Below are 57,671 nucleotides of genomic sequence, written 5' to 3' on the forward strand. Positions count from 1 at the left end.
TGGTCTCGAGCAATCCGAGCATGCAGGCCGGGCTAGCTGCAGCCACGCTGGCCGCTGGGCAGTTCAGTCTGGCAACGGAGGACGCAGCGACTTTCATCAGTACCCAGTACCAGGCCTACGTAGCTGCCGGCGAACCAGATATGCAGGAGTTCGCCCAGACAGTCGTCGAGGAGGCGCAGAGGACCAAGTTCCGCATTCCCGGCTTCGGTCACCCTGTATTCCGGGGCGAGGATCCACGGGCCCAGCGCCTGCGCAGCATCGCCGTCGAGGCAGGTCTTTGGGGACCCGCGGCGCAGCTCTACGAAGCCATTCACACTGAGTTCGTAAAGAATCCCCGTCGGGCGCACTTTCCCCTCAACGACATTGGAGTGCTGGCAGCAATGTCAGTGGCCATGGGCTTCACACCCGAAGAATCGACCGCTTTGGCAATTATCGGTACATTGCCAGGCGTCGCGGCCCATGTCACCGAAGAACTTCGGTCAAGGACTGCCGTACGCGTCATCGCTGCCGACGCTGTTGATTACGAGGTCCCGAAACGCGATTTGGGGAGTGACCTCGCCGCGGCAGGATGGTCCGTGACAGCAGGTGGCGACGAAAAGCCCGCCGCCGTTTCCTGGTAATCAAAACTCTCCCCGGTTTGCCTCCTTCCTGAGCGCCGCCATGTGGCAGGGTTAGGACAGGAGACAATGGACTGGGGGACCGGCCGTGGGAGGAGCCAGGCATGAGTGACAGCGTTGTTCTAGATACCGCCGATATTGTTGTGGTCGGAGCCGGTATCTCCGGGCTTTCAACAGCCTTCGAACTCCGAAAACGCGGCTTCGATGTTGTAGTCGCGGAGCAACGCTTCCCAGCCTACGGCGCGTCTGGACGGAACTCTGGCTCCATTTGGCTCCAGACGCGTCGGACTGGGTTGGAGCTAGATTTGGCCCGGGCGGGGCGTGACAAATACAAGGCGTACGTCGAAGAACTAAGCAACACCTTCGAGTTTCGGCAGCACGGTGGCCTGTTCTTCTACGAAACGGACGAACAGGCCGCCGTGATGGCTGAGTACGCCAAGGATCGACGCTCCGCCGGACTTGAAGTCGACGTTCTCTCGCTGAAACAAGCAAGGGAATTGACCACAGTTCTGCCCGAAACAGCCATCGGAGCGGTATTTTGTGCGGACGACGCCCAAGTAGACGCGCACCTCTTCGTAGGGGCCCTGGCGTCCGCATGCGTGCGGATGGGGGTCCGGAAATACGAGAACACTTCAGTTCTTTCCACCATTCGACGCGGTAACGCCATCACAGGAGTCCGCACGGTAAGAGGCGAAATTCATGCACCGGGTCTTGTCTGGGCTACCGGTGCCTGGTCAGTCAACCTCGCAGCCGAAGGCATCGAACTGCCTGTGATCACCGCCCGGCAGGGGCAAATGGTCACGCAGTCCGTCCCGGTTGCTGAGAACCCGCTTCTTCACGGTCCTCGGGGTGTGGCGCACTGCAGTGCTCTGACCTCGCTAGACGCGTACAAGGCCATAGATTTTCCTTCACCTGATCGAAGGCCCCACACCGCAACGCAGAACGGTCAAGGCTCTGATAACGCCCTATTCGATGACTCGATTGCCCAGAACAGAGAGGGAAGAGTCTTCATGGGCTCCAGCCTGGATTCCTTCGGATCCCTCAATCCCCATATCGGTATCGCTTCAACCTACGCGATGATCTCAACTGCCCTGGATCGCTATGGAGAGAACGCCGACCTGGGTGTAACGGGTCTGTGGGCGGGTCTGGCCTCTTCGACTCCAGACCACCTTCCAATTATCGACCGCCTGGATCGCGCCTATGTGAACACCGGACACACGTGGGGGGTCGCCAGCGGCCCAATCGGAGGTCAGATAACAGCGGAGCTGATAGCAGGGGAGCGCAGCACATTCGCCTACGACCTCCGCCTCTCACGACCCTCGCTCGCAGTAAAAAACGCATAGCCGTTCCCCGATCGCTTCGCGCTACTGCCTGGCCCCTGCTTGGACCGTCCATCGGTCCGAGCAGGGGCTTTTTCGCTTAAGGCAACCATGCACATCGTCTTCTGCCCTGACCATCGGCTGACGCCCCCCGGGAAACGGCACTTCTGTGTGTAGCTCCAAAGAACGGCCGCCGAGTTGTGGATCTTCCTAAAGAACTTCGGCTGTGTCAGAGATAACTTTTTTCCACAAGCCAACGATAAACAGAAAGGGGTGGAGCCGATGACCAGTACCTCGAGCACCCAGCCTTTCCTTGAAATGACCGACATCACCGTTGAGTTCCATGGGAAGCCTGCTGTCAACGGGATCAGCCTCAAAGTGGACAAAGGCGAGGTCGTGGCCCTGATCGGCCCCAGCGGTTCGGGGAAGAGTACGTTTCTCCGCTGCATCAATCACCTGCAGGCGCCGACATCAGGAACGGTGACCATCGACGGACTGTCGATCAGCGAGGGCCACGGCAACCACCCCAAACCTAAAGAACTTGCAGCGCTCCGACGCAAGGTCGGAATGGTGTTCCAGTCCTTCAATCTCTTCCCGAACCTCACGGCACTGGAGAACGTCAACCTGGCGCAAATCCACGCACTGGGACGAAGCAAAGAAGAAGCCCGTGACCGTTCCATGTACCTTCTGGAACGCGTCGGGCTGGAGCACCGGGCAGACCACTACCCTCATGAGTGTTCAGGGGGACAGCAGCAGCGCATCGCAATCGCACGGGCAATGGCGCTCGACCCCGACGTTTTGCTGTTTGACGAACCAACATCTGCTTTGGACCCGGAGCTCGGCGCTGAAGTGCTTTCAGTCATGCGGGAGGTCGCGGAGACAGGAAAAACGATGCTCGTCGTCACTCACGAGATGCACTTCGCTGAAGAAGTCGCGGACCGTGTCGTCTTCATGGCTGACGGAGCAATAGTCGAGCAGGGCGCGCCGCATCAGATCATGCGCGACCCGCAGCACGAACGCACCCGTCGGTTCCTCAAGGCTGTACTGGAGCGGTAATGGAACTCATCGCATTCTGGCCTAAGCTGGCGGCAGGCGTCCAGTACACGCTCATCATCACGATGGGAGCGTTTCTGCTCGGAGCCATTCTTGCCGTACCGCTGACCGCGGCACGGCGGTCGCCGATCCGATTGGTTCGTTTCCTAGGATCAACCTACGTTGAGATCTTGCGTGGCGTTCCGCCACTTCCGTGGCTGTTCCTGGTGTTCTTTGCCTTGCCCACATTCGGGGTCCGCCTCCCAGCGGTGCAAACCGGAATCGTGGTGTTCGGCCTCATCTCAGCCGCATACCTGACAGAAATCTACCGGGCAGGCTTCCGGGCGGTGCCCCTCGGTCAGACAGAGGCCGGCGAAGCCCTGGGGCTGAGCCGGGCCCACATCTACACCAAGATTCTCGTACCCCAAGCCGTCCGAACCATCCTGCCGATGTCGATTGCATACCTCATTGGGTTGCTGAAAGACAGCGCCCTGGTCTCAGTCATTGGAGTCCAGGACATCACCGCCTTGGCACTTGTACAGAACAGGCAATCCGGGGAAGGTCTGACCGTCTTCATCAGTACGGCCGCCCTGTACCTGCTTCTGAGCATTCCAGTGGGTGTCTTTGGGCGGTGGCTCGGAAACCGCCTGGGTGCCGCACGGCCCAGAAAGAGTGAGGTCCTGGTATGAACATCATCGAATCAATCGTCCAATATCTTCCCCAGCTGCTTCCCGGGCTTGGGATGAGCTTCCTTCTTCTTGCCGCGCTGGTGCTCATCGGCACTCCCTTGGCCTTCGTCCTTGCCTTCGGCCTCCGCAACAGCCTCGCCCCGGTCCGCTGGCTCACTGTAGCGGTCGTCGAAATTGCCCGAGGCATGCCCTCCCTGGTCCTTTTGTACCTCGTATACTTCGGACTCCCTTCGGCAGGACTGGAACTCCCCGCCTTCGCCGCTGCCGCCATCGCTCTGGGGCTTAACTACGCCGGCTATGTGAGCGAGACGGTCAAATCCGGACTTGAGTCCCTGCCCAAGGGACAGTTTGAGGCCGGGGACGCCCTCGGACTGGACCGGTGGACCAAAATGCGCTTCATCGTCATCCCGCAGTCCATGAAAGTCATTACTCCGCCGTTGCTCAGCTGGATCATCGTCTATTTCCAGACGACCTCCATCGCCTTTGCCATTGCAGTCCCGGAGCTGACCAGTGTCGCCTATTCGATTGCCGCATCCAATTTCCAGTACCTGGCCATCTTCGTCGTAGCCGGACTCCTCTACGCCGCGATCTCCATCCCTGGATCACAGATCGTTTCCTACATGGAGACGCGGGCCAAGAAAACAGCCCGTTCCTCATAACAACTCCACCCCCACCCATCCATCCGAAATCAAGGACTATCCATGAAACGACTTTCACGCGTAATCACCGTCGCTTGCGTCTCCGTTCTGTCTGTGTCCGCTCTTGCCGCATGCGGAGGAGGAAGCTCCCCGGCGGCCCAAGACTGCAAGCCGAAGTTCGAATTTCCCACGATCACCCAAGGAACTCTGACAGTCGCAACTTTCGATGGGATGCCCTACTTTGGCCAGGCAGACAGCAGCCAACAGGGTATTGACGCCGACTTCCTCAACGCCTTCGCTGCCGATGCCTGCCTCAAGACCGAGTGGGTGGTCAGCCCCTCGGCAGGCGTCATCCAGTCGGTAGCATCCGGCCGAGCCGACGTAGCCGCCGGCGGCTGGTACGCCACAGCCGAGCGTGGAAAGACCGTTTCACAGTCCGACTCCACGTATGTCGAACTGCCGACCATCTTCGCCAAGACTGCCACCTCAAGCGCGAAATCTCTGGCCGGTCAGACTGTGGGAACTGTTACCGGATACACCTGGAACGATGAACTGAAGGCGTTGGGCGCCGAGGTAAAGGAATACCAGTCAGCTGACGCGGTTCTGAATGACCTTGCAGCTGACCGGATCAAATTCGCCGTCCTTGGCGGCATCGACGCTCCGTACCTCCTCAAGCAGAACAAGACGTACGAGTCCATCGTGGCAAAAATCATGGATCCGGACCCGGCTGTGAATTCCTCGGTGAACCCGTCGCTGCCGAATTACCCACACACCAAGGACAACAAGGCGCTCACCGAGGCCCTGAACAAGCAGATCAAGGAGTACCACGAGTCGGGCAAGGAAGTAGAGATCCTGAAGAAGTACAACCTTGACCCAGCCTTGGCTGATACGGAGAAATTCAAGAAGTGACGCAGACGCCCGCAGCAGAAGATACCGATAAGCGCTTGGCGCACCAGACATCGAACGGAGGATCAGTGCCCGAGGAAACCCGCGGTGGCTTGGTCTACCTTGAAGAGTTCACCCGCGTAGCTCTGGCACGGCCGGACGCGACGGCCATCGCCAGTGATGACCGACGGATCACCTATGGTGAAATGCACCAAAGCGTGCTGCAGCGGGCGGAAGCACTCCGTCTCGCCGGGCTTCAGCCCGGCGAGCGGGTGTCGCTTATAGCCGAAAATTCGGCAGCTTATGTCATCACGTCATTGGCAGTGTGGGCCGCCCAGGGTGTTTTGGTGACAATTTACCCCTCAACTGCCCCCGCCGACCTTGCCGCAACCATCGCCGACAGTGACCCCGTCTTGGTGCTGTGCGACTCGGTCACGGACAGTGTCGTACGGCAATCCACCCGTGAGGGCCTGCCGGTCGAAAGCATTGATGGTAACTTCCGCCCCACGAAGGTTGCCAGCGGCACCAAAGCAAATCCTGAGGGACTAAGGGAGCCTTTGCATTTGGTGTGCTACTCCTCTGGTACCACGTCCCGGCCGAAAGCCATCATGATTTCCGAAAGTGCCCTGCACAACGGAGCACGGACTTACGCCGAAGTGTGGGGGTTGACCTCGGACGACGTTTCGATTATTTGCCTGCCCATGGCGTGGCTGTACGGGCTGAACTCCACGACGATGGCCACGTTGCTGGTCGGCGGCACGGTTGTGCCGCTGCGGCGGGCCAAGCCAGAGATCCTCGCCCACGCCATTGAGAAGTACAAGGCCACATTCTTCCCAGCAGTAACGACGATCATCACCAAACTGGTCGCCTTCCTTGAAGAGTCCGCCGAGCAGCACGACCTAAGCTCCCTTCGTCTGATCGTCTCCGGCGGCGAACCCCGGAACGAACCAGCCTTTGACAGGTTCAGGAAATACTCGGGAGTGCCTGTGCACGATACTTTCTGCGCATCCGAGTGCTTCCCCTTGATCACTTATGATCCCGTTCGGGACCCGGAACCAAAACACGGTGCCGCCGGCCGGCTGGTGCCGCGGTCACGCTTGAAGGTTGTCAACGAGGCCGGTAACGAAGTGGCTGTAGGGGAAGTTGGTGAGGCTCTGTCCCAAGGACCAGGCCTGATGCTTGGTTACTGGAACGACCCCGAGCAGACAGCAGCAGCCCTGACGCCCGATGGCTGGTACCGCACGAAGGACCTTGTCAGGGTCGACGAACAGGGTTACGTCAGCGTTGCCGGCCGGAAGTCCGACATGATCATCCGGGGCGGCAGCAACATTTCCCCGGCAGAGGTCGAACAGGTTCTCAAAGAACATCCATCCGTCGATGACGTTGCAGTGGTTGGTCAGCCTGATCCCATTTACGGAGAGCAGGTTGTCGCCGTCATCGAGTTGGCCAACGGGGAAGCGCTGGACGCGGACGGCTTGCGCGCTTTCGCCGCCGAACGGCTGTCGGCCTACAAGGTCCCGACCGTCTACAAGGCCATCGAACAGCTCCCTTCGAACAACACCACCCAAAAGGTGAACCGTCGCGAAGTCAAAAAGCTCCTAGAGAACGGAACCATCTGATGACAAAGCTCCGAGTTGCCACTACCCAGTTCGAGCTGCGGTCCGAATCCTCCACGGAGGAGTATCTGGCCCACATGGATGGCCTTGTAGCCGAAGCCGCCAACAACGGCGCAGACGTGGTGCTGTTTCCTGAGCTTGCCAGCACCGGTCTTCTAGGCAGCATCACGGACCACGAGGTAACAGCCGCGACCGTATCTTCTGACTACTGGAATTACCTGCCCGGTTTGACAAACGAGATCGCCGACGGGATCCGTCAGATGGCGTTGGCCCATGGCATTGCCGTTCTGGGCGGCAGCCACAACAGGCTCGCCGAGGATGGGTCCCTGCGCAACACGGCCTATCTGGCCCACCCGGATGGCCGGGTTGAGCTGCAGGACAAGATCCACTTCACACCGCAGGAGCACGCCTTGGGGATGACCGGCGGGGATAAACTCCTGGTCACCCGCATCGGCCCGTACACAGCCGGTGTACTGATTTGTGCCGATATCCAATTCCCGGAACTCTCCCGCTACCTGGTTGACCAAGGTGTGGACCTGCTGTTGTGCCCTTCGCTGACCTGGAATCGACGAGGCGTCCACCGTGTGAAAACCGGTTGCCAGGCCCGTGCTATTGAGAACCAACTCTACGTCGTGATGTCACCGCTTGTAGGATCCAGTGGATTACCTACTGATGCACCCATGCATGCCGTGGGGAAGGCCGTTGCCTGTACTCCGGTCGATAAGATAGTTGGCCTGAACGACGGGATCCTGGCGGTGGGCGAATCCGACGGTGAACAGCTTCTGGTGGTGGACCTTGACCGGGAGGTTCTTTTGGCGTCCCGGGCCAAGCCCGAAGCACCGGGATTGGCCCTGCGCCGCCCCGACTTCTACGAGCAACTGCGTGCAGGGAACAAGGCGTAATCGTGTTCACGTACAGGCACCGCGTCCGTTACCACGAAGCCGACCAGCAAGGTTTTCTGTTTAATAGCCGCTATCTGGAAATCGCCGATACGGCCATGGCCGAATATTTCCGGGAGCTCGGGTGGCGGTACGCCGAGTTGAACGATCTTGGAGTGGACCCTTCGGTGGTCCGGGTTGAGGCCACTTTCTCCAGCCCTGCCAGGTTTGAAGACGATCTCGACGCCGAAGTCCAGTGCGTCCGCGTCGGACGCACCAGTTTCCAGCTGCGAACCGTTGTGTCCTGCGGATCCAGGCAGATTGCCGTCCTTGATCTGACATATGTCAATGTCGATGCTGTCTCAGCTGTTTCCGCCCCGCTGCCTGCGGAGATTGCTGAGGCGCTTCGGTGGGATGCGCCCTCCCGCGCACACCAGGTTGAGACCAGCGGACATCGGACGGTCGGGGAACCAGCCATGACGACCCGCCAGAAACGCTGACCAGGCGACTATGAAAAAGCACTACGTCATTGACGTCATCCCCGGGGACGGCATCGGCCCAGAGTTGATGCCCGGCGCGATCACCTGTCTTGAGGCCATCGCTTACCACCATGGCTTCAACATGGAATGGCGCACCCACAGCTGGAACTCCGAGCGTCACCTGATTCATGGGTCCATGATGCCCGCCGATGGTCTCCAACAACTAGCAGGCGGTGATGCCATCTTCGCGGGGACCTTTGGCCTGCCCGGCCGGTCCCGTCATGTAGAAGAGCGGGAGCTGTTGTCTCCTATCCGGTCGGCCTTCGACCAATACGTCGATGTTCTTCCCGCCCGGCTGCTGCCGGGAATGACCCCGCAGATTGCGGGTGTAGACCATCTGAACGCCGTGCTCGTACAAGCAAACCTGGAAGGTACCCACCGCACCCCTAAACGGCCAGAACAATCAGCTGTACTTGCCTGGGGTGTCGGACGCGTGGCCAGATATGCCCTGCAGCTGGCCGAAAAGCGTTCCCGACGCTTGGTCTCGGCGACCGGATCCGACGGAGTACTTAGCTCAACCCCGTTCTGGGACGAGGTCGTCAGCCAAGCAGCGGAGGAATACCCGTCGGTGGCAGCAGAGTCCGTCCCGTTCGACTCGCTGGCCGCCCGGGCAATCCTCAACCCTGAAACGCTTGATGTTGTAGTGGCCTCCAATCTCTACGGCGAAGAGATGGCAGCTCTTCTGGGGGCAGTGTCCGGAGTCGGGCACGTAGCACCCGTAGCGAGCATCAACCCCGAAGGTCACCACCCCTCGATGTTCAAGCCATGCCACGGACCGGCACTGGACATCGTGGGACAAGGCATTGCCAATCCCATCGGTCAACTTTGGGCAGGAGCAATGCTGTTGGAGCACCTGGGCGAAACCGAGGCCGCGATCTGTCTGAGTGCGTCCTTCGAGGAGGTACTGTCCTCCGGCACTTCAACGCCGGACCTCGGCGGAAACTCCAGCACCCAGAACGTCACAGACGCCGTCCTGAATCAAATCGCCAGAGCAGCACAGCCCGCTCTGGTATGACCGGCACTCAACCCCACCAACCGTGAGAAACACATCTGAGGAGACAGACAAATGAGAATCGTCGTTCTGGCCAAAGAGGTTCCGGACACCTGGTCGAACCGGAAGCTGAATCTGGAAACAGGCCTGCTTGACCGGCAGGCTTCCGACCCCGTGGCCGATGAAATCAATGAACGCGCGCTGGAGAACGCCCTGCGCTACAGGGACGCCGGTGGCGAGGCAGAAATCACCGTACTCACCATGGGCCCTGAGCAGGCAGAAGCCTCCGTCCGGAAGCTTCTCGCAATGGGGGCTGACACTGCCGTGATCGTAGCCGACACCGGCCTCGCAGGCGCGGACATGAAACGCACTGCTGAAGTACTCGCAGCGGCTATCACCAAAATCGGAGCAGACCTCGTTCTCGCCGGTGACGCCGCGACGGACGGTAGGGGAGGGCTTGTGCCCCCGATGGTGGCCGAGCTTCTGGGCTGGCCAGTCCTCCCGGCATTGGAAACCCTGCAGATCCAAGCAGCCGGGGCCGAAGGAACCGTGCCTGTGGATGGGGAAACCATCGCTGTTCGTAGTACCTTCCCACTGGTTGCAGCGATCACGGAAAAGACCGCTGAAGCCCGCTTTCCGAATTTCAAGGGAATTATGCGGGCGAAGAAGAAGCCGCTGACCGTCTGGTCGCTTTCGGATCTCGATGTCGCTTCCCAAGGCCCTGCCCAATCAGTCATGGTATCCGCCGTTGAACGTCCGGCGAAGACGGCCGGCCCCAAGATCGAAGACGACGGCACTGCTGCCGAACAGCTGGCTGAATTCCTGCAATCCAACCGTCTGCTCTAAGACGAACAAGCAAAGCTAAGACCAAAGGAACTTGAAATGGTGAACGTCCTCGTACTTGTAGAGACGGCAGCGGATGGCTCCGTCAAGAAAAACGCCGCAGGCACTCTGGCCGCCGCCGCTGCGGTCGGTACCCCTGTCGCAGTTGTTGTCGCCCGCCCGGAAGCCGACAAAGAGGCCCTCACGGCGGAACTCGGCAGTCTCGGCGCCCAGTACATCCACTTGGCCGAATCGGCAGCAGAGAGTGCTGAGCTCGGCTCAGCACGTGTCGGCGCACTCGCTGACGCAGTCAACACCTACAGCCCGGCTGCAGTGTTCGTACCGGCGACCAACGATTCGCGTGCCGTAGCCGGCAGGCTTGCCGTCCGGACGGGTGCAGCGATCGCTGCCGATGTCGTTGGCGTCCGCTTCGATGCTGACGAAATCATCGTGAAGCACTCGGTGTTCGGCGGCGATTTCTCGACGGAGTCCACAGTTGATGGTGGGCTGATGATTGCGACCATCCGGCTAGGTGCTTTTGACACCAAGGCGAACGCTGTGTCGTCACCACAGGTGAGCGTCGTGGCCGAGATCCCTGCCACCGCACCAGGGGCTGTGGTGACGTCGGTCTCCCCCGCGGTTGTCGATTCAACCCGTCCGCCCTTGCGTGAAGCGAAGACCGTAGTCTCAGGTGGCCGGGGGCTTGGTTCAAAAGAAGCATTTGCTTTGGTTGAAGAGCTCGCCGATACTCTCGGTGGTGCCGTCGGGGCCTCCCGCGCCGCCGTGGACGCTGGATATGTGCCCCAGTCCTACCAGGTCGGCCAGACTGGAATCACGGTTGCCGCGCAGCTCTATATCGCGTTGGGTATCTCCGGTGCTATCCAGCACCGCGCCGGTATGCAGACAGCCAAGACCATCGTGGCGATTAATAAGGACCCGGAGGCACCAATCTTCGAAGTCGCTGATTTCGGCATTGTTGGTGATCTCTTTACCATCGTTCCCCAGGTAATCAAGGCCATTGAGACCCGTCGCAACAGCTAACTGTTGAACACCTGCCATTGATCCACGAAAGGAGTGCCACTGTGGTTCACGGCGACAGCCAACCAGAAGAGCTGACCCCTGCACCGAAGCAACGGATGGGCCAGCAGCCCGCCGCCAGCGAAACTGCACCGAAGCAGCGGATGGGCCAGCAGCCCGCCGCCAGCGAAACTGCACCGAAGCAGCGTATGGGCCAGCAGCCCGCCGCCAGCGAAACTGCACCGAAGCAGCGGATGGGCCAGCAGGCCGCCGCCAGCGAAACTGCACCGAAGCAGCGGATGGGCCAGCAGCCCGCCGCCAGCGAAACTGCACCGAGGCAGCGGATGGGCTCTGCAGGGACTTCCGAATGGCCGGTGGCACCGGTGGAACCTTCGCTGGTCAGCCAGGCGACGGCGCCCAGTGCGCCTTCTGCCGCAGCGAGCAGCCGCGGTTCCGGAAGTCGTGGTCAATGGACTCGGCGGGTCGTTACCGTCGTGATCGTAGCTCTGGCGGCTCTGGGTCTGGTACTTGTGGCCCGTTGGCTTCATGCGCTGCCAGCGGTCAGGGCATTCACCGAAACATATCCTGGCGTTTCGGCCATGCCAGATACAGCTCCTACGGGTATACCGGCATGGTTGGGATGGCAGCATTTTCTCAACATGTTCTTTATCGTGCTCATCGGCCGGACCGGCCTCCAGGTCCGGCTGGAACGCCGTCCCCCGGGATACTGGACACCCAACGCTAATTCCTTCTTTTCTCCTCGGGGCAGCACTCCGAAGAAGGTCAGCATGTCCCAGTGGCTCCACCAGTGCCTGGATGTTCTCTGGGTGATCAACGGCCTGATCTTCGTGGTGTTGCTGTTTGCGACCGGTCATTGGATGCGGATCGTCCCCACCAACTGGGACATCGTGCCAAACGCGGCGTCGGCACTCTTGCAGTACGCGTCTCTTAACTGGCCACATGAGAATGGGTGGATCCATTACAACGCCTTGCAGGTTCTCGCGTACTTCACGACGGTTTTCATCATGGCTCCGTTGGCCGCCTTGTCCGGAATCCGTTTCTCAACGTGGTGGCCTGACAAGAATGCACGGCTTTCCAAGGTCTATCCGGTGGAGATCGCCCGCGCTGTCCACTTCCCAGTCATGATCTACTTCGTCGCATTCACCATCGTCCACGTTTTCCTGGTTGCGTTCACAGGAGTACTTGCCAACCTGAATCACATGTACACCTCAAGGGACGCCGCCGACTGGTGGGGCCTGGTGGTCTTCATCGGCTCCCTGATGGTCATGACGGCGGGCTGGTTCCTAGCGAAGCCGGTATTCATCGCTCCACTTGCCAGCCTGATGGGAAAACTGTCCAAATAAAACAGCAGTCCAGCGCCGCTTTGACAAGGTCAAACGCACCCGACTGGATTTCAGGGTCCTACCGGGTAAGCGTTCACAGCTCGCGTGGCCAGGCAGGCACAACCGGCGGCCCGCAAGCGTGCCGCGCATCAAGGAGCCATCCACATTATGCCGAGACATCTAACCCACTGGGGAGGTTTCGAAGCCCAGACAGACGGACGTTCCTTGGCGGATGTCAGGCCTCTGAGTGCTGACCCTGATCCGAATCAGCTGATCCACAACGTGGCAAGTGCGCAGCATCACCCCTCGCGCGTGTTGCGCCCTGCTGTAAGAAAGGGATGGTTACTCAACGGCCCCGGAACTCCGGGCCGGGGAGAGGAACCATTCGTTGAAGTCGGTTGGGACGAGGCTGTTGAACTAACCGCCACAGCCCTGGACACCGTCTATAAGACAGCCGGCTCCTCAGCGGTCTACGGGGCCTCATATGGTTGGGCAAGCGCTGGGCGTTTTCATCACGCTCAAAGCCAGATTCACAGGTTCCTGAACGTATTGGGCGGATACGTCGCCGGCCGCGGTGACTATAGCCATGGATGTTCCGACACGCTGCTGCCCCATTTAGTCGGAAAGCCCAGTGACTTGATGGTGCACGCCACGGCTTGGGACGTGGTGGCCCAGCACACAGAGCTGTTTATCGCTTTCGGCGGCCTATCAGCAAAAAATTCCTTCGTAGGCCCGGGCGGAATCACCCGGCACACGGCACGTCAAGCTGTTGCCACAGCTGTATCCCGCGGCTGCGAGTTCATCTCTGTCAGCCCCCTGCAAGACGACACGTTTCCGGAAGCTTCAGCCGAATGGCTGGCTCCCAGGCCAGGAACCGATGCCGCCATCATGCTAGCTCTGGCGTTCGTCCTTGACGAAGAAGGGCTCGTCGATGACGGCTTTCTCGAACGCTACACGACCGGTTACGAACGTTTTCGGGACTACCTGCAGGGCATTCCTGATAATCACCCGAAGACCCCGGAATGGGCCTCCTCCATCAGTGGTATCGAACCAGATGTGATCCGTTCTCTTGGCCGTAAGATGGCCCACAAAAGGTCCTTGATCAATCTGAGCTGGTCCCTGCAGCGCCAGCAACACGGCGAACAACCCGTGTGGCTTGGAATAACCCTTGCCGCCATGTTGGGACAAGTAGGACGGCCCGGGGGAGGATTTGCCCATGCCTACGGATCCACAGCGGACATCGGGTTGCCGCTCCGGGTGGCTAGCCCACCCTCTTTTCCCCAAGGCAAGAACCCGGAGGCTTCATTTATCCCCGTCGCCCGGATCGCCGATATGCTCCTCCATCCAGGAGAACAGTACGACTTTGACGGCAAGCGCCTAACTTACCCCGACATCAAGCTCGTTTACTGGTGCGGCGGAAACCCGTTCCACCACGCCCAGGACCTCTCCCGCCTCCGCAGAGCTTTCACGGTCCCGGAGACCGTCATCGTTCACGAACAATTCTGGACAGCGACCGCACGACACGCAGACATCGTCCTACCTGCCACGATGAGCATCGAACGCGACGATTACGGTGCCGGCCGCAACGATCCACATTTCCTGCCCATGCCGGCACTGACAACCCCTGCAGGTCAGGCGCGGGATGACTACGAAATTTTCGCTGACATCGCTTCACACCTCGGATGTCGGGAGACGTTTACGGAAGGACGGACCAGCAGGGATTGGCTCGGGTACCTCTACGAATCCTGGCGTTGCCGGTTAGCAGCCGATGGCCATCATGTTGTGGATTTCAACACCTTCTGGGGCGGCGAGGGCATAAAAATCCCCATCGTTGACCCGCAACAGGTTCTCCTGCAGGAGTTTAGGTCCGACCCGAAGGCAAACCCCTTGCCAACGCCCAGCGGAAAAATCGAGATTTTCTCCGAAGTTATCGATAGCTTCAACTACCCCGACTGCCCCGGACACCCGGCATGGTTGGAACCGGCAGAGTGGCTCGGAACGCCCCGAACCCCCTACCCGCTGCATCTGATCGCTAACCAACCCAAAACCCGCCTGCACAGCCAGCTGGATGTGGGTACATACAGCCAGGGAAACAAGGTTCAAGGACGGGAACCGGTACGGATGAATGCCGCTGATGCCGCAGCTCGTGGCTTGGCGGACGGGACCGTCGTCCGGATCTTCAACGACCGTGGCAGCTGTCTTGCAGGCTTGGCTATTTCCGAGGCGGTCCGAGAGGGCGTGATTCAACTCGCGACCGGAGCATGGTTCGATCCCGACCCGGCCGATCCAAGCTTCTGTCGGCACGGCAATCCCAACGTTCTGATCGCTGACCGCCCGACTTCGCGTTTGACCCAAGCAACAACAGGGCAGCATGCCTTGGTCGACGTTGAGAAATACACCGGTCAAGTGCCCGACTTGACCATCAACGGCCCACCGGAATTCGTTTCCCGCTGAAACAACCGACACGGTTTCGTAGTCCATATCGCGGCGACGAACCAGGCCGAACCCAGGCCTCGGCGATGTAGATCACACAGCAAAGACACTCAAACGTTGGAACTTTGCCGTACCCAGAGGGCAGGCGGAGTTCCTACGATCAGATAATTACGCCGTTTTGCCGCCTCCGCCGATCGGCCCAACTGCAAAGCGACTGAAGTTCAAGGTATTGCCTGAAAGGTGCTGACATGACCAACGAGGTCACCAACGACGAACAACTGACCAGCGACGAAGTCCGCAGCCTGCTGTACGAGCGGAAGAACTGGGGTCGATGGGGCGAGCACGACCAAAAGGGCGCCATCAATCTCATCACACCGGCCAAGCGCCTCGAAGCTGCGTCGGCCGTCAGGACTGGTGAAACCCTGAGCCTCAGCAGGCCCTTGAACACCAACCCCGCCCCAAACAACGCAAGACCAGCACAGCACTACACCCAGTACTGGTACGACGGCGGCGAAGGACCCAAAGGGGCCTGCTGTGAGGGCGAGCCCGGAGGCTGGGCAGTGGACTACTACGGTGTCGAATACCACGGTTACGCCACTACGCACTTGGACGCCTTATGCCATGTCTGGGACACGGAAGGCATGTACAACGGAAGGGATCCCCACGAACACGTAACCACAAACGGGGCAACGTTCGGCGGTGTGGAGCAGTGGGCCGGCGATTTGGTGACCCGCGGGGTGATCCTGGACATTCCAGGTCTTCGAGGTGTTGACTATGTGACTGCCGACCAGCCTGTTCACGCGTGGGAACTGGAAGCTGCGGCCCGCGCCCAAGGCGTCGAGGTTCGCCCCGGGGACGCGCTGTGCGTCAACATGGGCAGGGAAAAGTGGGATTCAGAACGTCCTGATCACAAATACGGCTCTCCATCGGACGCATTGCCAGGGATGCACGCCTCCTGTCTGCGTTACCTCAGGGACAAAGACATCAGTATTCTCGGCTGGGACATGCTCGACGCGTGGCCCTGGAAATACGACGTCGCGTGGTCCGTTCACGGTGCGATTTGGGCCTACGGTATCGCAGTCGTGGACAACATGGTCCTTGACCAGCTGGCGCAAGCCTGCCGAAAGCGAAACAGCTACGAATTCATGCTTGTTCTGGCCCCACTGGTTGTGGAAGGCGGAACAGGCTCTCCGATAAATCCCCTGGCAATTCTCTAGTCCCACAACATCGGTGGTGGCCAAGCGCGGGACCTGGGTTAGCGTCATCGGCGAGCATCAGACTCATCCTCAATGCCGAGCGTCAGCTTTCGTAGGCGATTGCGTCTGCGATCACCCTGGGGCGTCCTTCGGAATCTTCCCCATCGCCGAGCCACCGTTTGTCAAATCTCCAAAGGCTCGAATCGACGCACCCAGCCTAATGTGATCCAGGCCATATAGCACTGATTCTGGCCTAGTGGCACAGGGCACCGTTCCCTGGTTCATCGCCGCGCGCATCCGACCGGTACCCGGCGTCCGCACGCGTGTATGTACCGGTAATTATATGGAGCCTCCAGGCCGCTCTGGATTTCCAAATCGTCACAGCTCCCATGATAGGAACCACGGAATGAGCTCAACTAACTCCACCGATGAAGCGGTCACACCGCTCGCCGATCAAGTTCCGCCCCAACACCTCCGAGGAAACATGGGGGTCCTGCAGCTGTTCTTCACAGTCATGGCCTTCAATGCACCCCTCGTCGTCGTCATCGGATTCATACCGGTAATGATCGCCTACGGCAATGGAATCGGCACTCCGGCGATCTTCATCGTATGCGGCGCCATCGTCCTCCTGTTCGCCACAGGATTCACCGCAATGGCGCGGCATCTTCCGAACCCAGGCGGATTTTACGCATACATCACCGCAGGTCTGGGCAAGCCTGTGGGTCTGGGCTCATCCTTCGTAGCTCTCGCCTGCTATTACTTCTCCCTTCTGAGCTCTTATGCCCTGGGTGGCATGAACGCGAACTTCATTATTCACCAGACGTTGGGGGGCCCGGATGTCCCGTGGTGGGTGTGGTCCATCGCGCTGTTCGTAATTGTCAGCACCTTGGGCTACCTCCGCATCGACCTTTCCGCCAAGGTCCTGTCCGTGTTCTTGATCGCTGAACTGGCAATCGTAGTTATCTATGACCTTGCCGTTGGTATTCAGGGGGGAGCTTCGGGCTTCAGTCTGGAATCATTCATGCCCCAAGCGATCATGTCCGGGTCGATCGGTCTGGCATTGATGTTCGGCGTTGGTATGTTCGGTGGTTTCGAAGCGACCGCAATCTTCCGCGACGAAGTCAAAGACCCTCGTCGTACGGTTCCCCGCGCAACTTTTCTGGTCATCTGCACTGTTGCCGTGCTCTACGGGCTGACGGCATGGGTGATTATTGCCTCGTACGGAACGGGAGAAGTCGTGGCGGCCGCGACGGCAGACCCAGCAGGGTCGGTACAGGCAAGCATCGGCTTGTACGCCGGACATATCATCATGGATATTGCCATCGTTCTAATGAACACCAGCACTTTCGCCGTCCTTTTGTCAGCCCACAACATCACCGCTAGGTACGTTTTCAACCTCAGCGCAGACCGCATCCTCCACCACTCCCTGAGTAGGCCCCACCCCCGGTATGGATCACCACACCGCGCTTCTGTTTTCACCAGCATTGCGGCCGTGGTCGGGCTGGTGCCGTTCGTCATCGCAGGGGCACCTGTGGAGACTCTTTACGCGGTCTTCGGCGGGGGATTCAGCTACACCCTTGTTGCCTTGCTGTTTCTCACGGCCCTGGCCATCCCTTTCTACATGAAGAGGAACCGCGTATCGGGCGTCAGCAATTTTACGGCTGTACTGGCACCAGGGCTTGCCGTGATTGGCTTTGGGATCGCGTTGGTCTTATCGACCCAAAACTTCGCGCTCCTCATCGGAGGTAGCGAGCCCTTGGCTGGACTTCTGTTCACGATCATCTACGCGCTCTTCGCACTGGGCGTCGTGATGGCCGTGGCCTTCCGCAAGCGCCGTCCAGATGTCTACGCACGAATTGGCCGCCAAGAGTAAAGCATTATTCGCCGACTGCAACTCCCATTCCACGGCTCTGCGGGCCGGCCTCTTCCCTGCCCCACGCAACAACAGGAGACTCAATGCCCATAAGCGATCTAGCCGAAATACAGGAGAACCAGATCCAGGTCTCGGACCAACTGGTCCTTCACTACAAGGTGTCGGGAAGTGGGCCGATGGTCGTAGTCTTCGTCCCCGGGTGGACCATGTCCTCGCAGGTGTTCGAACACCAGTTGCTTCATCTGGCCGGATCCAGCGACTATTCGGCCATCGCCTACGACCCCCGCTCCCAAGGATCAAGCACCACCACTATGGAAGGCCATTACTACGAACAGCACGCCAAGGACCTCCATGGCCTGATCGAAGGCCTCGGCATACAGGACGTCATCTTCGTCGCGTGGTCAGCCGGATCCGGGGACGTCCTCGAATACATCCGAATGTTCGGATCCGAAAATGTCCGTGGTCTGGTCCTCCTGGACATTCCGCCAAAGGTTCGCGGCTTTGACCGTGAACTAGAGTGGGTTGACTTCGGCACCAAGGACAACGGCGACCAGGACGGGCAATTGAAGTTCTTCTGTTCCGACCTACTGCTCGACCGCTTAAGAGTCACGCGCGAATTCTCCGAATGGATGCTGGATGACCCATCGGAGGAGAACCTGGACTTTTTCGTCCGAATGTCAACAGCAACCCCGGACTCGATTGCCGCCCAGCTCATCATGAGCTTCATCTTTCTGGATAACACCCGTGTTGTTGAAGAACTCGACGCAACGATCCCTCTGCTCTACTTCACACGCAGTGAATGGCAGGCGTTGGCCACAAAGTGGGCGACAGAACATACGCCGAGAGCGGTCGTTGAGTCATTCGGCAAGCATGCAATGTTCTGGGAGCACCCGGAGACCTTCAACGCTGCACTCGACCGGTTCCTCACCCGCTGTGGCCTCGCCGAGGAACAGCGTCGTAATGGGCACAATTCCGAGGAGTGATCCAACACCCCTGGGCCGTAGAAGGAGCACCTGAGCACAGCTCCCACGCATGTCGTGAGAGACGTTCCCCAGCTGGGCGGCGGCTCTCGAAACTGCAGGACAACTGCGCGGGTCATCAATACATGGGGAGCCCTTCAAGGGCCCTTCGCTTCAGATCGAGCGAAGGGCCCTTTCCGGTTCTAAACCCGGGGGAGGTACAGACATTCGCGACCGCAGAATGGAGCAGCCCTGGGACAATCTTGGGCAGAACACTCCCAGTTCGTTGGATTCACTATGGGGAGAGCGGATCACTGTGAATCCCACAACACGGGGAGGCGCCGCAGCCCTCTAAGTTTGCATTAACCACGCGAAGCAGGAACGAAGGAGATCACCAATGGGACTGTCAGACAGGTACAACGTACTGTTTGAGCCGGTACAGATCGGGCCGAAAACGGCACGTAACCGGTTCTGGCAGACCCCCCACGCGTCCGGCTTTGGCAGCGATCACCCAGGCTCGCAGGCACGCTACCGCGGTACGAAAGCCGAAGGCGGCTGGGGCGTCGTCTTCACCGAAGCGACCTCCATTGCCCCGGAAGTGGACAAGTCCCCAGCTGCACTCGCACGGCTATGGGACGAGGGCGACGTACGCAACATGCGACACATCGTCGAATCCATCCACGAGGGGGGCGCCCTAGCAGGCATCGAGCTGGAGTATCACTCCTCGATCGGCTTCATGACTGAAGGCCGTGGACTGTTCGCCCGCGGCGTCGACCCCGTACCCGGTGAGTCCGCCCTGCCGGTGGCATATGCCGGCGGCCTGGCCCGCCTCGAACTAGACGACATCGAAGAACTGCAGGAACTTCACGTCGCAGCAGCGCTACGCGCCAAGGACGCAGGATTCGACCTCATAACGTTCCACTGTGGACACGCGGCGTCCATCTTCGCGCACTTCCTCATCCCGTATTACAACACCCGCACCGACCAATACGGCGGGTCTTTCGAAAACCGCATCCGTTTCGCCCGCGAAACGATGGAGAAGATCCGAGTGGCAGTAGGACCGGAGACGGCTGTAGGGATCCGGTTCGGCGCCGATACTCTCGATGCCCCGCATGGGCTGGGTGACCGGGGAATCCGGGGCGACGGGGAAGCGAAGGACTTCATCGAGGCCATGGACGACCTTGTCGACTACTGGGACCTCGTCATCGGCGGTTACGACTGGGCCATGGATGCTCAGTCGTCCCGCACTGTGGGCGAGAACCACGAGGCCCCGTATGTGGGCCACCTCAAGAAGCACTCCAACAAGCCCGTCGTCAATGTCGGCCGGTTCAACAGCCCCGACACAATGGTCGAAGTTATCAACTCCGGTCAGTGCGACTTCATCGGCGCCGCGCGCGCGTCCATCTCTGACCCGTTCCTGCCCGAAAAGGTCCGGACCGGCGCCATCGATGACATCCGGGAATGTATCGGCTGCAACATCTGCGTATCCCGAGATATCGGAGGCGGACGCATTCAGTGCACCCAGAACGCAACCATCGGCGAGGAATTCCGCCGCGGTTGGCATCCCGAACGGTTCACTGTCGCGAAAAACAAAGATAACGACGTCCTCGTCATCGGTGCCGGGCCGGCGGGTATGGAATGCGCCATGGTTTTGGCTAAGCGTGGCCTGCGCAACGTGCACCTCGTGGACGCCGGACCGGAACTGGGCGGGCACCTGAACTGGGTGACCAAGCTCCCGGGCCGGCTGGAGTGGCGCCGTCTGATCGAATACCGTGAACACCAGCTCGGAAAACTCAAGAACGTAGAAGTCATTCTGGGTACCGAATTCACTGCGGATGACGCCTTGGACTACGGCGCAGGCATCATTGTCGTTGCAACCGGATCCTCATACACCCGCGACGGCATCGACCCGTTCGTACGCCAACCGTTCGGTCTCGCCCAGGCCCTTGGAGACCGACTTCTGACCCCGGAGCAAGTGCTCCGCGATGAGGCCCCAGTCGGTGAGCGAGTGATTGTCGTGGACGCCGATGGCTACTTCATGGGCCCCGGGCTCGCTGAATTGCTGGCTAAACAGGGACACCAAGTCACCCTCGCCACCCGCGGGGAACACATGGGCGAGTACATGCGGTACACCCGGGAGGCCAAGTTCATGGCAAGGGACCTGCACGCACTGGGCGTAAAAGTCCGGACTCACACCGCAGTGCTCCCAGATCCCACAGGGGGTCTCGTATTCGAAACTGTCGGGTTGGCCCCCGAGCAGGCCGCGGCCGACACAGTCATTCTCGTTGGACCGCGCACAGCTGACGACGTCCTCTACCGCGGCCTGCAGGAGCGGCGCGGGGACTGGATGGACAACGAAATTGTTGCCGTCCACAGCATCGGCGATTGCGTGCGACCCAATTTCATCGCTGACGCCATCTTCTCCGGGCACCGGCTGGCCCGGGAAATCGATACAGAGAACCCCCGGAAGCAACTACCCTTTATTCGCGAACGGCGGCTGATCAACGGCACGGACGTCGACTTCGAACTCGGTGCCGCAGCCCAGCAATCCAGCCACTAAAAACTTCAACCCCAAATCCAGCCGGCACATACGCCGGCAAGCAGACAACCCGGAGGCTGTAAACCATGCCCAACACACCACGTAACATCATCATCACAGGCGCCGGCAGCGGCATCGGCGCTGCCGTCGCCCAGAACTTCACGGAAGCAGGCGACAAGGTCTTCCTTGCCGACCTCTCCGGCGAACGCCTGGAAAAAGTCGCCGCCGGACTCCGCGACGACCTGGTCAAGACTTACGTTGTGGACGTCACCGACGCCGAGGCCGTCAACCAGTTTGTGGCAGAGGTGAAAGCGGAGGCCGGCTCTATCGACGTCCTGGCCAGCTGTGCAGGTGTGTTCGACTCCTGTGCAGGAGTTGCAGAAACCAGTCCTGAGCTTTGGGACAAGGTCGTCGGTATCAACCTGACGGGCACATTCAACGTGGTCAAGCCGGTTGCCGCCGCCATGACCGAACAGCAGGCCGGCAGGATCATTCTGATCGGATCCATCGCCGCTCAGCGCGCCATGCCGGACGGTCTTGCATACTGCGCCGCCAAGGCCGGCCTCGAAGGCATGACCCGCCGTCTCGCTTTCGATCTCGGCCAATACGGCGTAACCGCTAACCTTGTCGCCCCGGGCGTCATCCGCACCAGCATCCGTGCAACCTCGACTGAAATTCTCGGTGACATGGTTCCCGACACCAACGTTGGTGTCGGAACCAACCAGGACCTGATGGACCAGTTGATTCCGCTCAAGCGAGGAGGCCAGCCCTCGGAAATCGCAGCCACCGTCTACTTCCTCGCCAGCGAGGGCGCAGGGTACATCAGCGGCGACATCATTCACGTAGACGGTGGCTGGATTGCTTCGTAAAGGAACCCAGGATTCTGAGAGGACATCATCATGCCGCTGAACCTCCCGGACGGCAAACGACTGGCCATATCGCTGAGCCCGGACTTTGATGCACAAAGCGTCTGGATGGGTACTTTCCGTTCCACATCACAGTCCAACTTTTCCCGTGGCGAGTTCGGAGCCGAAGTCGGCGCACCCCGGCTGCTGGAGACCTTCAGAGGGTACGGGATCACGACCACGTGGGCTGTCCCTACCCACACCATGCAGACGTTTCCCGCCGCAGTGGACGCGGTCGTTGGGGCCGGGCATGAAATCGCTGCCCACGGGGTCTACCACGAATACGTTCCCAAACTTGAACTGGACGAGGAACGCCGCCTCATGGAACTGCAGATCAAGTTGCACGAACAAATCCTGGGTACACGCCCGTATGGGTACCGTTCACCTGCGTTGGACGTCACCGACAACACTCTTGATGTTCTAACCGAGTTTGATTTTGTCTGGGACTCGTCCCTGCAGGGGCGGGACTTCACCCCATACCGGCCACGCATGGTCACCAAGGTAAACCTGGAAACAGGCAACGAATTCGGTCCGCCCTCTGCGGTCCTCGAACTGCCAGTCTCTTGGGCGCTGGACGACTTCCCCGAGCTCGAACTGCTGAAAGGAAACGCCACCCAGCAGTCCAACGAGACAGTTCTCAACAGGTGGAAGGACACCTTCGACTTTGCCTACGAACGGTGTCCCGGGGGACTCATTACCTGGACCCTGCATCCGCAGTGCATCGGGCGGGCACACAACCTTCTGATGCTTGAGCGATTCCTTGACCACATCGTTGCCCACGACGACGTCTGGTTCCCTACGCTTTCGGAAGCCGCAGCCGCCTGGAGCGACGAGGACTAATACGCCACGTCCGCGGCGCTCACACACATCACCACACATCCACAGACTTGAGGCCAGGGGAGGCCTGCGGTCCGCAGAAGGGAAAACATCATGCCAGAACAGCATCTGACCATTGGATTGACGGAAGAACACGCTGCTTTGCGCAACGTCGTCCGTGACTTTGTCGACGAACGCGTCGTACCTACCGCCATTGAGCGCGAAGCCAAGGCCGAATACCCTGACGACTTGATCCCCGAACTGGCAGAACTCGGGGTCATGGGGATGTCCATTCCAGAGGAATACGGCGGATCCGAGGTTGACTACATAAGCTATGGCCTCGTCTTTGAAGAACTCGCCCGAGGCTGGATGGGCCTGGCCAGTGTCGTCGGCAGTTCCGCCAGCGGTGCTTTCCTGATCGCCCAGTACGGGACGGAGGAGCAGAAGCAAAAATATCTGCCCGATCTGGCCGCCGGTCGCCGCATGAGCGGCATCGCCATGACCGAGCCCTCGGTAGGTACTGACCTGAAGAACCTGCGTTTGACGGCACGTAAAGAGGGTGACAAGTACATTCTCAACGGCTCAAAAACAATGATTACCCAGGCCCGCCACGCAGATCCTCTGGTCATGCTGGTCAAAACCGACCCCAGCTCGGACCCGGCCCACCGCGGTATGAGCCTTGTCCTGGTAGAGCAGGGAACCCCTGGATACATCATCGGACGTGACATGCATAAGTTGGGTCAACGCGGTGTTGAACTCTGCGAGCTGACCTTTGACAACGCAGAGCTGCCGGCCGCGAATCTGCTCGGCGAAGTCGAGGGCCAGGGTTTCTATCAGATGATGTCTGCCCTGGACCGGGGACGCATCTACATCGCCAGTTCATCGGTCGGCATCGCCCGTGCGAGCCTGGAAGCGTCCGCCAGGTACTCGAAGGAACGTGAAGCCTTCGGAAAGCCGATCGCCGACTTCCAGGCCGTGCAGATCCGACTGGCCAACATGGCCATGAAGATCGACGCTGCCCGGTTGCTTTACATCAATGCTGCTGCGAAGACCCAAGCAGAAGGCCGGGCAAGCGCGGAATCGAGCATGGCCAAGGTGTTCGCTTCCGAAGTCGCGGTCGAGGCCGCATTCGATGCCATGCGCATTCATGGTGGTTATGGCTACACCTCCGAGTTCCCCATCGAACGGTACCTCCGTGACGCAGCACTGAACCCGATCGGTGAAGGTACCAACGATATGCTGCGCATCAGTGTTGCACAGGCCATCCTGAAAGCCGCCAAATAGCCACACACCCAGGCTGGTCTCCGCGGCCCTCGCGTAGACCAGCCGGACCCGTGTGCAGCAACCGACAAGCTGTCCCCATAGACAGAGCTTGTCCATGACTTGTCCAAGGTGCCTTCAGGGCACTCGTAACACCTCGGACAAGAAGGCCCGCGCGGACGAAGGTACAACTCCCGCGCGGGCCACCCCACTGCAGACGCAGATCTAATACCGACTCGTGGATGACGCAAAGGAGCGGCCTTGGACACTCGAGCCCCGGCTGAAGAGAACCCGACTGCGGAGAATGATGCCGGTGCCTCGGCCACGACCGTCGAATGCGATTCCGAGTGTCCCTATTGCCAAGGACCGGAAACAGATTGATGCAAGAAGCCCAACCCTCAACAGGCGGCGAAACGGGTTGGCACCCGGAGGACAGAGACTGCGCCCCGGTCATGGACACACTGGCCCTCGGCGATGAAATACAAGCCTGGCATAGGAACAAGGTCTACCACCAGGGCAGCATCGTTTCCTTGGTCCCGTCTCTTGGCCTGCTGACTATCAGATGCAAGCACACAGGAACAACCCGGATTATCGACGCTACTGTCCTTAACGTCACCCTGGTCGGGTCCGAAACCGAAGACCATTCACCTCCGGTGCCCCTGTTTCAGGAACCAGGACGGAGCCCTCTTCAGGGCACCCTCTCCTACACCTACGCTGTTTCCCGGAAGGGGATCCAATGAAGAATCGACGAGCTCTCACCGACGAGGCTCTTTTATCAGTCCTTGCCCAAGATGATCGTGTCGAGGTTTGCGATGAGCAGGGCAATTGCTGGGCGGGGCAGGTTGACATCGTAGCCCCGGACTTGGGGGTGCTGTGGATCCTCACGGACAGCGGCGAACGGAAAGCCGTAGATGTCTACGACTATTCCATCCGCACACGCTGAAATCCTAAAAGCCCACAACAAACTACTGCGGTTAACTCGGCGCTAGTGCGTCTTGGCGATGTAGACATCGCAGGGGGCGTTATGGGCGACGCTGTTGGCTACACTGCCCAGGACCCGGCCCAGACCCTGCATTCTTCGGTTTCCCACCACAATCATGGTTGCCTGATATCGTTCGGCAACATTGATCAGTGCTTCAGCGGGTTTACCGCGCGCTGCCGTGTACCTCACTGTCTGTTCCGGAGCCAACTGCTGCAGTGTCGCGGCAACCGCCTTCGCTACGCCCTCGGCAGAGTCAGCATCGGAATGAACCCACGTTTCGCTCCCACTGCTCGCCACTTGCACCCGGTCACTGTCAAATGCGGTCACCACATGAAGGGATGCACCCAACGCTCCGGCGAGAGCGTGTGCAACCTTCGCGGCTTTCAAAGCGGATTCACTTCCGTCGACACCTACAACGATCAGATTTTCTGACATCTGTCCTCTTCCTGGGCTGCGCTGCCCTTATGATCGAGCCGGCACGCAGGCGCCTTAAGCAGCACACGCACTTCCGGCATCCATTCCCGGTACCAGCAAATAGCTACTACCGGGATGCTTTGATACTCCGCCCCTCGACTACGGCCCGCCTTCGTCAAGATCACGGACTCCGTGCCAGCATTTGGTGTTTTTCATAAACGAGAGAACACCCGGTGCCACCTAGTGTGGGGAACGTGGAACCCAAGGACGGGGCTGCGCAACCGAAGTCCGGCGTCCTGGCCCCCTGAATGAAAGTTGCATCATGAGCCGTGCCGGAACCAAGACTGTCACCCAAGATTTGGAAGCGCTGGGTGTCGAAGTCGATACCTCCAGCCGTCGCCTCACCGAGTATTCCTACGATGCATCCAACTATCGTGTCCGGCCCCTGGCAGTCGTCTTTCCCCGCAGCAGTGCGGACGTTGCAAATATCGTCCGGGTCTGCACCCGCCACGACGTCTCCGTCACTAGCCGTGGTGGAGGGACAAGCATGGCCGGCAACGCTATCGGCAGCGGTGTGGTCGTGGATTTCTCCCGGCACATGAACAGGCTGCTGAAGATGGATACTGTCGGCAAGACAGCGCATGTTCAGGCCGGAATGATCCTCACAACACTCCAAAAACAGGTACTCACCGAGACGGCGGGAACGCTGACATTCGCCCCGGACCCCTCCAGCATGGGCCGCGTCACTGTTGCCGGGGCAATCGGCAACGACGCCTGCGGAAACCACTCCGTACGATACGGCCGCACCGTAGACCACGTTGTGGCACTGGATCTGGTAACGGCGGCCGGCCACCTCGTCTCCGCCGACGCCACCGGAATCTTCGCCACGGACCCGAACGATACAGAAGCAGCCGCTGAGGCATCGCGTTTAGCAGCGGCACTCAAGACTCTGACAGACGAAAATCTTGCCCTCTTCCGTACGGAGTTCGGAAGGATCGCCCGTCAGGTATCGGGCTACCAACTGGGCAACCTGCTCCCGGAACACGGATTCAACGCCGCCAAAGCATTGGCAGGCAGTGAGGGGACCTGCGCCGTGATCGTTGCGGCGACGGTAAAGCTTGTCGAAGTACCAGCTTCCGCACTGCTGCTCTGTCTTGGATACCCGGACGTCGTCGCCGCCGCATCGGATGTCCCCGCCATCCTCAAATTCAACCCGGCAGCCGTCGAAGGCATCGATGATTCCATCGTCCAAACAGTCCGCCACCGACGCGGCGAACAGGCCGTAGGAGCATTGCCGGACGGCCAGGCATACCTGTACGTCGATCTCGACGGCGATGATCCCGCCTTTGTCCAGGCCCAAGCAGACGCGTTGCTTAACACACTCCAACAACGCGGCAACCTGATCGACGGCATAACAGTTCCTGACCCTGTGGATCGCGCCAAACTATGGCGGGTCCGAGAGGACGGAGCAGGGCTGTCCACACGCCTGGTGGACGGCGGAGAATCGTGGGCCGGCTGGGAAGACGCCGCCGTCGCCCCGGAGAACCTGGCCGCATACCTTGCCGACTTTACAAAGCTCCTGGACGAACACGCACTGCGAGGCGTCATGTACGGGCACTTTGGCGCAGGGTGTACCCATGTGCGCATCACCTTCGATCAGCGCACCGAACACGGTCGGCTGGTCATGGAGGCATTCCTTCAGGCAGCCGCCGAACTCGTAACCCGCCACGGTGGCTCACTTTCGGGAGAACACGGCGACGGGCGTGCACGCTCGGGCCTCCTTCCGATCATGTACAGCCCTTCAGCGCTTGCCGCGTTCGCCAGATACAAGGCCATCTGGGATCCCAAGGGACTGTTCAACCCAGGCATCATCGTTGACCCGGCCCCGGTCATGTCCGACCTCGCCTTGGTCCGGACACCAGTTAACGGTTTCCGGACTTCATTTGCTCTGGAACCTGTCAACCACGGCCAGGAAGGCTACGCGGATGCAGTCCAGAGGTGCGTCGGAGTGGGACGATGCCGGACCACCAGCGGCGGGGGCGTGATGTGTCCGAGCTACCGGGCAACACGCGACGAAAAGGACTCAACCCGGGCCCGTTCACGGGTTTTGCAAGAAATGATCACAGGCTCACGGACACCAGAACAAGGGTGGAAGTCGGAGGACGTCAGGGAGTCCTTGGACCTTTGCCTCTCCTGCAAGGCCTGCTCAACAGACTGCCCGGTCGGCGTCGATATGGCCACCTACAAGTCAGAGTTCTTCCACCACTACTACGAAGGCAGGCTTCGACCCCTGGCGCATTACAGTCTCGGGTGGCTGCCGACGTGGCTCAAATTCACCGGCCATATCGCCCCCTTGGTTAACCTGGCACTCGGTTCACCATTGGGACCGGTCATTGCCAGGGCTGCCGGCATTACGCCTGAACGCCGCATGCCCGCCTTCGCTTCCCGGAAACAACTGCTCGCCGAGATCGGACAGGAAAGTCCTTCAAATGCGGACACTGTTCTTTTCATCGACAGCTTCACCAAGGGTCTAAGGCCCGCCGTGGCCGGCGCGGCCAAACGGGTGCTGGAGGATGCTGAGCGCACCGTCGAATGCAGTACCGACCAATGCTGCGGACTGACCTGGATTTCCACCGGCCAGCTCGACACCGCACGAAAACTCCTCAAGCGCACCGCCGAAGCGCTCGACGATGGCACCGACAGGCCCATTGTCGTGGTGGAACCCAGCTGCGCCGCGGCACTACGCAAGGATTTACCGGAACTCGTGCCCACTGACGCCGCACACCGGGTCTCCAAGCGCATCCAAAGCTTTGCCACAGCCGTCATCGAGCAGAGCGCAGCAGGGTGGAAGCCGGCCGCTGTACCCGACGCAGTCACAGTCCAGACCCACTGCCACGAATACGCCGTCTTCGGCGCCGGAACCCAGGCCGCCGCATTGAAAGCCCTCGGCGTGGACAGCATCACGGAGGCTACGGGATGTTGTGGCGTGGCCGGCAACTTCGGGTTTGAGTACCAACACTATGACGTCAGCATGGCCGTGGGCGAACAATCGCTGGCCCCGGCACTGCGCGGCGCTCCGGAAGGGACACCTGTCCTCACCGACGGGTTCAGCTGCCATATGCAGGTCCGGCAAATCCTGGACCAGCATACGGACTCGGCCTCCCGCCACCTTGCCGAACTGATAGACCCCAGAAACGCCGAGCACCCTACGGGACCGGAAAATACGCAACAAAGCAGGCTGCCCAGGGCCAGGAAGGCCAAGGGCTAGACCTGCCCCCACAAATCCCGACACTGTAAGAAGAGGATAAGGAGCTCCATGCAATACACCACCAACTCACGGCTTTACCCGGCTGGCATACCCGTCGGCATCATCATGATGGAAGCCAAGGTGCCCTATCCGCCGGGATCACCGAACAACGCCCGGACCTTTCCCTTCCCTGTGAGCTACGCAAGCATCGAAGGCGCTACCTATGACTCATTGATTTATGCGCCCCAATTCAACGAACTCCGGGATCGCTTCATACAGGCGGGCAGGAACCTTGTCGCACAAGGTGTCAAGGCCGTGGTCGGCAGCTGCGGATTCATGGTGCTGTTCCAACGGGAACTGACCGCCAATCTCCCGGTCCCGGTGTTCTCCTCAAGCCTCCTCCAGATGCCGATGATTGCTCAGACCATCGCCCCGGAGAAGAAGATCGGCATCATCACATTTTCAAGTGGCTCACTAACCGAAAAACACATGCAGATCGCAACCGCAGGACTCAGCCTCAATTACGTGTCACATGGTCTTGAAAACCGCCCGGCGTTCAGGTCAGCCGTCCATGACGAAAGCGGATTCCTTGACTTCGAAGCCGTGGAAGCTGACGTCGTCGCCGAGGCTGTTGCAATGCAACAGCAGAATCCGGACCTGGGAGCCATTCTGCTCGAGTGCACCGATCTGCCACCCTATGCCGCAGCCGTAGCCGAAGCTACCGGGCTTCCCGTCTATGACGTCAACTCGTTGATCAGGTGGGCCTACAGCGCCGTCGAACCGGGCCGCTACCCGCACATGCGCTAGCAAAGTTGGGCTGGCTGGGACGTCGGAGCCCAGGGGTCCTGTCTTGGGCGAGGTTTAGTAACCGCGGCCCCCTAGCCATCACGTGGCGGATCCAAGGCTTCCGGGCGTGGAGAGCACCTGTTCGGGGGAGGGGAAAGGCGCGACCGTGTGTTCGGTCCAGCGCCAAACCTGCGGACCCGCCCGGAGTAGCCCTTTCAAGGTTCCCATGCCATGGCACGTGCGCCCGACGGACTGTCCCCAAACTTGGTAAAAACAGTGGTAGGCGGCCGATTTGCCCGAACGCAGGACGTTGACATTACTGATGGTGACGAATGACACGCCGCTTTCCACCGTCTGACTCATCAGTTCCCGAGGAGTCAGAGTGCAGTCCGCATGATGGAAGCCGAGGCTAACACCCTTCAGGAGACGTTCGAGAGCGTCGGTGTCGTGCAGGGTGAGGGCCAACGCGAAGGCCGCCAGCAGGTTCTCCACGTAATGGCGGACGGCCGACACCCCGGATTCGAGGATCATTTCTTGGGTGGCGGTGGCGCTAACGACCTCCCCAAGTTCCCGGCTTTGCATCCGCGCCGCCGCAAAGGCAGGTTGCAGATGCTCTGGACAGGGATCCGCCGCGGCCGGACGCGGTCCACGGCGGATCCCATGGTCTATGACGGCACCACTCACCGGGAGCTGGCCCCGGACACGGCGTCCAGTGTCAAGCCATGGCCGTGGGTGAACAGTGGACTGGCAGTATCAAAGGGGACATCTTCCCTGGAGACAGTCACAGCAGCGTAGCTGCTGGGAAGGTCAAACGGCAGTGTGCCGGTGAAGGGTGATGCGCCGGTCAGAACGTCGATGAGAACTTTCGGGCTGACCCCAAATTCGCCGATCACAGCGGAACAGTGTGGCAGGACTGCGCTCAGGACCGCGGGACGCTCCAGATAGACCGAAGCGACAACGGGTGCCTTTGCTGCGAGTTCGGCAAGGTGGTCGATGGTAGGTTGGTCGAACTCCAACGAACCGCTATGAAAGAGATCACCGAGTACATTGTCCGGGTCCGGGCTCCACGGGGTTTGCAGGTGGATGAGACAAATGTCCGCATCGTCGGGGGAGGCCACCAGCTCGAGGGCTATAGCCTCGCCGGTCCAAGAGAAACCTTCGGCGTAGACGCGGGTCCCCGGGATAAGGGGGAGCACCGCCGAGCCGTCACTTGTCTCGTTCTTGATAAGGGTCAGGGAAGCGCGTTGGGCCTCCCGGCTGTTTTCCTGCAATGCCGGGGAGGCGCTGATCGCCGCTGCCCTTTGGATGTCCACAAAGCGGTTATCGAAGAGGCCGAGCCGGAACTTCTCAAGGAGCAGACGGCGGACGGACGTGTTGATTCGATCTTCGGTGACCTGTCCCGATTGTACGAGCTGGACGACAAGCTCGGGAAGGCGATCACCGCCAAATTGGTCGATGCCAGCTGCAAGGGCCAGGTGTATCCGTTCCATCGGTGTCAGGGATTCCACTCCGTACGCGTTGGGTCCGAAACGGTGGCCGTCGACGATCGCTGCGTCAATGACGTTCCAGTCAGAGACCACGATGCCGTCGAAGTGGTACCTCTTCCTTAGGAGACCATCAATGACTGGGACGTTGAACGCGAAACCGCGTTCGTCCCATTCTGTCTTCACTGGCATCCCGTAGTAGGGCATCACTTGTGTCACGCCGGCTGCGAATGCCGCTTCGAAGGGCCGCAGGTGCAGTTCTTGTTGATTGCCGGGATACACCTGTTCAGGGAACCGCGCATCGTGGGCGTCATGTCCTCCCTGCTGGGGTCCAGCTCCCGGGAAGTGTTTGACGACCGCTGCCAAGCTCTCTGGGCCAAGAGTGGCCGAACCCCTGAGGCCTTCTATAAAAGCCGCAACCATTGTGGATGCGATTTCGACGTCCTCGCCGAACGTGCCCCATCCGCGGGACCAACGCGGTTCGGTGAAAAGATCAGCCATCGGACCCAGGTATAGCCGAATACCCATAGCGAGGAATTCCTGACGGATGGTGTCTCCGAAGGCCTTGGCAGTTTGAGGGTCCCCGGAGGCCGCGATGCCGGTGGCGTCCGGCCATTTGCTAAGGCCCGTCAATGCTTGGCCGGTGAAAGGAGTACCCCCAAATCCGTTGCGAGGATCAGTTGAGAACGTAATCGGAATGCCCAGCCGGGTCTCCTGGGCCAGCTGCTGGAGGCGGTTCGTCCATTCAGCAATCTCCTCCGCGTGGGTGCCGTTGACGACGTGAAGATGACTGATATGGCGGGTGATGATGTCCTCCTTTGCTTTGTTCCAAGCGTCTTCGGGTGTTAAACCGCCGGGCTCAGGGAGGACGGTGGCGGGCTGGAACATCAGTCCGGCTTTCTCCCGAAGTGTCATGTCTTTGAGAAGGTCCTCGGTGCGCTGTTCCGCGGTCAGTGCTGCGTTGCGGTAATCGATGGTTGTCATGTTCTCTTTCGAATCGTGCTCAATTGGCCGCTGGAAGCGGAACAATGTCGGTGTCGCTGTCCTGGGTGGCGAATGCGTGGACTCCGCCCTCAGCGATGCTGATCCATACCGTCTCGCCGGGGCGGATGCCGTGGGCGTGCTGGGAGAGCATCATTGCCGGGATCCGTAGCAGGCCCACGCGGGCCTCAGCCTGGGCGAATGGGCCGTAAAAGTCGATTGACTCCACGACTCCTTCGAGATCCCCTTCCTGTCTGGGCCTACGCAGCATGGGGGTGAGGGTGACTCTTTCGGCCATGACGACGCTGTCGACTTCGGTGCTGTCGGGCAATGGGGAGTCGAGTAAAGGAATGAACTCTCCTCCGATGTTGACATGGGTCCCGTTATCGGAGGTTCGTAGTTGTCCCCTGCCCAGAGGGGTTGCACCGAGAAAACCAGCTACAAACTCATTGGCTGGGTGTTCGTAGATGGCCGTGGGGTTTCCGTGCTGTTGCACGCGGCCATGGCTTAGGAGCAGAACGCTGTCACCCAAGTTCATGGCTTCCTCTTGGTCATGGGTGACCATGATGGTGGTAAGCCCCGTTTCACGGTGGATTCGTTTCAGCTCTCGTTGCATGTCCCCGCGGATCTTGCGGTCCAGGGCGCTTAGGGGTTCGTCCAGAAGCAGGACATCAGGCTCAGTCACCAGCGCCCGGGCGAGGGCCACTCGCTGTTGCTGGCCGCCGGAGAGCTGTTTGGGGCTGCGTTTCGCGAAGCCGTCGAGCCCTACGAGACCCAGCATATCTTCGGCTTTGGCGTGCGAGACTTTGCGGGAAAGTCCCTGAGAACGGAGACCAAAGGCCACATTTGCCAGGACACTCAAATGGGGGAACAGAGCATAATTCTGGAAGACGAAACCGATGTTGCGTCTGTTCGGTGGAGCCAAGGTGACGTCGGTTTCCCCGATGCTGATCCGCCCTGAATCGGGTTGTTCCAGCCCAGCGATCATTCTTAGCAGGGTCGATTTACCTGACCCTGAGGATCCGAGCATGCAGCAAAAACTTCCGTCTTCTACTGTCAGGTCAAGTGGGTGCAGTGCGGTGGAACCATTGAAGGTCTTGCTGACGTTGCGGATGGTGACAGTTGCCATGACTAAGGCTCCCTTGGGGTGGTAGTAAACAAGCGGGCGGCGTTGCCCGTTAACCAGTTCAAAACGCCGATCAGGAGCGCAGTCCCCACCACGATTAGGGTGCCGAGCGCGTTCACGTCGGGAGTGACGCCCAGTCGCACCATTGAGTAGATCTGCACAGGCAGTGTTGAGGTGCCGATGGGCGCCAAGAACAGCTGGATCGCGAAATTGTTGAAGCAAATGACGAAGGCGAGCATCCCGCCGGCCAGGATTGAGGGGGCCATGAGAGGAACAGTCACCGTGAGAAACGTTCGCAGCGGCCCTGCGCCCAGGGTGAGGGCCGCTTCGGCGTAGTCCTGGCTGAGGTTTTGCAAATGGCCTGACTCGATAAGCACCACGAACGGAAGCGAAGTAACAGCGGAAGCCAGCAGCAGGGCCAAGGTGCTCTGCTGCAGACCCATCCACGTGAAGACTGCGACGAGGCCAGCAGAAAAGATCAGTGCCGGGACGGTCAGTATGGCCAATAGGAGCACATTCACTGGCGTCTTGATGGCGATGGAAGCTTTGCGAAGCCCGAAGACCAGCAGGGTGCCCACCACTACGCAGATCAGTGCGACGTCGGTGGCCAGGGAAAGACTCACCCCCAAGGAATCAAGCAGGGCGGAGTCTGCGGCCAGGGTGCTGTACCAATCCAGCGAGAATTTGAAGGGCAGGGTGCCATATCTGGACTCGTTGAATGAAAGCACCACCATGCTCACGATCGGCAACGCCAGGACCACTAGCAGTACAGCCAACCAGATCTTGAAGACAATGCTCGCTTTAGTGCGTTTCATGGGCCAGGTCTCCTTCGTCTGTCGAAATGGGGCGGTGTCGTTCGCCTTGCACTGCTCTTCTGGTGAAGGCGAAGGAGTCACCGGCCTGCCACCGCTTAATGGTTGTGACGGCGAGATTTGCGATGGCGACGACACTCAAACTGGTTGCGAGCAGAACGAGCGCCAGTGCGACGGCAAAGCCTTGATTGACGCCGGCGGAGAGCTGGCTGGCGATGGCGTTGCCGAGCATGGCACCATTTGGTCCGCCAAGGACCACCGGCTCGGCGAAAGCGCCTACCGTCTGAACGAATGTCAGGGTGAAATTGACGACCAGCATGCCCGCGCTGAGCGGCCAGATGACCCTGGTAAACACACGAATCGGCCGCGTGCCGAGGGTGCGCGCAGCTTCCAAAACTGAGGGCTGGATGGACTCGGAAGCTGAGTACATCACCAGGACTGCGGTGGGCAGGCTTTCATAAACGAGCATCAAGAATGTCGCCCACGGCGTGTAGAGAATCGAATCGTCCGGACTAACTAGATGCACAGCACTGAGCAGAGCCGAAATAGGCCCACCCGCCTGGATAAGTGTCAGAAAGCCGTAGATAAGAAGCAGCTGCGAAGAGATGTACGGGACAATTACCAACCCGAGGATGAGCGGACGCCGTTCGGGCTTTGTGTAGCGGGCAAGGGCCCACGCTGCCGGCCATCCGAGGGCGATACTGGCCAGCGTCACCAGAAAGGCCACGACCGACGTTCTCTGGAGCAGGGTTACATAGGTTCCGGAGCTGAAAACATGCTCGAAGTTTTCAAGAGTAGGAACCGCGTCAGCGTTAAGAAAGCCGGAGACGACAAGGGCTACCAGTGGAAGCAGGGCGAACAGGATCAGAAGGGCTAACCCAGGAGTGACAAGGCCAGCCCGGGCAACTGCCTTGCTCCGCTGAAAGCCGCGGAACCGCCCTGGCAGGGCAGGAAGTTTCGCCGACATCAGCCTGCCGTCACTTGCTGCCATGCGCTGATCCACGATTGGAGCCTGTCTACCGGCAGCGGAAGTTGCATCGTCAGATCAGAGATGCGATCCGGGTTTGCCTGGATCCGCTCCTGCGCGTCAGCGCTCAACTGCCGCACTACTTCCTGGTTTGTCGGGGCAGGGGAGTTGCTGGACTCAGACTCCGCCCACTTGCTCAGAAATTGGGGACTGGTCATGTAGTTCACCCATTTGTAGGCAAGTTCGGCGTTCTTAGTGTCTGCTGCGATCGACCAGTTGTCGGCCCAGCCGACTCCGCCTTCCGAAGGTATGACGTACTTCAGATCCGTTTGGCCGGCACCGATCATGCCTCCGACGCTGCTGGATGCCCCCACTCCCAATGCCACGCTGCCGTTAGCGATGGCCTTCGCCAGATCATCTGAATTTGAATAGATGACTTTGGCATTGTCCTTCAGCTGCTGCAGCGCAGGAAGAATCTTGGACATCTCCGGATTCTGGGGATCCAGGCCCAAATGCAGTGCCGTCAGTGGAATCAGGACAGTGGGGTCATCGTAGAGTGCGATCTTCCCTTTGTACGCAGGATCCCAAAGGACACTGATGCTGGTGGGAGGAGCTGAGAGGGCCTTCTGGTTGTAGAAGAGTGCCGTTGACCCCCACACCCACGGAACTCCGTACACCTTTCCGTCTTGGCGGATCGCGTCGATCTCGGCAAACTGTGGGTAGATGTTCTCAAAGTTCGTTAGTTTGGTGGGATCCAAAGCACTGAACACCCCCTCGGCTGCTCCCTGGCTGATGTACTGCAGGTTGGGCAGCGCAACATCGATCTGTCCCTTTGATTCGCCGAGGAGCTTGAGTTGGTTCTGCTCCGAATCGATGTACACAAACTTTAGGTTTGCGCCCGTATCCGCTTTGAACTGCTCGGCCACCCAAGGAAGATCTGCTCCGTAGCCTTTCCAGGTCGCCACGGTGAGCGTCGGCGCTGATCCAGTCGACCCGGACGGTGAAGAAAGAGAGCATCCGCTAAGGGCAAGCGTTGTAGCCGCGCTCCCGGCGAGGATGGCAGCGAGGACCCGACGTCGGGCCACAAGTGTTGTTGACATGAGGTCTCCTGTTTGGGGAAATTCCCCTTGGAAAGGGCAAGCTAAGGTCTCGAATACTGGGGGTATCTGTGGGCAACAAGGGAGGACTGTGTCAGATGCGAACTCACATATACTGCCGCTGTCGGATCAGCACGGTAGTGCCGCACCGAAAGCCGGCAATCCCGTGTTGCCGGGCCCCAGATTTACCGGTAACGTTTCCGGTATCGTTTCCGGTAACTTATCTTTCAGTCCGGTCGCCTGTCAATAGGAATTTCTGAGGGGAACCATGCCACGTCGCGTGACGCTTGCTGATGTATCAAAGGCCGCTGGGGTAGGCGTGGCAACAGTCTCCCGGGCTCTTGCTGCAGAGGAACATCGTGATGTCAGCGCATCCACGCGCGCCAGGATCCGCGAGATCGCTGACCAGCTCGGCTATAGGCCTTCCACAACGGCGCGCGCCCTGCGCAGTGGCGGATACCACGCAATCAGTGTCGTAGTGCCTGACGACGCCTGGGGATGGTGGGAACCCACAGTCCGGAGTGCTTATCAAGCCGCTGCTGACAAGGGATATCAGGTCTTGGTCCACCCGATTGCCGGCCGCAAGGGCGGAGCAGCATCGGTGGTGGAGAGCCTAGCCAATGTTCCGACTGAGGGTGTCTTGCTATTCGGTTCGGCAGGTGACATCTCCGTCAAGGAGGCGGCTGATCGGCTCCGCCTGCCCGTCGTAACGATTGATGATGTGACGGAGGAGACCGTACTTCCCACGATTGCCACGGATAATCGGTCCGGGGCCTGTGAGGCAGTCGCCCATTTAGCTGCTATCGGGAACACCCGCATTGCCTACGTCGGGAGCGGCAACGAGGATGCCCTGTCACGCGCCCGGCTAAGTGGCTACCATGACGCCCTGGCCGCCGCCGGACTACCGGCGGACAAGGATCTCATCGTCAGCTGCTCCCGCTGGGTGGATGAGTCCGTGGTGACGCATCCGGAAGTGGATCGCCTTATCGACCAAATCCAAGACATTGACGCAATATTCTGCGAGTTCGACCTCATGGCCGCCCCTGTTCTGCGCAGCCTCCGCGCCAAAGGACTTCGTGTCCCAGCCGACATCTCGGTGGTGGGTTTCGACGGTGAACGAGCTGCACAATTGTTGGACCCGCCACTGACCACAATGCGCCAACCATACGAGGAGATGGGGGAGAAGGCAGTATTGCTGTTGTTGAAGGCGATTGGCGGGCAGGCTATCTCCCCGCAACGCCAACTCTTGAAACCCAGACTTATTCCCGGTCTTTCCACGGAGAAACGTACCGGTCGGATATAGCTTAGGAAGCGCGGAGAGGCGGCCTGACACCGACATGTTGGAGGAGTTACGAGATCGGGTGGCCGTCTTGTAAATCCCTCAACCTCCCCGCCCGCCACCTGTCAATAGAGTGGCCGTCATCACCGGACGGGGCGCGCGTCGTAAGCGCGAGTAGCGCCCGTCCGCCACCGCACCCACGACAGGAGCCGCCATGATGAGGCAACGTTCATCGAATCCGCCCGGGCAGCAGTCCACACCCGCACGTGCTTCCCTTGCAGCTTTTTTGGGGAGCACAGTCGAGTTTTACGATCTGGTGGCATACGGCACCGCCGCGGCCTTCGTCTTTGGCCCGCTGTTCTTCAGCAGTGCCAGCCCGCAAGCCGCTGTTGCCCTTTCGTTTGCCACTTTCGCGTCCGGTTATCTTGTCCGGCCCTTGGGCGGCCTTATTTTCGGATTCATTGCCGACACGCGCGGGCGCCGGTTCTCCCTGATTCTCACCATGCTGTTCATGGGCGGCGCAACCGTCCTGATGGGACTTCTCCCCACGCATGAGACGCTTGGCGACTTTGCAGCAATCCTGCTCGTTACGCTGCGCCTGGTTCAAGGCCTTGCTGTTGGCGGCGAACAAGGCGGAGCCATGACTTTGGCAGTGGAGCATTCATCGGCTGGCCGGAGCGGCTTCTTTGGTTCGTTTGCTACCGCCGGGACCCAAGCGGGTACCGTGCTGGCGACCGGCGTCTTCGCCCTGGTCTCCCTACTGCCCAACGATCAGTTCATGTCATGGGGTTGGCGGATTCCCTTCCTGGCCAGCGCCGTCATCGTCTTAGTTGCAATGTTTGTCAGGAATTCCCTCCACGAGGCTCCTGAGTTCGTACAATCCAAATCGACCGGGAGGCAGCGTAGCCCCATCCGGGCAGCCTTCAGCGGACAGCTCAAGCAGACCCTGGGTGTCATGTTCGTCTACGCATCAGTCCACGTCGGTTGGTACGTTCTCACCGTTTTCAGCTTGAGCTTTGCAGTTCAGTCCGGAGTCGACCGCACTGCCATGCTGTGGGTCGTCGCCGGGGCAGCTCTGGCGGTAATGTTCATGAACCCGGTCTGGGGATCATTGTCGGACCGTTTTGGCCGCAAGAAGCTCATTATCGTTGGCCTCGCTTGCTATGCCATCACAATGTTTCTGTACTTCGGGGCAGTCAGCACAGGCAACCTCTTGCTCATCATGACCATGATGATCACCGCCACGGCGACGGGTCACGCTGCGCTGAACGGCATCACCCCGGCCTTCTTCATTGAGACGCTCCCGGTTGACTCGCGTGCCACTGTCAGTGGCCTGGGCATGCAGCTGGCAGCAGTGCTAGGAGGATTCGTCCCCCTCATCGCAACTGCTTTGGTGACGACACCGTGGGGGATCACGGCCGTCACAGCGGGTACCGCTTTGGTGTTCGCTGTCAGTGCCGTCAGCGCGCTGGTGCTCTTCCCTCGCCCAGACACCCGTGCATCTCGCGAATCGGAAATGGCCGAGATCTCCTGATCCGCCGGCAAAGGCTGCCAAGCAGGTTCATCCAAAGACCCGGTATGCGGTGCTTTCCGCGCTGCCACCGCACACCGGGACGGACAGACTCACTGGTCAAAACGAGAGGACCTAAGTGAACAACGACTTCCCCGTCCCGGTTAACGACAGATACTTCGAGGACTACCTCCCGGGCATGGTCCTCCGCGCCGGCAGTGAATATGTCGATCAGAAAGAGGTGATCGACTTCGGCGCACGCTTCGATCCTCAATGGATCCATACCGATCCCAGCAAAGCAGCAGAAGGCCCCTTCCAGGGCCTGATCGCATCAGGCTGGCATACGGCTTCTCTCATGATGAGGATCTTCGCCAACTGCTACATCAACCAAGATGCGACACTAGGCGGCGCAGGTGTGGATGATCTGCGCTGGACAACTCCTGTCAGACCAGACGACGTTCTATCGGCCCAATTCACTGTGGTGTCCGCGAGAAGATCACGTTCAAAACCTGACCGAGGCCTCATAAGCACTGCCGTCGAGGTCTATCGCGAAGATGGCACAGTCGTTATGACGCTGACGACCCTCTCAATGCTTCGCGTTCGTCCCCATGAATCCCAGCGCTCACATCGTTTACCTGAAGCAGCGGGGGAGCCCACCTAGGGACTTGGTCGTTCAAACCACGGCAACAATGAGGCCGAGGACCAATGGTCATTCCACGGTCCTCGGCCTCATCGATCTGAACTCCTCCGCTCAAGTGGCTTCAGCCTGCTGACGCGGCCGTCTTCAGGGCCGCAAGGACACGGTCGGTGACCTCATCAATGGCACCAATGCCGTCAACCTGGGTGAGGATGCCACGCTCTGCATACTTCGCAACAACGACTTCGGTCTGCTCGTGGTAAAGGTCAAGGCGGTGACGGATGACGGTTTCATTGTCGTCAGACCTGCCGGTCTCTTTGGCGCGACCCAGAAGACGGGAAACCAGTTCCTCGTCGTTGGCAGTCAGTTGGAGCACGACGTTGAGCTCCTGCTCGGCCTCGGCAAGGATGTGGTCAAGGTAGTCAACCTGCGCCGTGGTGCGCGGGTAACCATCCAGGAGGAAGCCGTTCTCCACGTCGCTGTCGCCCAGGCGATCGCGGACCATCTTGTTGGTGACGCTGTCCGGAACGAAGTCGCCCGCGTCCATGTACATCTTGGCTTCGATACCCAGCGGGGTCTCGCCTTTGACGTTTGCACGGAAAATATCACCGGTGGAGATGGCGACTAGGCCGAGGCGCTCGGAAATTCGCTCTGCTTGCGTACCTTTGCCCGAACCCGGAGGTCCGATGATCAGCATTCTCGTCATTTGATTGTCCCTGTCGTCTCATAACCCTGGCTCTTTACTCAGGGAAATCCTGCTCACACGCGCCACGGCATGCCTGCGGTTATAACGCCGTGGATGAGCGGCGGCCCGAGTCCCTGGTTGCAGGTCTCAGATATTCAATCCTGACCTAGGCAGGGACGTTGTTGCATCGTCAAGAACCCAAGAAGCATGTACGTTCTTCATCGAATTCACAGACGGACGCGAAGTCTAGAATCCGACGCGGTATGTTTGGCCGGTCTGAACTCCTTCGACCGACTTGACGAACGCACGTGCGACCTCGGCTGTGGAAACGGGTGCGAAGCCTGGAAAATCTGCCCCGTATGCGTCCCACGCCTCCGAGAAGACGCTGGCACTGACACTATTGATACGAATCCCTCGGGGAAGACCGACGGCGGCACCTCGCACAAAGCCATCTATGCCGGAGTTCACCGCCGCTAAAAGGGATGAATCTCGGATAGGTTCATATGCTGTGATGCCGCTTACAAGTGTGAAGCTTCCACCATTAGCGACGTATGGCAGGCCTTGTCGGACGAGTTCAATCTGCCCTAGCAGCTTGTCCCCGAGACTCGCACTAGTGTCGTCAAAGGAAAGGTCTGCGAGGGCCCCTTTTCGTGCAGAGCCGGCCGCGCAGACTACGGCATCAATCTCTCCTACGGTGCGGTACAGCTCGCCGATGGAAACTGGATCTGTTAAGTCGACGGGAACGACCGAGCGGCGGGAGGCTCCCAGAATCTCATGACCCTGACCGGGCGCGCCAAGAGCCCTGGCTAAGGCAGTTCCCAGCAGTCCTGTCGATCCGACAATAAGGATGCGCAAGCGTGTTCCCTCCATAAGGCGTATGCCCTGACGCTATTCGAAGTGCAGAACGACGTGGTTGGGACAATCCCGAACCCGGCGTGGAAACTTCGTAATTGATATAGCTCACGTCGATTGCCACAACACGACCCGGAAATTTGCGAAAACTCCCGTCCAAGTTCATCGACCCGCCGCCCGACTCCAGTGCAAGGTTCGCGACGTCATGTGGAGGCGAAACCGGAAACAGGATCCATAATGATGTCTGTCGGTTCGGCCATGGACTCGGGCCCGGCCGTTTCCTTCGGATTAGGCCGAATCCCACACATCGTTACTCAGACGGTCCCGTTGTGTACTACTACGTTGTCACTTTGTGGTCTGGGCCGAGGATGCTTGCTGCCATGCTGATCAGGTACGGGACAGCATGATGCCCAGGTGGGTCGGTCCAAGCCAGAAACACATCAACAGCTGGTGCATCGGTAAGAGGTTTGTACACAACGCCAGTTTGGTTGTAGTTCGTGGCAGTTGAGGACGTGCTGATGCCGACGCCGGAACCGGAGGCGATGGCTGAAAGCCAGTCGTCGGTGTTGGTTACTTCAATCGAGTGACTCGGACGACTGCTTGAGGGCCAGAGGTTCAACGTGGTTGTTCCGGAGACGGTATTGATGACAATCGTCTCATCCACCAAATTGGTGAGAGCGAGTTGTTTTCGTTCTGCAAGCGGGTGAGTGGTGGGGAGTGCGACTACGCGCTCCTCTGCAAAGAGGCGAAGGGTCTCAACGCCCAGCACTTTGACCGCACCTTTTACCACCGCCACGTCGGACTGTCCGGTGGAGAGTCCACCGAGTCGGTCGTCGATACGCCGCAGCACCAGAGGAATGTCAGGATAAGTTGCCTGCCACCGCGAAATGAGTGACCCAGTGTGCGGTCCGAGGGCTGACCATGCATGACCCAGTCGGAGTGGTCTCGCGGCCCGGGCGGGGTCCAAGGCGGCATCCAGCGCGGCGATTGCCGTCGCTGCTCGCGGACGGTATTTCTCACCCTCCGCTGTCAACGCCACGTGGTGAGTTGAACGCTCGATGAGAGTCAGTCCGAGGTGCTTCTCAAGTTGGCGTAGCGTTCGCGAAAGTGCTGGCTGACTGACATGGAGTCCTGCTGCGGCTCTTGTGAAATTTCCTTCTGCGGCCACTGCGAGGAATACCCTGAGGTGGCGGGCATCAATCGTCATGTCTCTAGGTTATAACCCCCGCCTAATAGGCCTTTCCCACCTCGATATCTGAACTTCTACGGTGGGTGACATGAAGAATTCAACGGGTCGCCCTGGGGCGACTGCCATGGGATCTGCGGGATTGATAATGGGGGGACTGTTGTGTCAAGAGATCGGCGCCTCGGTGGCGGTGCTGCTTTTTCCTTCAGCAGGACCTCTGGGAATGGCGGGGTTGCGCCTAGGCTTTTCTGCGCTCGTCCTAACCGCATTAATCCGCCCGCGCTTGCGCGGACATGGATTGAGTAGCTGGGCGGTAGTTGGAGGTTTCGGGGTTGCCTTGGCAGGGATGAACGTGTTGTTCTACTTGGCCTTGGTGAGGCTGCCACTCGGAACCGCGGTCACCTTGGAACTGCTCGGCCCACTGGTCCTGTCGGTTGTGATGAGCCGGCGGCTATCAGGTTGGTTGTGGGCCATGGTGGCGCTAGGAGGAGTTGCGCTGCTTGGGGTGGGGGGTGCCACAGGCTTAGATCCCCTTGGTGCTTGTCTAGCCCTGGGCGCGGCTGGAATGTGGGTGTGTTACATTCTGCTGTCAGCTAAGGCAGGTACCCACTTTTCCAACTTCGATGGGCTGGCCCTGGCCATGTGCTTTGCAGCCATTCTGACCGTTCCCTTAGGGCTCTTTTCCGCTGGGACGGAGGTATTCCAGCCAAATGTCCTCATACTCGGGGCACTAGTCGCTGTCCTATCCTCGACTGTGCCGTATGCCCTCGAAATGCACGCGTTGCGCAAGCTCCCGGAGTCCACGTTCTCAATTCTCATGTCCCTGGCTCCAGTGACGGCTGTCGTAGCTGGCTTCACAATCCTGGGTCAGAGCATCGACATGGTAGACACGGTTGCCATTATCCTCGTCATCTGCGCCAGCATCGGCTCCCTCCGGTCGGCTGTCTCCGACAGCCGACCACTGCGGCCCAAGTCGTCCCGAAGGACGAACACCGATTCCAAGGCTGCCGCCTGAAGACCGGCATCCCCTTAGCACCCGTTTGCCTCACTCCGAAGACAGGCGATTTGTGATGGGTGGGAGTTTCCGCAACTACTTCTACTGACGCGTGGCCCAGAGCGCCAGCATTTAGGTACTAACCGAGAAAATGTACCAACATAGCTGCAGCGTGAACGTCGGTAACCGCTATGCGCAACTCCTCGAGCCATGCATCCGGTTGCGGCAGGTTCGCCTGATGGGCGATCAATGGCGCAAGTCCGCGCATTACGTAAACAATGCCAATGCAAGCAGCGTCAATCGCTAGGGCAGTCGTTTCGTGGCTGAGCGTGTGTTGTTGGGTGGACTCGTCAAACCTTGCGAAGGAGTGCAGCAAACCCAGGGGAGTCGCATGTGCCACTTGCGTAAGCAGTTTGTATGCCAACTCGCCCCAGTTGGGTTCGGCGACACCGAGGACGAGCCCGCCGAGCAGGATCCGAGGCAAGGGGATCTCTGTTGTCTCTTCTCCGCGAGCCTGTCGCCGCGTATCGATTGCGAAATTTCCCCGACCTCGCGGGTATAGAAGCTTCTCAACGGCGTCGGGCGACGCAGTCCTGGCTCGCAAAGAGTTGTAGAGGTTTTCTTTTCTGTCGGTAGCGGAATCCATTTGGGCGTTATAGCGTGCCCGCAGTTGTTCGTCGGAGGAGTCGGACAGCCGCCACATCATGTCGCCTGCTTGCTCCAAGAGCATTCGCGCCGCAGCCGGCGAGGAGAGCGGAGGAGCCTGCCCATGGACAGCTTTGATTACCTGCCACAGCAAGTCTCTGGCCTGAAGATAGGGAAGTGCAGAAGTGAGATTAACAGGGTTGCCGGTTTGAAACGGATTCGGAGCATCATTGATGATGCGCCATACTTCCATGGCTTTGACCTTAACCTCGTCTAACAAGTCATTCAACGCCGGTAGCGGCTGAGCTTCGAGCCAAACCTGTGCGTTCTTTGCGGGCTTTTTGGCCCGCATGGACTCCACAAGCCGGTCCTTGCCAGCCGAGGGCTTTATCTCAAACTCGTGCATGAGCGTCGCGGCGTCCACGAGGTCTGACAGGGCGGGACCGCTGAGTCCTCGGATAGCAGCAAGTGCTGTCCCAGCAGTTTGGCTGATAATTGCGCCAAAACTCACCGAAGGCGAGACGCCAAGTTCCAGTCCATCGTCGCTAGCCGCCATCCAAAGTGCCGTGTGGCTGACATGAGAACACATGGCTAATAGATCCACTATCGGGGCGGGCAACGCGGTGATCCGCTCGATTGAAGTTCTCGCCCTGCCCGACAAGTCAGTTTGAAGATTTGGCAAAGCTGGCCCACTAGCAGCATGCGCGAAGCGAAGATCAGGAATCGGGTTATTCCAACGGGCAAGGTTCGGGACTGACACTTCAAGTTCAGCGACAACTGATCGAATGTTGTCGCGCTCGATTGCGAGCGTGGCATTCCTAGGAAACTCCTCGGCGGGGCGCGATTGATACCACTGCTCACTGACGGCAGTTTCGAGAATCGCACGTGACACCGACCCCGCAAGCAGAGCCGAACCGCCATCTTTTAGTAGCTCAAGAACATCGTAAGCAGAGTGAACGGCGAATCGTTGCGCGAGTTTTCGGAGCGCATCCTCAAGATGGTCAAGGGTTCCGATCTCGGGGATGTCTTCGTCTGCTTGGCCGATAATCTCGTAGAGACTAAGTATGTGTTGGGCCGTCGGCGCGGTCTCCGACTCCGCAGGAGCACCGCCCATAGACGCGTCAGTCATTGAGCTATCCTATTCGGCCCAGACGTCACTTTTGGTGGCGGCGTCAGGACGGGGAGGCGGGAAGGCTTCTCGGTCTTAGGGGTCAATCCCCAGCGGAAGTCAGTCAACTTATTAGCGAGCTCACGGGTAGAAAGCAGCTACCTGTCTCATTCGCATGGCGCTTTTTTGCGCGGAGAAGATCATCCAGCCGGAACCTGCCGTCAAGGACGGCAAAGAGGTCGACTCCATCGATTGTGATGAAGGGTGTGCTACGGGAAAATGTCTGGATGAACCCAGACGAGAACCCGGACGCGCTGATGAAGAGGCCCAGACCGTTTTTTCCAGAGCGTTCGACCTTTTTCGCGAATGAATCGGCATAGTGCCGCTCGACCGGTTTGGCCAACCACTTCGCTTCGATGATGTAGTCGTCACTGTCGAAGCTGATAGCCCCATCGATTTGGTCGGCATCCACGTTGTACCCAGTCCTCGGGGCCAGATCAAACATAACGAACAGACGGTCCAAGAACCTTTCGAAGTCTCTTCCGCGCTGTTGCGGGCCTGAGGCTCCACCAAGACCAAGGAATTCCTGTCGAAGCTCTGTAAGTTGCAGCGCCTCCCGCTGCATCGACTGTGCCTTCGCCCGCCGTTGCTGCGCCTCGTTGCGCATCTTTTCCGCAGCCTCATGATCGGCTACCAGAGGTCTTGAAATCCGCCCCAGACGGGCCACGGCATCCTGCGCTGCGGAAAGTAGCTCCGGGCGATCCCTGACGGACACGACGTTCGGAAAGTCCTGCATGGCAGCTACCTCCCGCATCAGGGAGAGTGTGAAGTCCCGGTACTTTCCTTCCTTGCGAGCAAGGCGATTGACGAGTTCATTCGCCACGAGCCTCTTTGTCTCGCTGAAAGGGAGCCCAGCAATCAGCTCGGGACGATCCCGAAGAATGAGGTGGATATAACGCTCAAAGGCTTTCTTATGCCAAAAGATCTTGGCAAGGGCGTCCGCCAGGGCCTCGTAGGCTTCTGCTGGCAGCGGGTTCACAGGCACCTCCAGATGATATCCCGGGGTCCGGTCGATTATGAGCGTGGTGACGAAAAACTGACGAACACGCTCTAAATCGTTCGAAAACTCAGGGAAAGCATGGGAATCACGGTTTGTCAAGAAAAACAAGAAAACCCCCGGAAATCCTTGATTTCCAGGGGTTCTCAACCGAGCTTCCTATCAGAATCGAACTGATGACCTTTTCATTACGAGTGAAACGCTCTACCGACTGAGCTAAGGAAGCACCGCGTCCATCACCGGTTTCCCGGCCGATCACGCAAGACATAACTGTAATAGAGGCACCGCGCCCGGGTCAAAACGACGACGGCGGCGGCCGTTGCGGGGATGTTCACCCGCGCGTCGGGCCGGGTTCAGGCCATCTTTTCCCTTCCGCCGGAAGCTGGGGAATCAACTGTTGCCGGGGCAGTCCGGCACGCCGTACTCGCCGAGGGAGCCGCGCAATGACCGGGGACGCATTGACCAGGGACACCAACCACACGCCCAACCGGCTCAGGCTCGCGGTAGTGGACATGGTGGGAACCACTATCACCGACGACGGCCGGACCGAACGTGCCATGTCCAGGGCCCTGGCCGAACACGGAGTGGAGCCGGGAAGCACCCGCTTTGAGAGCATGCTCGGCTATGCGCGGGACACCATGGGCTTCTCCAAGCGGACGGTCTTCAGCCACCTTTTCGACGACGCCTCGGCGGCCGAGAGCGCGAACAAGACTTTCGAGCTGGTTTACGACGAATTGATTGACGACGGCGGCGTCCGCGCCATTCCGGGGGCGGAGGACGCCATCCATTGGATGCGGGAATCAGGCATGCACGTGTGCTTGGCGACGGGCTTCGGGCGGCATACCCAGAACATGGTGTTGGAATCCCTCGGGTGGATGGGCCTGGCCGATCTGAGCTTATGCCCTGCCGACGCAGGCCGTGGCCGTCCCTATCCGGACATGATCCTGACCGCCGTGCTGGCCCTGGACCTGGACGACGTCCGCGAGGTTGCCGTGGTTGGAGACACGAGTTCGGACATGTTGTCCGGGGTCCGGTCCGGTGCGTCACTCATGGCCGGAGTGCTGACTGGTTCACATTCTGAGGCAACGTTGCGGGCTGCTGGAGCCACGGTGGTGGTGGATTCGATTAAGGAGTTGCCGCTGCTGCTTGAAAAGCATGAGGCACGGCACTTCTAGTGCGGCATTTTTGACCAGGCACTGCCAGGCTGCACCGAAAGTGCCAGTGCCTACTCAGGCCGATTTCCCAGTTGGCGAGGCGCCCGGACAGGGCGCCTCGCCGTCGTCGTTCTGCAGCGGCAAGTTACGCCTCAGTGAGGGCGGCTTCCGGATCGTCCAATTCCTGAACGAGCCTCGTGAGGCGAAGGGCAACCAGCTTGCGCAGTTCCTCCCTGGCAGCGTCGCACTCGGCTTCGAATGAGTTGGCCAAACGCGCGTGGAGCGCGGCCAACATCTCATCGTTGGTCAGTCCGGTTGCACTGATGAGAAAGACGTGGCCGAACTTGGCTTCGTAGGCATCCTGGGCCTCGTTGAGGGCCTGAAGGGCTTCGTCGCCCCTGTCCATGCGCGCGGATTCTTGCTTGGCCCAACGCAGTCGCCGGCCGCTGAAGCCGTCGTGCTTGGCTCCCAGTCGCCTCAACCCAACGTGGGCAGCGACAACGTTGGCATCGCTCAGGGCCGTGACGGATGAGCGCGCCTTCGCGATCAAATCGTCGAAGTCGCTGAACGGCCGCTGACGGTCGACGTCGATTGCCCAGGCTTCTACTGGGAGGTGACACAATTCGAGCATCACTTTGATGAATTCTTCCCGGGGGAGCTCGTTGAGCCGGTTGACTCCGTGCATTTCAAAAGAGGCGGTCAAAACAGTTTCCTTTCGTAGTGCGGATACAGGGTTTCAGCGCAGGGGGAAGCTTGGCGGCAGGAGTTCTTCGGTGGACCGGCGGGCGTAATCGGAGACGCTTAGGGAGGCGATGTAGAGCTGCAGGAATTCCTGGGCGCGCTCCTGGTACGTGCTCGTGTCGACGGTAACGATCTCGCCGCCGTCGACCACGGTGCGGCCAGCCACCACCACACGGGTAATGTCGCGTCCGTCCGCGTTCATCACCATGGTCCGGATCGGGTCGCCGTACGGGCCGATGTGCCGGCCGCCCAGATCCAGCACGAAATAGTCGGCCTGCGCCCCGGGGGCTAGGCGTCCGAGGTCCGGGCGGCCCAAAGCTTCGGCAGGGTCCAGCGTGGCTGAACGGAACAGGTCCGCGGCCTGGGCGCTGGTGCGGTTTCCGGTGCTGGCCTTGGTCATACCCATGGCCAGGTCCATGGCGCGGATCATGTTCGGCGGGGCGGAGTCCGTTCCCAGCACGATCCGGATGCCGCGTGCGCGGTAGGAGTCGTAATTGTCCAGCATTCCACCGTAGTGGGCCATCGGGATGGGGCAGAGCAGGACGCTCGTGCCGGAGTCCGCGAGCAGTGCGAGATCGTCCCCACTGCCGAAAGCTGCAGGCATGAGGGGGTGGCCCGGCACGGTCCAGGCATGCGGGATGAAGGTGCGTTCGCCCAGGAAGCCGAGATCGGCGAGGTGCGGCAGGGAGCGCTTGCCGGTCCGGGCGATCATGGTCTCGATTTCGAAGAGCCCCTGGGCGGCATGCAGGCGCACGGGGATGCCCAGCTCATCAGCGGCCTTGCGGGTCAGGCGCAGCGTTTGTTCGGTCTGGGTCTCTATCCGCGCGGGCAGCAGTGCCGTTCGGATCAGTCCGCCGGCCCGTCCTTCGTAATCCTGCGCGAAGCGGACGGCGTCCTCGAGCCCCGCCAGGCCACGGCGTTCGTCTTCGTGGAGCAGCACTCGAGTGCCATCCGTATAAGGCACCGCTGTGCGGTAGCTCGGTCCGAGGTAGGCGCGGACGCCAAGGGCTTCAACAGCTTCGGCGGTGTCCGCCATGTCATCGTAGTCCTCGCACCATTCGTGGTAGCTCTCTGAGGCAATCGGCATGAGCGTCGTGATGCCGTTCCGCACCAGCTGGGAGAGCGCGAACTCGCGTCGGAAGCGGGCCTGCTCGCGGGTAAAAACGGCTCCACGATCCCGCAAGAAGGCCTCGGACCAGACCAGGCCAAGGCGGCGGGAAGCGTCCGGCCAGGAGTCGAAGATGGCGTGGTCGATATCAGCCAGTGCGTTGAGGTCGATGAAGCCAGGGGAGACGATCGCCTCTCCGGCGTCGATCTCCACATCCACCGTGCCGGAGTAGTTCCGACCGACGAAAAGGATGGTCCCGTCCTCGTGGACCAGCTCGGCGTCCGGCAGGATGCAGTGGTCGCCGTCGGCATAGCCGATCACGAAGGCGGCCTTGATGCGCGTGATCATTTGTTCTCCAAGTAGTGTGCCTGGTTGTCTAGGATGGATCCGGCCACCAGCATGGCCTCCTGCGCGGAACCGTCCCGGATGGCCTCGAAGAGATCGTCGTGGTTGTCGTGCCCGGCATGGGCTGCCCGTTCGACGCCGACGGCGGGGGTGGTCCAGGCGCCCTCGACGTTCTCGGCCAGGGAGCCGTAGAGCCCGGCCAAGAGCTGGTTGTGCGCGGCATCCACCACGGCACGGTGAAAATCGATATCGGCCGCCCGGAAACCCTCCATGTCGCCTGCCTCGGCGGCAGAACGACGGCGGCTGAGGGCGTCCTCGAGCTTGTCCAGGTCGGCTTTGTCCCGCCGCTGCGCCGCGAGGGCAGCTGCCGGCACGTCCAGGCTGCGCCGGACCTCCACAGCTTCGAGTGGATCTGCGTCCTGGAAGCTCTTGCGGAGGGCGATCTCCTGTTCGTTGACGGCAGCCACAAAGGTGCCATCGCCTTGCCGGGTAACGAGCAGGCCTGCGTGGACCAGTGCACGCAGTGCTTCGCGCAAAGGAGCACGGCTCAGTCCCAAGGCCTTGCCCAGTTCGGGTTCGGGCGGGATCCGGTCTCCCAATCCCCATTCGCCCTGCCGAATCCGTTGGCGGATGTCGTCGATTGCTTCCTCGACCACACTGCGCTTGCCGTTCACCGCCATGGTGCCCCCTTAGATTTCTACGTTCACGAAGCGTCTCACATGGGAGTTTCAAAATCTACTCTTTCGTAAGACGTCTGACGAGTGTATCTTGTTCGCTATGGCCCAGATCACAGAAATATTTCCTGGCTCGAGGTCTCCAGAAGACCGGGAAATTCCCGCCGTTCGACTCGGCATCCAATTCACCCGCTATCCCGGAATGGAGGAGTTGCCTCTGCTTGATTCACTCCGCCAGGCCGTCGACGACGGCTTCACGCTCGTCGTCCTGAACACCATCGCCGCGGAACTTTCGGGCGAAACCGAGGACACGCTCGACGAGGTTGCGGCGGAAGCCCGGCGCGCCGGCGTCGAACTTCAACTCGGACTGGGCTGCGCGGGCCCGGCCCGTGAACCCGCGGCCGTTCGGCAGGAACTGCACCGCGCCCTGTCGCGGGGACTGGAACTTGGCATCAAGGAGTTCTTTGTCCACACCCGTTCCGTGCGGGAAGGCCTCGTGGAGCAAGGACGCTCCCTGGACCACGCGGCGCAGCTCCGGTTGATCCTGGCAAACCTCGAATCCCTTACGGCGAAGGCTCGGGATACGGGGGCCAGGATCAACGTCAAAACCCATGAGGACCTTGCTTCGGGTGAAGTCCTGCGGTTGGTGCAGGGCCTCGATCCCGCCGTCTTCAGCATCGGGCTAGACGTCGCCAACCTCGTGGTCCGCGGAGAAGACCCACACGCGGTTGCCGAGGCCCTCGGTCCCTCTATCCGCATGACCCACTTGGAAGACCTTGTCCTCTTCGCAGTGCCGCACGGCTACCGGCGCCGCCTGCGCGCCCTCGGCGAAGGCGTCCTCGATTGGGACATCCTCCTTGGGACGTTGCTGTCCGCAGGGGTGCGTGACTTCACGCTCGAACAACACCGCGGCAAGTTCGACACCCCCATATTCGACCGTTCGTGGTTCCGCTACGAACCCCACCTCGATGCCCCGGAACTCGGCCAGTTGGCCCGCCTCGAGGTTCTGACACGTGACGGCGTGGCGCGAGGCGACATCCCGCCCCTCGCCGGCTGGGACGAAGATCCTGCCCCTGCTGAACGCCGTCGCCATCTGCTCCAATCCGCCGCAACGCTGCGGCGGATCCTCACAACGATCGGTGCCGGGATAGCTTCCCCGGCCACGATCCTCTCCGGAGAGGAAGGACTCTCATGACAGCAATAGCCGCTCCGCGCGCGATTGCCCCGGCCAGGCGCCGGCCCTTCACCAGCTTCCTCAAGCGGGACAGGAGGCTCACCCTCGCGCTGTCCCTGCTGGCCGCACTGGTGGTGCTGACACTGCTCGGCCCGCTGTTCTGGCGTGTCCAGCCCGATGCCATCAACCTCGGCGCCGTTCTCCAGGGCCCAAGCCTCGCGCATCCAATGGGCACAGACGATACCGGTCGGGACGTGATGTCCAGATTCCTTGCCGGCGGGCAGACCTCGATCCTGGCGGGGCTCACCATCGCCCTCATCGGTGCCATCGTGGGCTGCGTGACCGCCCTCCTGGCCGGCTCCATGCGCGGCTGGGTGGATACGCTCTTCACCTGGCTGACCAACTCGATCCTGTGCTTCCCGGCGATCCTGCTTGCCATGGCCATCGCGATGGCGCTCAAACCGGGCGTCACAGCGGCCGTCATTGGCCTTTCGTTGCACTCCTTCCCTTGGTACATGAGAACCCTCCGCGGCGAGGTGATGCGCCTGTACGGCCAGGACTTCATCCGTTCCACCACGGCGATCGGCGCCCACCCCGCACGGGTCCTGTTCCGGCACGTGCTGCCGCATCTGGTGCCGATCATGGTCTTGCAGATGGCGGCCGTATTCGGTGCCGCTGTCCTGTCCCTGGCAGCCCTTGGATACCTCGGGCTGGGAGCGCAGCCGCCCACAGCTGAGTGGGGCGAAATGATCACCGAAGGCCAGCAGTTCTTCCTCACCGGCCAATGGTGGATCGCGGGCTTCCCCGGCCTCGGGCTTCTCACCGCGGTTACCTTGACCACCGTCATCGCGGACCGGGCCCGTGAGGTCCTGGACCCCCGCGGCGAATTCACCCAGGCGAAATGAGTCTCGCGATGACCAGCACCATTCTCAAGCGCCTCGGCGTGGCACTGGCCACGGTCTTCGGGGCCTCGATCTTCACCTTCGTCCTGCTCCGCAAGGTCCCGGGCGACCCCGCACGGGCCATCGCAGGCGACACTGCCACCGATGAAACCATCGCCGCCCTGCGCAAGTCCATGGGCCTGGACGATAACCTCTTCGTCCAGTACGGCAACTACATGGGCTCCCTGCTCCGCGGCGATTTCGGCTTCTCGTACAGCACAGGCAACAGCGTGGGGACGCTTCTCGGACAGCGGCTTCCAGCCACCCTCGAACTCGGGCTGCTGTCCGTGATCATCGCCATCGTCGCTGCCGTGCTCGCGGCAAGCTTCGCCGTCTATTCCCGACGGCGCTGGCCGGACCAGGCCGTGCGCCTGGCCTCCTCCCTGGCCATGGGTTCGCCGCCGTTCTGGATCGCCTTGCTGGCCCTGATGGTCTTGTCCATCCAGCTCGGAATCTTCCCGGGGCCGGAGGGCCGGCTCTCGCCGGGCATGCTCAAGCCGCCCAACGTCACTGGCATGTTCACCGTGGACTCCCTCCTGGCTGGACAATGGGGCACCTTCGCCAACGCAGCCTGGCATCTCCTGCTGCCGGCGACCATCGTGGCACTGGGTCCGTTTGCCTTCCTTAGCAGGCTCTACCGGAACCAGCTCCGAGGCACCCTCCAGGAAACCTTCGTGGCAGTCTCCCGGAGCCACGGCCTGCGCCGCTTCCTCGTCTACAACCGGCACGTGGCCCCGCACGGCCTGCTGTCGCTGCTGCCTGCCGCCTCCCTCCTCTTCGCCGACCTCCTCGCTGGAAGCTTGTTGGTGGAGAAGGTGTTCGGCTGGCCCGGCATCGGCTCCATGACCGCCGACGCCATCATCCAGAAGGACTTCGCGGTAGTCCAGGCCGTGCTCCTGCTGGCGGCCGTCCTCTACGTGGTGGTCAGCCTCCTGGCCGATTTCCTCATGACCGCGGCTGATCCCCGCACCCGAGTAGGAGCACGCTGATGCAAAGCAACGCACTCTCCCTTCCCATCCCACGACTGGCGGACAACGCCGGCGCCGACCCTGGGCGCAACGACCCCGTGCTCAGCGTCCGTGGCCTGCGGACCGACTTCGTGACAGCCATCGGATCCGTCCATGCAGTCCGGGACGTCTCCTTCGACCTCCGCAAGGGGCAGCGGCTGGCCATTGTGGGTGAATCCGGATCCGGCAAGTCCGCAATGGCCATGTCCCTGATGGGCCTGGTGCCCCCGCCCGGGCGCGTTGTCGGCGGCAGCGTCAGGCTCAAAGGCAAGGAAATCGTGGGCCTGGACGATGCCGGGATCTCCGCGGTCCGAGGCAAGGACATCGGCCTGGTCTTCCAGGACCCGATGGCCGCACTGGATCCGCTCATGACCATCGGCAGCCAGTTTGTCGAGACCATCCGGGTGCACCAGGACGTTTCGGTGAAGACCGCCCGCAAGATGGCGGCCGACCTCCTTGGCGAGGTGGGCGTCAACGACGCTGTCCGCCGGCTCTCCGACTACCCGCACCAGTACTCCGGCGGCATGCGCCAACGGGTTCTCATCGCGATGGCCATCGCCAACGACCCCTCCGTGGTGGTCGCGGACGAACCCACCACGGCGCTGGACGTCACCACCCAAGCGCAGGTGCTGGACCTGCTGGCCAAAATCTGTGACGAACGCGGCAACGCCCTGGTGATGATCACCCATAACCTGGGCATCGTCGAAGAACTCTGCGACAGCGTCAACGTCATGTACGCCGGGCGGTTCGTCGAATGCACCACCACCGAAGCGCTGTTCGCCTCGCCCGGCCATCCGTACTCGAAGGCCCTGCTGGACTGCGTCATCGATCCCGCCACCACACGGCGCGGCGCCCTGCCGGCCATCCCGGGATCGCCACCAGACCTCTCTGTGGACGAACCCGGCTGCGCCTTCGCCGCGCGCTGCCCGATCGGCCGGGACCAGGAACGCTGCGCGATCGAAAGGCCGCAGCCGCGCGCCCTGACCAACGGCGCAGTCGTCCGCTGCCACTTCGCCTACGACCCCGAAGGGGAGACAGCATGAACATTGCAAGCGCCACCCCGCTCCTGCGGGTGGAGAATCTCAACAAGTCCTATGCCAAGGGCATCGGCAACAGGCACCGCACGCAGATCCTGCGCGATGTCTCCTTCGAACTGCGCCAAGGCCAGACCCTGGGCCTGGTGGGGGAATCGGGCAGTGGAAAATCCACCACCGCGGCCTGCGTCATGGGCCTGACGGCCGCGGACAGTGGACTGATCGAGTTCGACGGCGTGAACCTCACCAGCCTGTCCAAGGCCGGGATGCGCAAGATGCGCCGGCGGATCCAGATGGTCTTCCAAGACCCCAACGGCTCCCTCGACCCGCGCTTCACCGTGGCGGACCTCGTGGAAGAGCCACTCATCGTGCATGGTGTCACTGATTCCGCCGAACGCTCGCGCCGCGTGTCCGAGGTCCTGGACCGCGTGGGAATCAGCGTCAAGCAGGCCGAGCGCTACCCCTTCGCGTTCTCCGGCGGCCAGCGCCAGCGCATTGCGATCGCCCGGGCGCTCGTCCTGAAACCAGACCTGGTGGTCCTCGATGAACCTGTCAGCGCACTGGATGTCTCCATCCAGGCCCAGGTCCTCAATCTCCTCAGCGACCTGCAAGACGAACTCGGCCTGACATACCTCTTCATCGTCCATGACCTCGCGGTGGCCCGCCTCATGAGCCATAACATCGCCGTCATGAAGGCCGGCGAGATCGTCGAGGCCGGTACGTCAGCCGACGTCTTCGACCACACCACCCACCCCTACACCCGTGCCCTGCTGGACGCCGTGCCGGGTGCCCGCCGCCGCGCGGTACAGCAACGCACTCCGGCGGCAGTGGCCGCCGCGGGCACGGCCGTCGCCATGGAAGGAATGTGACATGTTAACCCTCCCGAAATGGATGGCAGATGCCAACGGGGCGCTGCTGAAGCGCACGACGGCGGTGCTCGCCGCCGTGGGCCTGCTCGCCCTGTCCGGTGTACTGGCCGGCTGCGCCCAGCCCGCAACGTCAACGGGTGCGAGCGAGCGGCCCTTCACGGTGAACTGGGCCGCCTCCCTGACCAACATCGATCCCGCGTTCGTGTGCGCAGGTGCCGAGAACAGCTTTGCCACCAACTTCTACGCCCGCCTCGTCAGGCTCGATGAGGAGCCGCAGCAGGACGGCACTCTCGTGGCAGTCAACGAGCCCGAACGGGTCAAAGGCGACCTCGCCAGCTCGTGGACTGTTTCGCCGGACGGGAAGTCGTACACCTTCAAGCTGCACCCGGGAGCGCAGTTCGCCAACGGCAACCCGCTCGACGCCGAAGCCGTGCGCTATTCGATCATGCGCAACCTCACCATCGGCGGCTGTGGCTCCCTGGGCCTGCAGATCGGCTTGACGGATCCGCCGCTGATCAGCAACGTCGTCGTCGTGGACCCGGAGACCGTGCGCCTTGAACTCTCCCGGGCCTACCCGGCGATCCTGGTCACCCTGGCCCAGAGCCGCGGATCCATCTATGACCCGAAGGTCATCAAGGAGCATGGCGAAGACAAGAAGGGCGTGCCCAACCAGTGGCTGGCCTCGCACACTGCCAGCAGCAGTGGCCCTTACGTGCTGGCAGAATACGTGGCCAACAACTACGCCGTCCTCACCCGGAATCCGAACTACTACGGCGAACCAGCCAAGGAAGCCGAGGTGCGGGTCAACTTCATCACCTCGATCCCCACCTTGATGCTGCAGGCCCGCCGCGGTGAAGCCGATGTGACCCTGGGCCTGCCACCCTATGTGGTGCACCAGTTGAGCCAGGAAGACTGTTGCAAGGTCACCAGCGCCCCGGCGTTCGCGCCTGTAACGGTTTCCCTGGACAACGCCTCAGGCACCACTGCCAACCCGAAGCTGCGTGAAGCGCTCACCTATGCCGTGCCGTATGAGCAGATCAAGGCCAGCGTGGCCTACGGCTACGCGGACAGCTACTACGGACCGTTCGTTCCAGGCATTCCCGGCTTCGACGCGCAGCGTTCGGCCCCCCGGCCGCTGGATAAGGATAAGGCCCGGGCCCTGGTCAAGGAATCGGGTCTGGTGGATCCGCAGATCGACCTCATGATCAACCCTTCCTCGCCTGGGGTGTCCACGCTGGCGACCATCCTCAAGTCCTCGTGGGAGGACATCGGGGTGCGCGTGAACATCGACTCGCAGACCCCCACGGCGTTCGCCACGCGGTTCAACACCGGCAAGTACCAGTCCGCGCTCCTGTTCGAAACCGGAGGCACAGTGGCTGCCTACGAACTGCGGAAGAAAATGACCTGCGGCAGCACGTTCAACAACCAACACATCTGCATTCCCGGAACCACGGAGCTCCTGGACAAGCTCAATGCCGCTTCCGACCTCGATTCGCAACTTCCGTACATCAATGCACTGGTGGATTCCTGGCGGGCCAGTTCGCCCACCATCATCCTCTATCGCGCCCAGTTCACGGCGGTGCTTTCGCATTCGGTCAAGCACTTCGAGTACTCGTCCACGTACTCCTTTTACAACTGGGGCCGCTAGCTGCCCCGCGCCGGCCGCGGGGACCGGTCCGTCCCGTTCCCGCGGCAGGCTCCACAAGACTTCCACAACCAGATAAAGGACAAGAAAAATGCGTATTGGTGTCGATGGCAGCAAGATTCCCCACGAGGCCGAGGACTCCGCAGTCCGGATCCTCGAACGCGCCCACGCGATGGGCATGGAAGGTGTCTATTTCCGCACCGTGATGGACGTCTCGCCAACCCTGGACCGTGGCCTGCTGGCAGAGGTGCGCGCCTGCGCCGATGACCTGGGCCTGTACCTGCAGATGGGCCTGGCCAAGGTTAATCCCTACGCGGCCGCCGAGGCGCCCCAGGTCCGCCGGCTTGGCGACGGTGACTACACCCGGGGCATGGTCAAGATGATCGAGGCTGCGCATGAGGCCGCCGGCGTCACCGAGCTGTGGGTCGCGTGCGCCAACTACCAGCGCGGCTTGCCCGGCTACTACGTCTTCGACCGCTTCCGTACAGACGCGCCCTGGCCGGACCAGCTGGTGGCCATCGAGAAGTTCCTGCGCTTGCTCGCCCCAGCGGCCCGCGCGCACGGCGTGCACCTGAACATCGAAACCCACGAGGAGATCACCAGCTACGAGGTGGTGCGGCTCGTCGAATCCGTGGGCCCGGACGTCCTGGGCGTCACGTTCGATACCGCAAACGTGGTGGCGCGCGGCGAAGATCCGGTGGCCGCAGCCCGGCGCGTGGCGCCCTACACCCGGGCCACGCACCTGAGGGACTTTGTGCTGGGG

Annotated in this window: 51 protein-coding genes and 1 tRNA gene (2 of these 52 running past the window's edge); 36 read left to right on the forward strand and 16 right to left on the reverse strand. The window is 60.6% G+C overall.

Features of this window, described 5'->3' with window-relative positions:
* From ACFVSJ_RS20380 to ACFVSJ_RS20485, 22 genes are all read left to right on the forward strand, one after another.
* On the forward strand, nt 1–620 hold the 3' portion of the coding sequence (locus ACFVSJ_RS20380) for a citryl-CoA lyase (RefSeq protein WP_387438889.1). Its footprint begins 274 nt before the window's first position; the window shows 620 of its 894 coding nt (coding positions 275–894); its start codon lies off the left edge, out of view; the stop codon is at nt 618–620.
* A 101-nt stretch (nt 621–721) separates the two neighbouring features.
* Nucleotides 722–1,960: an NAD(P)/FAD-dependent oxidoreductase gene (locus tag ACFVSJ_RS20385; protein ID WP_387438890.1), complete on the forward strand. Its 1,239-nt coding sequence runs from the start codon at nt 722–724 to the stop codon at nt 1,958–1,960.
* Nucleotides 1,961–2,254: 294 nt separating this feature from the next.
* Nucleotides 2,255–2,992 (forward strand): amino acid ABC transporter ATP-binding protein, encoded by a 738-nt coding sequence (locus ACFVSJ_RS20390; protein ID WP_387438891.1) that lies wholly within the window; start codon nt 2,255–2,257, stop codon nt 2,990–2,992.
* The gene (locus tag ACFVSJ_RS20395; RefSeq protein ID WP_387438892.1) at nt 2,992–3,657 is read left to right on the forward strand and encodes an amino acid ABC transporter permease; all 666 of its coding nucleotides are present in this window, start codon (nt 2,992–2,994) and stop codon (nt 3,655–3,657) included. The genes ACFVSJ_RS20390 and ACFVSJ_RS20395 overlap by 1 nt, the downstream gene beginning before the upstream one ends.
* Nucleotides 3,654–4,316, forward strand: a complete 663-nt coding sequence (locus tag ACFVSJ_RS20400) for an amino acid ABC transporter permease (RefSeq protein WP_387438893.1) — start codon at nt 3,654–3,656, stop codon at nt 4,314–4,316. Before ACFVSJ_RS20395 ends, ACFVSJ_RS20400 begins: the two co-directional genes overlap by 4 nt.
* Before the next feature lie 42 nt (nt 4,317–4,358).
* Nucleotides 4,359–5,204 (forward strand): substrate-binding periplasmic protein, encoded by an 846-nt coding sequence (locus tag ACFVSJ_RS20405; RefSeq protein ID WP_387438894.1) that lies wholly within the window; start codon nt 4,359–4,361, stop codon nt 5,202–5,204.
* Nucleotides 5,201–6,799 carry a class I adenylate-forming enzyme family protein gene (locus tag ACFVSJ_RS20410; RefSeq protein WP_387438895.1) on the forward strand — a complete coding sequence of 533 codons (1,599 nt, stop codon included), beginning with the start codon at nt 5,201–5,203 and terminating at the stop codon, nt 6,797–6,799. Before ACFVSJ_RS20405 ends, ACFVSJ_RS20410 begins: the two co-directional genes overlap by 4 nt.
* On the forward strand, nt 6,799–7,698 hold the full coding sequence (locus tag ACFVSJ_RS20415; protein ID WP_387438896.1) for a nitrilase-related carbon-nitrogen hydrolase: 900 nt from the start codon (nt 6,799–6,801) through the stop codon (nt 7,696–7,698). The genes ACFVSJ_RS20410 and ACFVSJ_RS20415 overlap by 1 nt, the downstream gene beginning before the upstream one ends.
* A gap of 2 nt (nt 7,699–7,700) precedes the next feature.
* Complete coding sequence (locus ACFVSJ_RS20420) at nt 7,701–8,174, forward strand: acyl-CoA thioesterase (RefSeq protein WP_387438897.1); 474 nt, start codon at nt 7,701–7,703, stop codon at nt 8,172–8,174.
* Between the two features lie 10 nt (nt 8,175–8,184).
* Nucleotides 8,185–9,228, forward strand: a complete 1,044-nt coding sequence (locus ACFVSJ_RS20425; protein WP_387438898.1) for an isocitrate/isopropylmalate family dehydrogenase — start codon at nt 8,185–8,187, stop codon at nt 9,226–9,228.
* A 51-nt stretch (nt 9,229–9,279) separates the two neighbouring features.
* Nucleotides 9,280–10,050, forward strand: coding sequence for an electron transfer flavoprotein subunit beta/FixA family protein (locus tag ACFVSJ_RS20430; RefSeq protein ID WP_387438899.1), 771 nt, complete (start codon nt 9,280–9,282; stop codon nt 10,048–10,050).
* 36 nt (nt 10,051–10,086) lie between these two features.
* Complete coding sequence (locus tag ACFVSJ_RS20435) at nt 10,087–11,067, forward strand: electron transfer flavoprotein subunit alpha/FixB family protein (RefSeq protein ID WP_387438901.1); 981 nt, start codon at nt 10,087–10,089, stop codon at nt 11,065–11,067.
* A 41-nt stretch (nt 11,068–11,108) separates the two neighbouring features.
* Nucleotides 11,109–12,407 (forward strand): hypothetical protein, encoded by a 1,299-nt coding sequence (locus ACFVSJ_RS20440; protein WP_387438902.1) that lies wholly within the window; start codon nt 11,109–11,111, stop codon nt 12,405–12,407.
* Between the two features lie 147 nt (nt 12,408–12,554).
* On the forward strand, nt 12,555–14,840 hold the full coding sequence (locus ACFVSJ_RS20445) for a molybdopterin-dependent oxidoreductase (RefSeq protein ID WP_387438966.1): 2,286 nt from the start codon (nt 12,555–12,557) through the stop codon (nt 14,838–14,840).
* Nucleotides 14,841–15,067: 227 nt separating this feature from the next.
* The gene (locus tag ACFVSJ_RS20450) at nt 15,068–16,036 is read left to right on the forward strand and encodes a cyclase family protein (protein WP_387438904.1); all 969 of its coding nucleotides are present in this window, start codon (nt 15,068–15,070) and stop codon (nt 16,034–16,036) included.
* A gap of 385 nt (nt 16,037–16,421) precedes the next feature.
* Nucleotides 16,422–17,888: an APC family permease gene (locus tag ACFVSJ_RS20455; RefSeq protein WP_387438905.1), complete on the forward strand. Its 1,467-nt coding sequence runs from the start codon at nt 16,422–16,424 to the stop codon at nt 17,886–17,888.
* Nucleotides 17,889–17,971: 83 nt separating this feature from the next.
* Nucleotides 17,972–18,871 (forward strand): alpha/beta fold hydrolase, encoded by a 900-nt coding sequence (locus tag ACFVSJ_RS20460; RefSeq protein ID WP_387438906.1) that lies wholly within the window; start codon nt 17,972–17,974, stop codon nt 18,869–18,871.
* 373 nt (nt 18,872–19,244) lie between these two features.
* The gene (locus tag ACFVSJ_RS20465) at nt 19,245–21,407 is read left to right on the forward strand and encodes an FAD-dependent oxidoreductase (protein ID WP_387438907.1); all 2,163 of its coding nucleotides are present in this window, start codon (nt 19,245–19,247) and stop codon (nt 21,405–21,407) included.
* Nucleotides 21,408–21,472: 65 nt separating this feature from the next.
* Complete coding sequence (locus tag ACFVSJ_RS20470; protein ID WP_387438908.1) at nt 21,473–22,255, forward strand: SDR family NAD(P)-dependent oxidoreductase; 783 nt, start codon at nt 21,473–21,475, stop codon at nt 22,253–22,255.
* A gap of 30 nt (nt 22,256–22,285) precedes the next feature.
* On the forward strand, nt 22,286–23,131 hold the full coding sequence (locus tag ACFVSJ_RS20475) for a polysaccharide deacetylase (RefSeq protein ID WP_387438909.1): 846 nt from the start codon (nt 22,286–22,288) through the stop codon (nt 23,129–23,131).
* Between the two features lie 90 nt (nt 23,132–23,221).
* On the forward strand, nt 23,222–24,391 hold the full coding sequence (locus tag ACFVSJ_RS20480; RefSeq protein WP_387438910.1) for an acyl-CoA dehydrogenase family protein: 1,170 nt from the start codon (nt 23,222–23,224) through the stop codon (nt 24,389–24,391).
* 712 nt (nt 24,392–25,103) lie between these two features.
* A complete protein-coding gene (locus ACFVSJ_RS20485; RefSeq protein WP_387438911.1) occupies nt 25,104–25,310 on the forward strand; it encodes a hypothetical protein in 207 nt (68 codons plus the stop codon).
* Nucleotides 25,311–25,352: 42 nt separating this feature from the next.
* Here ACFVSJ_RS20485 and ACFVSJ_RS20490 read toward each other — a convergent pair whose 3' ends face one another.
* Nucleotides 25,353–25,784 carry a universal stress protein gene (locus ACFVSJ_RS20490; protein WP_387438912.1) on the reverse strand — a complete coding sequence of 144 codons (432 nt, stop codon included), beginning with the start codon at nt 25,782–25,784 and terminating at the stop codon, nt 25,353–25,355.
* A 301-nt stretch (nt 25,785–26,085) separates the two neighbouring features.
* On the opposite strand from ACFVSJ_RS20490, the gene ACFVSJ_RS20495 reads away from it, so the two are divergent.
* Nucleotides 26,086–29,031 (forward strand): FAD-binding and (Fe-S)-binding domain-containing protein, encoded by a 2,946-nt coding sequence (locus ACFVSJ_RS20495; protein WP_387438913.1) that lies wholly within the window; start codon nt 26,086–26,088, stop codon nt 29,029–29,031.
* 48 nt (nt 29,032–29,079) lie between these two features.
* The gene (locus ACFVSJ_RS20500; RefSeq protein WP_387438914.1) at nt 29,080–29,817 is read left to right on the forward strand and encodes an aspartate/glutamate racemase family protein; all 738 of its coding nucleotides are present in this window, start codon (nt 29,080–29,082) and stop codon (nt 29,815–29,817) included.
* A 78-nt stretch (nt 29,818–29,895) separates the two neighbouring features.
* Here the strand turns inward: ACFVSJ_RS20500 and ACFVSJ_RS20505 are convergent, their stop codons facing one another.
* The 6 genes from ACFVSJ_RS20505 to ACFVSJ_RS20530 form a co-directional block, all read right to left on the reverse strand.
* Nucleotides 29,896–30,327: a hypothetical protein gene (locus ACFVSJ_RS20505; RefSeq protein WP_387438915.1), complete on the reverse strand. Its 432-nt coding sequence runs from the start codon at nt 30,325–30,327 to the stop codon at nt 29,896–29,898.
* A 149-nt stretch (nt 30,328–30,476) separates the two neighbouring features.
* On the reverse strand, nt 30,477–32,264 hold the full coding sequence (locus tag ACFVSJ_RS20510; protein ID WP_387438916.1) for a glycoside hydrolase family 3 protein: 1,788 nt from the start codon (nt 32,262–32,264) through the stop codon (nt 30,477–30,479).
* A gap of 19 nt (nt 32,265–32,283) precedes the next feature.
* Entirely contained in the window at nt 32,284–33,390 is a 1,107-nt protein-coding gene (locus tag ACFVSJ_RS20515; RefSeq protein WP_387438917.1) for an ABC transporter ATP-binding protein, read from the reverse strand.
* 2 nt (nt 33,391–33,392) lie between these two features.
* A complete protein-coding gene (locus tag ACFVSJ_RS20520; RefSeq protein WP_387438918.1) occupies nt 33,393–34,202 on the reverse strand; it encodes an ABC transporter permease in 810 nt (269 codons plus the stop codon).
* Complete coding sequence (locus ACFVSJ_RS20525; protein WP_387438919.1) at nt 34,189–35,190, reverse strand: ABC transporter permease; 1,002 nt, start codon at nt 35,188–35,190, stop codon at nt 34,189–34,191. The genes ACFVSJ_RS20520 and ACFVSJ_RS20525 overlap by 14 nt, the downstream gene beginning before the upstream one ends.
* A complete protein-coding gene (locus ACFVSJ_RS20530; protein ID WP_387438920.1) occupies nt 35,166–36,266 on the reverse strand; it encodes a PotD/PotF family extracellular solute-binding protein in 1,101 nt (366 codons plus the stop codon). Before ACFVSJ_RS20530 ends, ACFVSJ_RS20525 begins: the two co-directional genes overlap by 25 nt.
* Before the next feature lie 277 nt (nt 36,267–36,543).
* Here ACFVSJ_RS20530 and ACFVSJ_RS20535 point away from each other — a divergent pair, with 277 nt between their 5' ends.
* The 3 genes from ACFVSJ_RS20535 to ACFVSJ_RS20545 all read left to right on the forward strand — a co-directional run bounded on the left by ACFVSJ_RS20535 (nt 36,544) and on the right by ACFVSJ_RS20545 (nt 39,713).
* The gene (locus tag ACFVSJ_RS20535) at nt 36,544–37,566 is read left to right on the forward strand and encodes a LacI family DNA-binding transcriptional regulator (protein ID WP_387438921.1); all 1,023 of its coding nucleotides are present in this window, start codon (nt 36,544–36,546) and stop codon (nt 37,564–37,566) included.
* Between the two features lie 262 nt (nt 37,567–37,828).
* On the forward strand, nt 37,829–39,076 hold the full coding sequence (locus ACFVSJ_RS20540; protein WP_387438923.1) for an MFS transporter: 1,248 nt from the start codon (nt 37,829–37,831) through the stop codon (nt 39,074–39,076).
* Between the two features lie 115 nt (nt 39,077–39,191).
* The gene (locus tag ACFVSJ_RS20545) at nt 39,192–39,713 is read left to right on the forward strand and encodes a MaoC family dehydratase (protein ID WP_387438924.1); all 522 of its coding nucleotides are present in this window, start codon (nt 39,192–39,194) and stop codon (nt 39,711–39,713) included.
* 100 nt (nt 39,714–39,813) lie between these two features.
* Here ACFVSJ_RS20545 and ACFVSJ_RS20550 read toward each other — a convergent pair whose 3' ends face one another.
* The 3 genes from ACFVSJ_RS20550 to ACFVSJ_RS20560 all read right to left on the reverse strand — a co-directional run bounded on the left by ACFVSJ_RS20550 (nt 39,814) and on the right by ACFVSJ_RS20560 (nt 42,433).
* Complete coding sequence (locus ACFVSJ_RS20550) at nt 39,814–40,386, reverse strand: adenylate kinase (protein WP_387438967.1); 573 nt, start codon at nt 40,384–40,386, stop codon at nt 39,814–39,816.
* A gap of 234 nt (nt 40,387–40,620) precedes the next feature.
* Nucleotides 40,621–41,229, reverse strand: coding sequence for a short chain dehydrogenase (locus tag ACFVSJ_RS20555; RefSeq protein WP_387438925.1), 609 nt, complete (start codon nt 41,227–41,229; stop codon nt 40,621–40,623).
* Between the two features lie 334 nt (nt 41,230–41,563).
* Nucleotides 41,564–42,433: a LysR family transcriptional regulator gene (locus ACFVSJ_RS20560; RefSeq protein WP_387438926.1), complete on the reverse strand. Its 870-nt coding sequence runs from the start codon at nt 42,431–42,433 to the stop codon at nt 41,564–41,566.
* 325 nt (nt 42,434–42,758) lie between these two features.
* Between ACFVSJ_RS20560 and ACFVSJ_RS20565 the strand changes: the two genes are divergently transcribed.
* Entirely contained in the window at nt 42,759–43,427 is a 669-nt protein-coding gene (locus ACFVSJ_RS20565; RefSeq protein WP_387438968.1) for a DMT family transporter, read from the forward strand.
* Nucleotides 43,428–43,545: 118 nt separating this feature from the next.
* Here ACFVSJ_RS20565 and ACFVSJ_RS20570 read toward each other — a convergent pair whose 3' ends face one another.
* The 3 genes from ACFVSJ_RS20570 to ACFVSJ_RS20580 form a co-directional block, all read right to left on the reverse strand.
* A complete protein-coding gene (locus tag ACFVSJ_RS20570; protein ID WP_387438927.1) occupies nt 43,546–45,180 on the reverse strand; it encodes a hypothetical protein in 1,635 nt (544 codons plus the stop codon).
* 103 nt (nt 45,181–45,283) lie between these two features.
* Complete coding sequence (locus ACFVSJ_RS20575; RefSeq protein WP_387438928.1) at nt 45,284–46,327, reverse strand: restriction endonuclease; 1,044 nt, start codon at nt 46,325–46,327, stop codon at nt 45,284–45,286.
* Nucleotides 46,328–46,369: 42 nt separating this feature from the next.
* A tRNA-Thr gene (locus ACFVSJ_RS20580) sits at nt 46,370–46,442 on the reverse strand.
* Between the two features lie 217 nt (nt 46,443–46,659).
* Between ACFVSJ_RS20580 and ACFVSJ_RS20585 the strand changes: the two genes are divergently transcribed.
* A complete protein-coding gene (locus ACFVSJ_RS20585; protein ID WP_387438929.1) occupies nt 46,660–47,391 on the forward strand; it encodes an HAD family hydrolase in 732 nt (243 codons plus the stop codon).
* Between the two features lie 124 nt (nt 47,392–47,515).
* On the opposite strand, the gene ACFVSJ_RS20590 is transcribed toward ACFVSJ_RS20585, so the two are convergent.
* The 3 genes from ACFVSJ_RS20590 to ACFVSJ_RS20600 are packed head-to-tail and all read right to left on the reverse strand — an operon-like array spanning nt 47,516 to nt 50,244.
* Nucleotides 47,516–48,073: a 2-oxo-4-hydroxy-4-carboxy-5-ureidoimidazoline decarboxylase gene (locus ACFVSJ_RS20590; RefSeq protein ID WP_387438930.1), complete on the reverse strand. Its 558-nt coding sequence runs from the start codon at nt 48,071–48,073 to the stop codon at nt 47,516–47,518.
* A 33-nt stretch (nt 48,074–48,106) separates the two neighbouring features.
* Nucleotides 48,107–49,567, reverse strand: a complete 1,461-nt coding sequence (locus ACFVSJ_RS20595; protein WP_387438931.1) for a chlorohydrolase family protein — start codon at nt 49,565–49,567, stop codon at nt 48,107–48,109.
* A complete protein-coding gene (locus ACFVSJ_RS20600; protein WP_387438932.1) occupies nt 49,564–50,244 on the reverse strand; it encodes a FadR/GntR family transcriptional regulator in 681 nt (226 codons plus the stop codon). The genes ACFVSJ_RS20595 and ACFVSJ_RS20600 overlap by 4 nt, the downstream gene beginning before the upstream one ends.
* A gap of 97 nt (nt 50,245–50,341) precedes the next feature.
* On the opposite strand from ACFVSJ_RS20600, the gene ACFVSJ_RS20605 reads away from it, so the two are divergent.
* The 7 genes from ACFVSJ_RS20605 to ACFVSJ_RS20635 all read left to right on the forward strand — a co-directional run.
* Nucleotides 50,342–51,433 (forward strand): sugar phosphate isomerase/epimerase family protein, encoded by a 1,092-nt coding sequence (locus tag ACFVSJ_RS20605; protein ID WP_387438933.1) that lies wholly within the window; start codon nt 50,342–50,344, stop codon nt 51,431–51,433.
* Nucleotides 51,430–52,317, forward strand: coding sequence for an ABC transporter permease (locus tag ACFVSJ_RS20610; RefSeq protein WP_387438935.1), 888 nt, complete (start codon nt 51,430–51,432; stop codon nt 52,315–52,317). The genes ACFVSJ_RS20605 and ACFVSJ_RS20610 overlap by 4 nt, the downstream gene beginning before the upstream one ends.
* 8 nt (nt 52,318–52,325) lie before the next feature.
* Nucleotides 52,326–53,342 carry an ABC transporter permease gene (locus ACFVSJ_RS20615; protein ID WP_387438936.1) on the forward strand — a complete coding sequence of 339 codons (1,017 nt, stop codon included), beginning with the start codon at nt 52,326–52,328 and terminating at the stop codon, nt 53,340–53,342.
* Complete coding sequence (locus ACFVSJ_RS20620) at nt 53,342–54,403, forward strand: ABC transporter ATP-binding protein (RefSeq protein ID WP_387438937.1); 1,062 nt, start codon at nt 53,342–53,344, stop codon at nt 54,401–54,403. Before ACFVSJ_RS20615 ends, ACFVSJ_RS20620 begins: the two co-directional genes overlap by 1 nt.
* Nucleotides 54,400–55,263 (forward strand): ATP-binding cassette domain-containing protein, encoded by an 864-nt coding sequence (locus ACFVSJ_RS20625; RefSeq protein ID WP_387438938.1) that lies wholly within the window; start codon nt 54,400–54,402, stop codon nt 55,261–55,263. The genes ACFVSJ_RS20620 and ACFVSJ_RS20625 overlap by 4 nt, the downstream gene beginning before the upstream one ends.
* 1 nt (nt 55,264) lies before the next feature.
* Entirely contained in the window at nt 55,265–56,911 is a 1,647-nt protein-coding gene (locus tag ACFVSJ_RS20630; protein ID WP_387438939.1) for an ABC transporter substrate-binding protein, read from the forward strand.
* An 88-nt stretch (nt 56,912–56,999) separates the two neighbouring features.
* A protein-coding gene (locus ACFVSJ_RS20635) for a sugar phosphate isomerase/epimerase family protein (RefSeq protein ID WP_387438940.1) crosses the window boundary here: on the forward strand, nt 57,000–57,671 show its 5' portion. It continues 384 nt past the right edge of the window; only the first 672 of its 1,056 coding nucleotides appear in the window; it begins with the start codon at nt 57,000–57,002; its stop codon lies beyond the right edge, outside the window.

The sequence above is a fragment of the Paenarthrobacter sp. NPDC058040 genome (assembly GCF_042885775.1).
Lineage (GTDB): Bacteria > Actinomycetota > Actinomycetes > Actinomycetales > Micrococcaceae > Arthrobacter.

What these genes read in the sequence shown, in the direction of transcription:
- ACFVSJ_RS20385 (WP_387438890.1), top strand. Translation starts at nt 722, where the DNA reads ATGAGTGACAGCGTTGTTCTAGATACCGCCGATATTGTTGTGGTCGGA.
- ACFVSJ_RS20390 (WP_387438891.1), top strand. Translation starts at nt 2,255, where the DNA reads ATGACCGACATCACCGTTGAGTTCCATGGGAAGCCTGCTGTCAACGGG.
- ACFVSJ_RS20395 (WP_387438892.1), top strand. Translation starts at nt 2,992, where the DNA reads ATGGAACTCATCGCATTCTGGCCTAAGCTGGCGGCAGGCGTCCAGTAC.
- ACFVSJ_RS20400 (WP_387438893.1), top strand. Translation starts at nt 3,654, where the DNA reads ATGAACATCATCGAATCAATCGTCCAATATCTTCCCCAGCTGCTTCCC.
- ACFVSJ_RS20405 (WP_387438894.1), top strand. Translation starts at nt 4,359, where the DNA reads ATGAAACGACTTTCACGCGTAATCACCGTCGCTTGCGTCTCCGTTCTG.
- ACFVSJ_RS20415 (WP_387438896.1), top strand. Translation starts at nt 6,799, where the DNA reads ATGACAAAGCTCCGAGTTGCCACTACCCAGTTCGAGCTGCGGTCCGAA.
- ACFVSJ_RS20425 (WP_387438898.1), top strand. Translation starts at nt 8,185, where the DNA reads ATGAAAAAGCACTACGTCATTGACGTCATCCCCGGGGACGGCATCGGC.
- ACFVSJ_RS20430 (WP_387438899.1), top strand. Translation starts at nt 9,280, where the DNA reads ATGAGAATCGTCGTTCTGGCCAAAGAGGTTCCGGACACCTGGTCGAAC.
- ACFVSJ_RS20435 (WP_387438901.1), top strand. Translation starts at nt 10,087, where the DNA reads ATGGTGAACGTCCTCGTACTTGTAGAGACGGCAGCGGATGGCTCCGTC.
- ACFVSJ_RS20445 (WP_387438966.1), top strand. Translation starts at nt 12,555, where the DNA reads ATGCCGAGACATCTAACCCACTGGGGAGGTTTCGAAGCCCAGACAGAC.
- ACFVSJ_RS20450 (WP_387438904.1), top strand. Translation starts at nt 15,068, where the DNA reads ATGACCAACGAGGTCACCAACGACGAACAACTGACCAGCGACGAAGTC.
- ACFVSJ_RS20455 (WP_387438905.1), top strand. Translation starts at nt 16,422, where the DNA reads ATGAGCTCAACTAACTCCACCGATGAAGCGGTCACACCGCTCGCCGAT.
- ACFVSJ_RS20460 (WP_387438906.1), top strand. Translation starts at nt 17,972, where the DNA reads ATGCCCATAAGCGATCTAGCCGAAATACAGGAGAACCAGATCCAGGTC.
- ACFVSJ_RS20465 (WP_387438907.1), top strand. Translation starts at nt 19,245, where the DNA reads ATGGGACTGTCAGACAGGTACAACGTACTGTTTGAGCCGGTACAGATC.
- ACFVSJ_RS20470 (WP_387438908.1), top strand. Translation starts at nt 21,473, where the DNA reads ATGCCCAACACACCACGTAACATCATCATCACAGGCGCCGGCAGCGGC.
- ACFVSJ_RS20475 (WP_387438909.1), top strand. Translation starts at nt 22,286, where the DNA reads ATGCCGCTGAACCTCCCGGACGGCAAACGACTGGCCATATCGCTGAGC.
- ACFVSJ_RS20480 (WP_387438910.1), top strand. Translation starts at nt 23,222, where the DNA reads ATGCCAGAACAGCATCTGACCATTGGATTGACGGAAGAACACGCTGCT.
- ACFVSJ_RS20485 (WP_387438911.1), top strand. Translation starts at nt 25,104, where the DNA reads ATGAAGAATCGACGAGCTCTCACCGACGAGGCTCTTTTATCAGTCCTT.
- ACFVSJ_RS20490 (WP_387438912.1), bottom strand. Translation starts at nt 25,784, where the DNA reads ATGTCAGAAAATCTGATCGTTGTAGGTGTCGACGGAAGTGAATCCGCT.
- ACFVSJ_RS20495 (WP_387438913.1), top strand. Translation starts at nt 26,086, where the DNA reads ATGAGCCGTGCCGGAACCAAGACTGTCACCCAAGATTTGGAAGCGCTG.
- ACFVSJ_RS20500 (WP_387438914.1), top strand. Translation starts at nt 29,080, where the DNA reads ATGCAATACACCACCAACTCACGGCTTTACCCGGCTGGCATACCCGTC.
- ACFVSJ_RS20505 (WP_387438915.1), bottom strand. Translation starts at nt 30,327, where the DNA reads ATGATCCTCGAATCCGGGGTGTCGGCCGTCCGCCATTACGTGGAGAAC.
- ACFVSJ_RS20510 (WP_387438916.1), bottom strand. Translation starts at nt 32,264, where the DNA reads ATGACAACCATCGATTACCGCAACGCAGCACTGACCGCGGAACAGCGC.
- ACFVSJ_RS20515 (WP_387438917.1), bottom strand. Translation starts at nt 33,390, where the DNA reads ATGGCAACTGTCACCATCCGCAACGTCAGCAAGACCTTCAATGGTTCC.
- ACFVSJ_RS20520 (WP_387438918.1), bottom strand. Translation starts at nt 34,202, where the DNA reads ATGAAACGCACTAAAGCGAGCATTGTCTTCAAGATCTGGTTGGCTGTA.
- ACFVSJ_RS20525 (WP_387438919.1), bottom strand. Translation starts at nt 35,190, where the DNA reads ATGGCAGCAAGTGACGGCAGGCTGATGTCGGCGAAACTTCCTGCCCTG.
- ACFVSJ_RS20530 (WP_387438920.1), bottom strand. Translation starts at nt 36,266, where the DNA reads ATGTCAACAACACTTGTGGCCCGACGTCGGGTCCTCGCTGCCATCCTC.
- ACFVSJ_RS20550 (WP_387438967.1), bottom strand. Translation starts at nt 40,386, where the DNA reads ATGCTGATCATCGGACCTCCGGGTTCGGGCAAAGGTACGCAAGCAGAG.
- ACFVSJ_RS20560 (WP_387438926.1), bottom strand. Translation starts at nt 42,433, where the DNA reads ATGACGATTGATGCCCGCCACCTCAGGGTATTCCTCGCAGTGGCCGCA.
- ACFVSJ_RS20565 (WP_387438968.1), top strand. Translation starts at nt 42,759, where the DNA reads ATGAACGTGTTGTTCTACTTGGCCTTGGTGAGGCTGCCACTCGGAACC.
- ACFVSJ_RS20570 (WP_387438927.1), bottom strand. Translation starts at nt 45,180, where the DNA reads ATGACTGACGCGTCTATGGGCGGTGCTCCTGCGGAGTCGGAGACCGCG.
- ACFVSJ_RS20585 (WP_387438929.1), top strand. Translation starts at nt 46,660, where the DNA reads ATGACCGGGGACGCATTGACCAGGGACACCAACCACACGCCCAACCGG.
- ACFVSJ_RS20595 (WP_387438931.1), bottom strand. Translation starts at nt 49,567, where the DNA reads ATGATCACGCGCATCAAGGCCGCCTTCGTGATCGGCTATGCCGACGGC.
- ACFVSJ_RS20600 (WP_387438932.1), bottom strand. Translation starts at nt 50,244, where the DNA reads ATGGCGGTGAACGGCAAGCGCAGTGTGGTCGAGGAAGCAATCGACGAC.
- ACFVSJ_RS20605 (WP_387438933.1), top strand. Translation starts at nt 50,342, where the DNA reads ATGGCCCAGATCACAGAAATATTTCCTGGCTCGAGGTCTCCAGAAGAC.
- ACFVSJ_RS20610 (WP_387438935.1), top strand. Translation starts at nt 51,430, where the DNA reads ATGACAGCAATAGCCGCTCCGCGCGCGATTGCCCCGGCCAGGCGCCGG.
- ACFVSJ_RS20615 (WP_387438936.1), top strand. Translation starts at nt 52,326, where the DNA reads ATGACCAGCACCATTCTCAAGCGCCTCGGCGTGGCACTGGCCACGGTC.
- ACFVSJ_RS20620 (WP_387438937.1), top strand. Translation starts at nt 53,342, where the DNA reads ATGCAAAGCAACGCACTCTCCCTTCCCATCCCACGACTGGCGGACAAC.
- ACFVSJ_RS20625 (WP_387438938.1), top strand. Translation starts at nt 54,400, where the DNA reads ATGAACATTGCAAGCGCCACCCCGCTCCTGCGGGTGGAGAATCTCAAC.
- ACFVSJ_RS20630 (WP_387438939.1), top strand. Translation starts at nt 55,265, where the DNA reads ATGTTAACCCTCCCGAAATGGATGGCAGATGCCAACGGGGCGCTGCTG.